Origin of the sequence: Xenorhabdus sp. Sc-CR9, assembly GCF_963897815.1 — a bacterium.
Lineage (GTDB): Bacteria > Pseudomonadota > Gammaproteobacteria > Enterobacterales > Enterobacteriaceae > Xenorhabdus.
In genome coordinates this window covers 1-57,671 of sequence record NZ_CAWQTY010000178.1, presented here as the reverse complement: position 1 = coordinate 57,671, position 57,671 = coordinate 1, and the positions used below count along the sequence as shown (strand labels likewise).

52 protein-coding genes and 2 tRNA genes (1 of these 54 running past the window's edge) are annotated in these 57,671 nt (G+C 42.1%); 36 read left to right on the top strand and 18 right to left on the bottom strand.

From position 1 onward, the window contains the following. On the bottom strand, positions 1–1,293 hold the 5' portion of the coding sequence (gene aspA, locus AACQ81_RS11235; protein ID WP_237385385.1) for an aspartate ammonia-lyase. 132 nt of this gene lie to the left of the window's left edge; 1,293 of the gene's 1,425 nt are visible here — the first part of the coding sequence; it begins with the start codon at positions 1,291–1,293; the stop codon falls past the left edge of the window. A gap of 354 nt (positions 1,294–1,647) precedes the next feature. On the opposite strand from aspA, the gene AACQ81_RS11230 reads away from it, so the two are divergent. From AACQ81_RS11230 to AACQ81_RS11215, 4 genes are all read left to right on the top strand, one after another. Then, positions 1,648–2,178: an FxsA family protein gene (locus AACQ81_RS11230; RefSeq protein WP_237385384.1), complete on the top strand. Its 531-nt coding sequence runs from the start codon at positions 1,648–1,650 to the stop codon at positions 2,176–2,178. A gap of 175 nt (positions 2,179–2,353) precedes the next feature. Then, complete coding sequence (locus tag AACQ81_RS11225) at positions 2,354–2,647, top strand: co-chaperone GroES (protein WP_010846340.1); 294 nt, start codon at positions 2,354–2,356, stop codon at positions 2,645–2,647. A gap of 55 nt (positions 2,648–2,702) precedes the next feature. Beyond that, the gene (groL, locus tag AACQ81_RS11220; RefSeq protein ID WP_237385383.1) at positions 2,703–4,349 is read left to right on the top strand and encodes a chaperonin GroEL; all 1,647 of its coding nucleotides are present in this window, start codon (positions 2,703–2,705) and stop codon (positions 4,347–4,349) included. A gap of 158 nt (positions 4,350–4,507) precedes the next feature. Beyond that, a complete protein-coding gene (locus tag AACQ81_RS11215; protein WP_237385382.1) occupies positions 4,508–4,849 on the top strand; it encodes a DUF4156 domain-containing protein in 342 nt (113 codons plus the stop codon). A gap of 255 nt (positions 4,850–5,104) precedes the next feature. Here the strand turns inward: AACQ81_RS11215 and epmB are convergent, their stop codons facing one another. Further along, positions 5,105–6,136: an EF-P beta-lysylation protein EpmB gene (gene epmB, locus AACQ81_RS11210; RefSeq protein ID WP_237385381.1), complete on the bottom strand. Its 1,032-nt coding sequence runs from the start codon at positions 6,134–6,136 to the stop codon at positions 5,105–5,107. A 40-nt stretch (positions 6,137–6,176) separates the two neighbouring features. Here epmB and efp point away from each other — a divergent pair, with 40 nt between their 5' ends. Further along, complete coding sequence (gene efp, locus AACQ81_RS11205; RefSeq protein WP_237385380.1) at positions 6,177–6,743, top strand: elongation factor P; 567 nt, start codon at positions 6,177–6,179, stop codon at positions 6,741–6,743. Positions 6,744–6,947: 204 nt separating this feature from the next. Then, entirely contained in the window at positions 6,948–7,262 is a 315-nt protein-coding gene (gene sugE / locus AACQ81_RS11200) for a quaternary ammonium compound efflux SMR transporter SugE (protein WP_092551336.1), read from the top strand. A 44-nt stretch (positions 7,263–7,306) separates the two neighbouring features. On the opposite strand, the gene AACQ81_RS11195 is transcribed toward sugE, so the two are convergent. After that, a complete protein-coding gene (locus tag AACQ81_RS11195; protein ID WP_092551339.1) occupies positions 7,307–7,519 on the bottom strand; it encodes a helix-turn-helix domain-containing protein in 213 nt (70 codons plus the stop codon). 218 nt (positions 7,520–7,737) lie between these two features. Here AACQ81_RS11195 and AACQ81_RS11190 point away from each other — a divergent pair, with 218 nt between their 5' ends. Beyond that, the gene (locus tag AACQ81_RS11190) at positions 7,738–7,908 is read left to right on the top strand and encodes a helix-turn-helix domain-containing protein (RefSeq protein ID WP_336885661.1); all 171 of its coding nucleotides are present in this window, start codon (positions 7,738–7,740) and stop codon (positions 7,906–7,908) included. Positions 7,909–8,198: 290 nt separating this feature from the next. Continuing rightward, positions 8,199–8,984 carry a sulfite exporter TauE/SafE family protein gene (locus AACQ81_RS11185; RefSeq protein ID WP_237385458.1) on the top strand — a complete coding sequence of 262 codons (786 nt, stop codon included), beginning with the start codon at positions 8,199–8,201 and terminating at the stop codon, positions 8,982–8,984. A 95-nt stretch (positions 8,985–9,079) separates the two neighbouring features. Here the strand turns inward: AACQ81_RS11185 and uriH are convergent, their stop codons facing one another. Further along, entirely contained in the window at positions 9,080–10,030 is a 951-nt protein-coding gene (gene uriH, locus AACQ81_RS11180; protein WP_237385378.1) for a uridine-preferring nucleoside hydrolase UriH, read from the bottom strand. A 481-nt stretch (positions 10,031–10,511) separates the two neighbouring features. On the opposite strand from uriH, the gene AACQ81_RS11175 reads away from it, so the two are divergent. The 5 genes from AACQ81_RS11175 to AACQ81_RS11155 all read left to right on the top strand — a co-directional run bounded on the left by AACQ81_RS11175 (position 10,512) and on the right by AACQ81_RS11155 (position 15,883). Beyond that, positions 10,512–11,813 (top strand): NAD(P)/FAD-dependent oxidoreductase, encoded by a 1,302-nt coding sequence (locus AACQ81_RS11175; RefSeq protein ID WP_237385377.1) that lies wholly within the window; start codon positions 10,512–10,514, stop codon positions 11,811–11,813. Between the two features lie 66 nt (positions 11,814–11,879). Beyond that, complete coding sequence (locus AACQ81_RS11170) at positions 11,880–12,260, top strand: cupin domain-containing protein (protein ID WP_237385376.1); 381 nt, start codon at positions 11,880–11,882, stop codon at positions 12,258–12,260. A 15-nt stretch (positions 12,261–12,275) separates the two neighbouring features. Continuing rightward, complete coding sequence (locus tag AACQ81_RS11165; RefSeq protein WP_237385375.1) at positions 12,276–13,769, top strand: aldehyde dehydrogenase family protein; 1,494 nt, start codon at positions 12,276–12,278, stop codon at positions 13,767–13,769. 194 nt (positions 13,770–13,963) lie between these two features. Then, positions 13,964–15,400, top strand: coding sequence for an alkaline phosphatase (phoA, locus tag AACQ81_RS11160; RefSeq protein WP_237385374.1), 1,437 nt, complete (start codon positions 13,964–13,966; stop codon positions 15,398–15,400). Positions 15,401–15,601: 201 nt separating this feature from the next. After that, positions 15,602–15,883: a DUF1435 family protein gene (locus AACQ81_RS11155; protein WP_237385373.1), complete on the top strand. Its 282-nt coding sequence runs from the start codon at positions 15,602–15,604 to the stop codon at positions 15,881–15,883. A gap of 93 nt (positions 15,884–15,976) precedes the next feature. Here the strand turns inward: AACQ81_RS11155 and AACQ81_RS11150 are convergent. The 3 genes from AACQ81_RS11150 to rsmC all read right to left on the bottom strand — a co-directional run bounded on the left by AACQ81_RS11150 (position 15,977) and on the right by rsmC (position 17,436). Then, positions 15,977–16,063 (bottom strand) — tRNA-Leu (locus AACQ81_RS11150). Positions 16,064–16,109: 46 nt separating this feature from the next. Then, positions 16,110–16,196: transfer RNA gene (locus tag AACQ81_RS11145), tRNA-Leu, on the bottom strand. 226 nt (positions 16,197–16,422) lie between these two features. Next, positions 16,423–17,436: a 16S rRNA (guanine(1207)-N(2))-methyltransferase RsmC gene (rsmC, locus tag AACQ81_RS11140; protein WP_237385372.1), complete on the bottom strand. Its 1,014-nt coding sequence runs from the start codon at positions 17,434–17,436 to the stop codon at positions 16,423–16,425. 142 nt (positions 17,437–17,578) lie between these two features. Here rsmC and AACQ81_RS11135 point away from each other — a divergent pair, with 142 nt between their 5' ends. The 17 genes from AACQ81_RS11135 to AACQ81_RS11055 all read left to right on the top strand — a co-directional run bounded on the left by AACQ81_RS11135 (position 17,579) and on the right by AACQ81_RS11055 (position 37,041). Next, positions 17,579–17,989, top strand: coding sequence for a DNA polymerase III subunit psi (locus AACQ81_RS11135; RefSeq protein WP_237385371.1), 411 nt, complete (start codon positions 17,579–17,581; stop codon positions 17,987–17,989). After that, positions 17,958–18,410 carry a ribosomal protein S18-alanine N-acetyltransferase gene (gene rimI, locus AACQ81_RS11130; RefSeq protein ID WP_237385370.1) on the top strand — a complete coding sequence of 151 codons (453 nt, stop codon included), beginning with the start codon at positions 17,958–17,960 and terminating at the stop codon, positions 18,408–18,410. The genes AACQ81_RS11135 and rimI overlap by 32 nt, the downstream gene beginning before the upstream one ends. Before the next feature lie 385 nt (positions 18,411–18,795). Beyond that, the gene (prfC, locus tag AACQ81_RS11125) at positions 18,796–20,385 is read left to right on the top strand and encodes a peptide chain release factor 3 (RefSeq protein WP_237385369.1); all 1,590 of its coding nucleotides are present in this window, start codon (positions 18,796–18,798) and stop codon (positions 20,383–20,385) included. Between the two features lie 193 nt (positions 20,386–20,578). Next, complete coding sequence (locus AACQ81_RS11120) at positions 20,579–20,980, top strand: BON domain-containing protein (RefSeq protein WP_237385368.1); 402 nt, start codon at positions 20,579–20,581, stop codon at positions 20,978–20,980. A gap of 489 nt (positions 20,981–21,469) precedes the next feature. Continuing rightward, entirely contained in the window at positions 21,470–22,594 is a 1,125-nt protein-coding gene (locus tag AACQ81_RS11115; protein ID WP_237385367.1) for a patatin-like phospholipase family protein, read from the top strand. Then, positions 22,595–23,365 (top strand): TatD family hydrolase, encoded by a 771-nt coding sequence (locus AACQ81_RS11110; protein WP_237385366.1) that lies wholly within the window; start codon positions 22,595–22,597, stop codon positions 23,363–23,365. It abuts the gene before it with no gap. Between the two features lie 350 nt (positions 23,366–23,715). Further along, on the top strand, positions 23,716–24,981 hold the full coding sequence (locus AACQ81_RS11105; protein WP_237385457.1) for a NupC/NupG family nucleoside CNT transporter: 1,266 nt from the start codon (positions 23,716–23,718) through the stop codon (positions 24,979–24,981). 478 nt (positions 24,982–25,459) lie between these two features. Then, positions 25,460–26,239 (top strand): deoxyribose-phosphate aldolase, encoded by a 780-nt coding sequence (gene deoC / locus AACQ81_RS11100; protein WP_237385365.1) that lies wholly within the window; start codon positions 25,460–25,462, stop codon positions 26,237–26,239. A gap of 84 nt (positions 26,240–26,323) precedes the next feature. Continuing rightward, positions 26,324–27,664 (top strand): thymidine phosphorylase, encoded by a 1,341-nt coding sequence (gene deoA / locus AACQ81_RS11095; RefSeq protein ID WP_237385364.1) that lies wholly within the window; start codon positions 26,324–26,326, stop codon positions 27,662–27,664. 78 nt (positions 27,665–27,742) lie between these two features. Next, positions 27,743–28,966, top strand: coding sequence for a phosphopentomutase (gene deoB / locus AACQ81_RS11090; protein WP_237385363.1), 1,224 nt, complete (start codon positions 27,743–27,745; stop codon positions 28,964–28,966). A 76-nt stretch (positions 28,967–29,042) separates the two neighbouring features. Further along, entirely contained in the window at positions 29,043–29,759 is a 717-nt protein-coding gene (gene deoD / locus AACQ81_RS11085; protein ID WP_237385362.1) for a purine-nucleoside phosphorylase, read from the top strand. A 730-nt stretch (positions 29,760–30,489) separates the two neighbouring features. Then, positions 30,490–31,044 (top strand): fimbrial protein, encoded by a 555-nt coding sequence (locus AACQ81_RS11080; protein WP_237385361.1) that lies wholly within the window; start codon positions 30,490–30,492, stop codon positions 31,042–31,044. A gap of 550 nt (positions 31,045–31,594) precedes the next feature. Further along, the gene (locus tag AACQ81_RS11075) at positions 31,595–34,297 is read left to right on the top strand and encodes an outer membrane usher protein (RefSeq protein WP_237385456.1); all 2,703 of its coding nucleotides are present in this window, start codon (positions 31,595–31,597) and stop codon (positions 34,295–34,297) included. Positions 34,298–34,427: 130 nt separating this feature from the next. Beyond that, complete coding sequence (locus AACQ81_RS11070) at positions 34,428–35,186, top strand: fimbria/pilus periplasmic chaperone (RefSeq protein WP_237385360.1); 759 nt, start codon at positions 34,428–34,430, stop codon at positions 35,184–35,186. 117 nt (positions 35,187–35,303) lie between these two features. Next, positions 35,304–35,855, top strand: coding sequence for a fimbrial protein (locus AACQ81_RS11065; protein WP_237385359.1), 552 nt, complete (start codon positions 35,304–35,306; stop codon positions 35,853–35,855). Between the two features lie 65 nt (positions 35,856–35,920). Then, a complete protein-coding gene (locus tag AACQ81_RS11060) occupies positions 35,921–36,748 on the top strand; it encodes an MrpH family fimbial adhesin (protein WP_237385358.1) in 828 nt (275 codons plus the stop codon). Positions 36,749–36,801: 53 nt separating this feature from the next. Beyond that, on the top strand, positions 36,802–37,041 hold the full coding sequence (locus tag AACQ81_RS11055) for a helix-turn-helix domain-containing protein (RefSeq protein ID WP_443089510.1): 240 nt from the start codon (positions 36,802–36,804) through the stop codon (positions 37,039–37,041). A 437-nt stretch (positions 37,042–37,478) separates the two neighbouring features. On the opposite strand, the gene AACQ81_RS11050 is transcribed toward AACQ81_RS11055, so the two are convergent. From AACQ81_RS11050 to dapB, 4 genes are all read right to left on the bottom strand, one after another. Further along, complete coding sequence (locus AACQ81_RS11050) at positions 37,479–38,087, bottom strand: tyrosine-type DNA invertase (RefSeq protein WP_272902966.1); 609 nt, start codon at positions 38,085–38,087, stop codon at positions 37,479–37,481. Between the two features lie 254 nt (positions 38,088–38,341). Further along, complete coding sequence (gene carB, locus AACQ81_RS11045; RefSeq protein ID WP_237385356.1) at positions 38,342–41,566, bottom strand: carbamoyl-phosphate synthase large subunit; 3,225 nt, start codon at positions 41,564–41,566, stop codon at positions 38,342–38,344. A gap of 16 nt (positions 41,567–41,582) precedes the next feature. Continuing rightward, positions 41,583–42,749, bottom strand: a complete 1,167-nt coding sequence (gene carA, locus AACQ81_RS11040) for a glutamine-hydrolyzing carbamoyl-phosphate synthase small subunit (RefSeq protein WP_237385355.1) — start codon at positions 42,747–42,749, stop codon at positions 41,583–41,585. A gap of 436 nt (positions 42,750–43,185) precedes the next feature. Continuing rightward, on the bottom strand, positions 43,186–44,007 hold the full coding sequence (gene dapB / locus AACQ81_RS11035) for a 4-hydroxy-tetrahydrodipicolinate reductase (RefSeq protein ID WP_237385354.1): 822 nt from the start codon (positions 44,005–44,007) through the stop codon (positions 43,186–43,188). A 442-nt stretch (positions 44,008–44,449) separates the two neighbouring features. Between dapB and AACQ81_RS11030 the strand changes: the two genes are divergently transcribed. From AACQ81_RS11030 to AACQ81_RS11015, 4 genes are all read left to right on the top strand, one after another. Next, entirely contained in the window at positions 44,450–45,295 is an 846-nt protein-coding gene (locus tag AACQ81_RS11030) for an AraC family transcriptional regulator (RefSeq protein ID WP_237385353.1), read from the top strand. Between the two features lie 221 nt (positions 45,296–45,516). Further along, a complete protein-coding gene (locus tag AACQ81_RS11025) occupies positions 45,517–46,170 on the top strand; it encodes an AzlC family ABC transporter permease (RefSeq protein WP_237385454.1) in 654 nt (217 codons plus the stop codon). Positions 46,171–46,173: 3 nt separating this feature from the next. Continuing rightward, entirely contained in the window at positions 46,174–46,485 is a 312-nt protein-coding gene (locus AACQ81_RS11020) for an AzlD domain-containing protein (protein WP_237385352.1), read from the top strand. A 13-nt stretch (positions 46,486–46,498) separates the two neighbouring features. Next, complete coding sequence (locus AACQ81_RS11015; protein ID WP_237385351.1) at positions 46,499–47,656, top strand: hypothetical protein; 1,158 nt, start codon at positions 46,499–46,501, stop codon at positions 47,654–47,656. A 395-nt stretch (positions 47,657–48,051) separates the two neighbouring features. Here the strand turns inward: AACQ81_RS11015 and ispH are convergent, their stop codons facing one another. The 5 genes from ispH to ribF form a co-directional block, all read right to left on the bottom strand. After that, a complete protein-coding gene (ispH, locus tag AACQ81_RS11010) occupies positions 48,052–49,005 on the bottom strand; it encodes a 4-hydroxy-3-methylbut-2-enyl diphosphate reductase (RefSeq protein WP_237385350.1) in 954 nt (317 codons plus the stop codon). Further along, positions 48,986–49,456: an FKBP-type peptidyl-prolyl cis-trans isomerase gene (fkpB, locus tag AACQ81_RS11005; RefSeq protein WP_237385349.1), complete on the bottom strand. Its 471-nt coding sequence runs from the start codon at positions 49,454–49,456 to the stop codon at positions 48,986–48,988. Before fkpB ends, ispH begins: the two co-directional genes overlap by 20 nt. Positions 49,457–49,604: 148 nt before the next feature. Beyond that, complete coding sequence (lspA, locus tag AACQ81_RS11000) at positions 49,605–50,111, bottom strand: signal peptidase II (RefSeq protein WP_237385348.1); 507 nt, start codon at positions 50,109–50,111, stop codon at positions 49,605–49,607. Beyond that, positions 50,111–52,924 (bottom strand): isoleucine--tRNA ligase, encoded by a 2,814-nt coding sequence (gene ileS, locus AACQ81_RS10995; RefSeq protein ID WP_237385347.1) that lies wholly within the window; start codon positions 52,922–52,924, stop codon positions 50,111–50,113. The genes lspA and ileS overlap by 1 nt, the downstream gene beginning before the upstream one ends. Before the next feature lie 92 nt (positions 52,925–53,016). After that, positions 53,017–53,961, bottom strand: coding sequence for a bifunctional riboflavin kinase/FAD synthetase (gene ribF / locus AACQ81_RS10990; protein ID WP_237385346.1), 945 nt, complete (start codon positions 53,959–53,961; stop codon positions 53,017–53,019). Between the two features lie 349 nt (positions 53,962–54,310). On the opposite strand from ribF, the gene rpsT reads away from it, so the two are divergent. After that, entirely contained in the window at positions 54,311–54,571 is a 261-nt protein-coding gene (gene rpsT / locus AACQ81_RS10985; protein ID WP_237385345.1) for a 30S ribosomal protein S20, read from the top strand. A gap of 93 nt (positions 54,572–54,664) precedes the next feature. On the opposite strand, the gene nhaR is transcribed toward rpsT, so the two are convergent. Both nhaR and nhaA read right to left on the bottom strand, forming a co-directional pair. After that, positions 54,665–55,591, bottom strand: a complete 927-nt coding sequence (gene nhaR, locus AACQ81_RS10980; protein WP_237385344.1) for a transcriptional activator NhaR — start codon at positions 55,589–55,591, stop codon at positions 54,665–54,667. Positions 55,592–55,803: 212 nt separating this feature from the next. After that, complete coding sequence (gene nhaA, locus AACQ81_RS10975) at positions 55,804–56,982, bottom strand: Na+/H+ antiporter NhaA (RefSeq protein ID WP_237385343.1); 1,179 nt, start codon at positions 56,980–56,982, stop codon at positions 55,804–55,806. 207 nt (positions 56,983–57,189) lie between these two features. Here nhaA and AACQ81_RS10970 point away from each other — a divergent pair, with 207 nt between their 5' ends. After that, the gene (locus AACQ81_RS10970) at positions 57,190–57,582 is read left to right on the top strand and encodes an EamA family transporter (protein WP_237385342.1); all 393 of its coding nucleotides are present in this window, start codon (positions 57,190–57,192) and stop codon (positions 57,580–57,582) included. Positions 57,583–57,671 lie beyond the last annotated feature (89 nt).

Sequence of the window (57,671 nt, the reverse complement as noted above, 5' to 3'; positions counted from 1 at the left end):
ACAGATCTTGCCTACGATATCACCATTATGGTGGCCAATGAATGGGTTCAGATAAGTCACGATACCGATAGAGTTGAATACGAAGCTTTCGCATACTGCTTTGTTAGCAGTGATGCCGTCGATACACTTCTCAACCAGATTGCGGCATGCGTTGCCCAAAATGGTCATGGATTCAAACATCGCCTGACCAATCGCTGGTTCCATAACGTTAAGCTGCAACTGGCCTGCTTCTGCTGCCATTGTGATGCAAATATCGTTGCCAATAACCTTGAAACAAACCTGATTAACAACTTCTGGCACAACTGGGTTTACTTTAGCTGGCATGATGGAAGAACCAGCCTGCAATTCTGGCAGATTGATTTCATTCAAGCCAGCACGAGGGCCGGAAGAAAGCAGACGCAAGTCGTTACAAATTTTGGACATCTTAACAGCCAGACGTTTCAACGCACCGTGAACCATAACATAAGCGCCGCAGTCGGAAGTCGCTTCTATCAAATCTTCTGCTGGAACACAAGGTAATCCTGTGACTTCGGCCAGTTTTTCAACAACCAATTTCTGGTAACCTGGAGCAGTGTTCAAGCCTGTACCGATAGCCGTTGCGCCGAGGTTTACTTCCAGCAGCAGTTCTGCCGTACGGGTGATGTTCTTGATTTCTTCTTTCAGCAACATGGAGAAAGCGCGGAATTCTTGTCCCAGAGTCATTGGAACAGCATCTTGCAGCTGGGTACGGCCCATTTTCAGGATGTCGTCGAATTCAACGCCTTTCTTGTCAAAGCCTGCTTTCAGCAACTCAATAGAATCAACTAATTGCATCATTGAGTTATAGACAGCAACACGGAAACCAGTAGGGTAAGCATCGTTGGTTGACTGGCTTTTGTTCAGGTGATCATTGGGATTCAGATACTCATATTCACCTTTTGGATAACCCATCAATTCTAGGCCGATATTTGCCAATACTTCATTGGTATTCATGTTCAGTGAAGTACCAGCGCCACCCTGAAAGACATCAACAGGGAATTGATCCATACATTTGCCTGTGTTGAGAACTTCATCACATGCTTTGACAATAATGTCCGCAATTTTTCCAGGGATAGTATGAAGTTCTTTGTTCGCCAGTGCTGCTGCTTTCTTCACCATTACCATGCCACGGATGAACTCAGGGACATCGTTGATGGTACGGTCACTGATATAGAAGTTTTCAATCGCACGTAGAGTGTGAATACCGTAGTAGGCTTCACCGGGGACTTCTCGTTTACCTAATAGGTCTTCTTCGATACGAATGTTGTTTGACATGAGAACCTTCTTAAATTAGATACGTTTTTTTGCTGTTTTATTACGTGTTTGTTGAGAATTAACGTTGCCGGCAACAATTGGCGTGATATTAATCACTTATCACGAAATTGTTGGCGCGATCATATGTTGATTTATTAGAAATGCCTTGAACCTGGATCACTTTATAGTGCTATTTTATTAATGAAATAACATATGTGTGACCGAAGTCACGATTACTTGTGTGGAAAGTTAAGTATCCGAAGTATTGAAAACCGTTACTGTTACCCCCACATTACGTGATCTAATCCCATATTGTCTGATTTCGCATAATGTGAATGATAAATAATGTGGACTAAATAATGAAAGGAGAACCACGTGCGTTGGCTCCCACTTATTCTGATATGCCTGCTGGTTTACATTGAGTCTGTCCTGTTTGTTCGCATTGCCTCCGAAGTCGGAGTTTTGCTGACTCTGTTGCTGGTTATTCTTACATCTTGTCTTGGTGTGTCTCTTGTACGTAATCAGGGCATCAAGAATTTTATGTCTATGCAGCAAAAAATTGCGGCAGGTGAAAGCCCTGCGGAAGAAGCCGTTAAAAGTGTTTCTTTGGTAATAGCAGGGTTTTTGCTGATACTGCCCGGTTTCTTCACCGACTTTTGCGGATTACTGCTGTTGCTCTCTCCCGTACAGAAACTTATAACAGCCAAGTTATTACCTCATATCAAACTTTACCGCCCGAATACTTTTTATGGCTCAAACCATCGTGGTGATTCAGGTCAGAATGGGCAAACTTTTGAAGGGGAATATGAACGCAGGCGGGATGATGCCTCCTATACATTGGATGAGCATAAATCAGCTGATCAGAAAAAAAACGGCGAATATGGCAATTCGAACGACAAAAGTTAGTTGTTTTTGTTTTGGCTAAAATTTCAGTGGATAAGAAAAAAGTAAAATATTTTTGTCATCCACCCTTGAAGTACTGGTCTTAAGCCCCAATTTGTAGCTTCATGGTACTGGTTCTGTTGGGTTCTGGTATCAATCCTCTTACCTGATATGGACTTTATTTATAGGAGATCTCTCAATGAAAATTCGTCCATTACATGACCGCGTTATCGTCAAACGTACAGAAGTTGAATCAAAATCCGCTGGCGGGATTGTTCTGACCGGCTCTGCTGCGGGCAAATCTACCCGTGGGGAAATTCTGGCTGTTGGCAATGGTCGCATCCTTGAAAATGGGGAAGTGAAAGCGCTGGATGTAAAAGTGGGTGATACCGTCATTTTTAATGAAGGTTACGGCGTTAAAACAGAAAAGATCGATAATGAAGAAGTGTTGATCATGTCTGAAAGCGACATTCTGGCAATTGTTGAAGCGTAATTGAATATCTTGCGCTTAGATCTTCTTAATTGAATGAATTTAAAGGAAAGACACAATGGCAGCTAAAGACGTAAAATTTGGTAATGATGCTCGCAGCAAAATGCTGCGCGGCGTAAATGTACTGGCTGATGCAGTTAAAGTAACTCTGGGTCCTAAAGGTCGTAACGTAGTTCTGGATAAATCTTTCGGTGCACCTGTTATCACTAAAGACGGTGTATCTGTAGCGCGTGAAATCGAATTAGAAGACAAATTCGAAAACATGGGTGCGCAGATGGTTAAAGAAGTCGCCTCTAAAGCCAACGATGCAGCAGGCGATGGTACGACTACTGCAACCGTACTGGCTCAAGCTATCGTCACCGAAGGTCTGAAAGCTGTTGCTGCTGGTATGAACCCAATGGATCTGAAACGCGGCATCGATAAAGCCGTTATTTCTGCCGTTGAAGAACTGAAAAAACTGTCCGTACCTTGCTCTGATTCCACTGCTATTGCGCAGGTTGGTACAATCTCTGCTAACGCCGACGAAACTGTAGGTAAACTGATCGCGGAAGCGATGGACAAAGTCGGCAAAGAAGGTGTAATCACCGTTGAAGAAGGTACTGGTCTGGAAGACGAACTGGATGTTGTTGAAGGCATGCAGTTCGATCGTGGTTACCTATCTCCTTACTTCATCAACAAACCAGAATCAGGTTCTGTTGAACTGGAAAATCCATACATCCTGTTAGTTGATAAGAAAATCTCTAACATCCGCGAACTGCTGCCAGTTCTGGAAGGTGTAGCTAAAGCAAGCAAGCCTTTGATGATCATCGCTGAAGATGTGGAAGGTGAAGCACTGGCAACTTTGGTTGTTAACAACATGCGTGGCATCGTGAAAGTGGCTGCGGTTAAAGCACCAGGTTTCGGTGATCGCCGTAAAGCAATGTTGCAAGATATCGCTACTCTGACCAACGGTACTGTCATCTCTGAAGAGATCGGTCTGGAGCTGGAAAAAGCGACTCTGGAAGATCTGGGTCAGGCAAAACGCGTTGTTATCAACAAAGATACTACAACTATCATTGATGGTATAGGCGAAGAAGGCACGATTGCTGCTCGTGTTACTCAAATTCGTCAGCAGATCGAAGAATCAACTTCTGACTATGACCGTGAAAAACTGCAAGAGCGCGTAGCTAAACTGGCTGGCGGTGTTGCTGTAATCAAAGTTGGTGCAGCAACTGAAGTTGAAATGAAAGAAAAACGCGCTCGTGTCGATGATGCTCTGCATGCAACTCGCGCAGCTGTAGAAGAAGGCGTTGTTGCTGGTGGTGGTGTTGCTCTGGTGCGTGTTGCCAGTGCTATCTCTGAACTGACCGGCGATAATGAAGATCAGAACGTAGGTATTCGCGTTGCACTGCGTGCAATGGAAGCGCCAATGCGTCAGATCGTAGACAACTCTGGTGAAGAGCCATCTGTTGTTGTGAACAACGTGAAAGCAGGTGAAGGCAACTACGGTTATAACGCGGCAACTGAACTGTACGGCGATATGATCGATATGGGTATCTTGGATCCAACCAAAGTAACCCGTTCTGCACTGCAATTCGCAGCTTCTATCGCTAGCCTGATGATCACCACTGAAGCCATGGTGACTGAACTGCCTAAAGATGACAAAGCTGACTTAGGTGCAGCTGGTGGCATGGGCGGTATGGGTGGAATGGGCGGCATGATGTAATGCTGTTCATCCTGCCGATGGAATTACCCATCCGATAGGATAAAAACTTTGAAGGCGAGCAGAAAAAACTGCTCGCCTTTTTATTTTTTGTCTTAATTGAATTCAAAAGGATATATTTATCATTATGGTAGAAGTTCCTGTAACCAATGAGGGAAGTTATGAGAATTAAAATTTGGCTTGGAGCATCAGTACTGTTGCTGGCAGGCTGTACAACAAATCATCAATTAACCAATGCTGGCGCTAATGTGCGTTTTGTGGATGCTCAGCCAGGCAGTGAATGTCAGCGGTTAGGTGAAATTGCGGGTACTCAAAGCAATTGGCTCAATGGGATCAGCAATGAGGGCAGTTCTATGCGTAGTGCCGCCAATGATTTACGCAATAAAGCCGCTGAAATTGGTGGAAACGTTATTTATGGCGTAAATAGTCCATCTGAAAATTTGCTGGGTAGCTTTGTACCTCTTGATAGCAAAATGGTCGGTCAGGTCTATAAATGCCCTTAGTCATATTAACTTCAATAAATTAGTCATTACTGACTGAAAAATAAAAGATATAGCCCCGTAGATGAGACGGTGTTGTTATCCGTATGTGGATGTGAAAAATCGATGGGGTCAGTGATAAGTCAGTTTGGGCAATGCTTAAGAAAACATCTTATTAAACCAGATTCGCATGTACGTTTGGTTTCTGTGCGTTGCCCATTCCTGAAAATTTTAAGAAATGACATTAACCAGAATCAGTGATCCGTGGGTTGTTTAATATCACTGGTCTTGCTTCAACCCTAAATCCAGAGGTGTTTTGCTGGGTTCACCCCCAATTTCCCTTGTCAGACGCGGAACCAAATAACCGGATACTTTCGTCAATAATTCCCGCATGATGGTTTTTGCTTCTTCATCACCTACCAGAAAATGGGCTGCACCTTGAACTTTATCCAGAACATGGATGTAGTAAGGTAAAATCCCCGCGTTGAATAATGCATTACTTAAATCAGCTAACGTATCAGCATTATCATTGATGTCACGTAACATCACGCTTTGATTTAGCAGTGTTACTCCGGCCTGTTTTAGTCGTATCATGCTTTCTCGAACGGCATCATCAATTTCATTTGCATGGTTGATATGGGTCACCATGATGACCTGCAAATTGGACAGGGCTAAACGATTACACAGTGAAAGCGTGATTCGATCTGGGATCACAACTGGCAGGCGTGTATGGATCCGTAATCGTTTAATATGAGGAATGGATTCAATGCGGCTAATTAACCAATCCAGCTCTTGATCTTTTGCCATTAATGGATCACCTCCAGAGAAGATAATTTCATCAATTTCTGGATGTTGTTCAATATAATCCAATGCAATTTGCCAGTTATTTTTATTGCCCTTGTTATCTTCATAAGGGAAATGACGGCGAAAACAATAACGGCAATTGACAGCACATCCTCCTTTTACCAATAACAAGGCCCGATTGCGATATTTGTGCAACAGGCCAGGCACAACGCTTTGCTGTTCCTCCAATGGATCGGTGGAAAAACCAGAGGTTGTAGCAAATTCTTCCCGGGCAGTCAGGACTTGCAATAACAGAGGATCACGGGGATCACCTTTTTTCATTCGTGTGAGAAACGTTCTTGGCACACGCAGAGGAAACAAACGCCTTGCTTCAGTACCTTCTTTTAGTATTGCATGCGTGTTCAGGGATAATAATTGTAATAACTCACTGGGATCAGTAATAACATCCGCAAGTTGTTTTAGCCAGACTTCTCTGACAGGGTGAATATGGGTTATAATGTGTGCCATTTTTTGGCTAAGCCATTTTGTTAAAAATTAGAGGATCTCCATGGCTACTTATAGTACCAATGAATTCCGTTCAGGTCTTAAAATCATGTTAGATGGCGAGCCGTGCGCTATTCTTGACAGTGAATTTGTTAAACCAGGTAAAGGTCAGGCATTTGCCCGTGTTCGTATTCGTAAGCTGATTTCTGGTAAATTGCTAGAAAAAACTTTTAAATCAACAGATTCTGTTGAAAGTGCAGATGTCATGGATGCCAACCTGACTTATTTGTACAACGACGGTGAGTTCTGGCATTTCATGAACAACGAAACTTTCGAGCAGCTGGCTGCGGATGAGAAAGCCGTTGGTGATAATGCAAAATGGCTGATCGATCAGGCAGAATGTATTCTGACTCTGTGGAATGGTCGTCCTATCGCTGTCACTCCACCAAATTTCGTTGAACTGGAAATAATTGATACCGATCCGGGCCTGAAAGGTGATACCGCAGGTACTGGTGGTAAACCAGCAACTTTAAGCACTGGTGCGGTAGTAAAAGTACCTCTGTTTGTACAGATTGGTGAAGTCATTAAAGTTGATACCCGTTCTAACGAATACGTTTCTCGCGTAAAATAATCGAGTTTTGTTATTCTAGAAAAACCGTAGCCTCTTCGTCTAGTGGCTGCGGTTTTTTTATTGTGTTCTACCAGACGTTATCATTGAAGCCATTAAAGGGGATGGCTATAATTCTCTTTCATTTCTTATCGTTATCTGGGACGGCCCGGATAAACGTCATCTCATTGGGGACGGCCCCATTTGTCATCAGATAAAGGGAAAATCATGTCTTGGTTGATCCTTCTCATTGCTGGTTTATTAGAAGTGGTTTGGGCAGTAGGCCTGAAATATACCCAAGGTTTTTCACGTTTGATACCGAGTTTGATTACAATTAGTGCAATGGTTACCAGTGTGGGGCTGTTGGCTTATGCCATGAAAAATCTACCAGTAGGCACTGCGTATGCTGTATGGACTGGTATTGGTGCGGTGGGAACAGCAATTTTCGGCATAATGGTACTGGGGGAATCAGCAAATTTTTTCAGAGTGTTTAGCCTTGCTTTGATTGTCTTGGGGATTATAGGCTTGAAGCTAGCGAGCTGATTATTGATGAATGAACCCAGCATTGCGCTGGGTTCTATTTTGGTTCATTTTTTTGCATAGCGCGACGGCCATATTTCTTCTGGCGTGCGCTCCAACGCAGTTGCAATAAGACGTTCACCTTTTGGCCAGTGACGTTGCAATGCATTGGCAAGAGTTGATGATGCCAGTCCTGCATCCCGTGATACCTCTGACAATGTTGTTCCACGTTTTTTCAGTTCAGCGATGATATCAGCGGAATGCCAGTCTTTTTTTTCCATTCTTGGGATCTCCAATTATCTATCATTTTTTCAATTAAAAAGTTAGTAATTAATCAGTAGACTATAAGTCACATATCATAGCATAACTCAGATTGAAACGTGACTTATAGTCCGTGGTCGGATAAGTAACACGAATCGATACTTATCGGATGAAAAAATCGAACAACATCAGATCCCTTTTTGGGCAAAGAATTAGACATCTCAGGAAAGCAGCAGGAATGTCACAGGAGGCTTTTGCCGATAAATGTGGATTGGATAGAACCTATGTCAGCGGCATTGAACGTGGTGTCAGAAATCCTACCTTAGAAATTATTTATGTAATCGCCAATGGATTGCAGATTGAACTAAATGATTTGTTTGATTTTGAGGCGATATCTCTCCCCCATTAAAGCCGCTCAGACATATCCAATATTCTCCTTGTCTTTCAGGCAGCAGCATTGTTAGCTACACTCACTCACCCCAGTCACATAGTTATCTATGTGACTGGGATTTTCTTTCAAGACATACGCACTGCAACGCGACATCAATCGGATATATTGCAATTTTGCTTGTTACAGGGTATCGGCATTCTTATTCATTTTTTGAATATGATATTTGTTTTTGTCATATTATTGAGCAATGCTGTGTGGAATTTGGTGGGCAGATAAGCTTTGATTAAATTTCAGCCGGAAATAAGATGATGTTATTGATCCCTGAGCTTGCAATTGGAGCGGTTGTTGGTTTGATTATCAGCACTACTAGTGTTGGCGGTGGAGTGATAGTTTTGCCAATCCTCACCTACTTTTTTGGATTGGATGCACTGACCGCTGTAGCAACAGCCAATCTTCTATCAATGTTGATGAAAATATCATCTTCTTATATGCACTTTCGTATGGGTAATATTCCCCTGCGCCAATCTTTTGTGATCCTGCTGATTATGATACCCGGTACGGTACTGGCGAGTTATGGGGTCACTTTATTAAGTCATTTAAGTCACGCTAAGGTTCAGATTGAGTGGGCAGTTAATCTGTTGGTTGTCTTGGCTATCTTGTTTTCTCTTTACCTTTTTTATCGCCGGATACAACAACCGCAAAAATCAGGAAGTCAGACTCATTCGCCGTCCGGGCTGATTAAACCTCTTTTACTGCCCGGCTCAGGTGCCGGATTGGTGCTGGGAGCAACAGGAGTGGGGGGCGGTATTGTTGTGTTGCCATTGCTGTTACGTTATTCGCAGATGAATATTAAACAGGCGATTGGAGCTTCTCTTTTTATCACGATGATGTTATCTGGTTCATCTGCTTTTGCTTATGCACATGGTAGTCATACTAATTGGAAGCTGGCACTGGTGCTGTTTGCTGGTTCATTGTTGGCTATTCCTTTTGCCAATTACTTGATGAAGCTCTTATCTGATAAAGTCTTTCAGTACGCCACTTTGTTTCTGATTTTATGCAGTGCTGTTCTGATGGGGTTCCGCTTAGTTGGTTAGAAATCCTTTTGACCGTCAGAAAAGCAGACATTGCTTTAATGGTCAAAAGGAAATAATGGGTTTGATCATTCAAATCGGTCAGCTTGCTTGAGTGATCAATAAGTTGTTTCGCCGATATTTTTTAAGGCATTGATGATTAGCTGCCAAAATTTAGCATGATCCAATTTAACTGCCACTTGCGTATGACAGTCTTCAGGTGGAGGGTTACGGAAATCTGCAACTGTCATTCCTGTTGTTAATTTTCCCGTTAATTCGATATCAATGGGAACTTTTTGGGTAGTCATGACGGTTGGATCGATTACATAGGCCACTGCGCAGGGATCATGCACTGGAGGATAGTTGAAACCTTGATGAGTACGATATTGCTCCCCGTAAAATTTGAGTGCATCTAAAACGAACTGGGCAGAATGAGTTTTAATCTGGGTGATTGCCTCAATAATATCAGGTGTCGCTTGAGCCTGGTGAGTCAGGTCTAAACCGACCATCGTCAGTGGCCATTTCTCATTAAAAACAATGTGAGCAGCCTCTGGGTCGATGGTAATATTGAACTCTGCAACAGCACTTTGGTTACCTTTGTGATAACCACCGCCCATCAATACGACTTCTTTTACTCGCTCAACAATATAGGGTGCCTTGCGTACCGCCATCGCGATATTTGTCAAACCGGCAGTAGGAACCAGCGTCACGGTTTTGGGGGGGTTCTTCATGATTACATCAATAATTAAATCAACCGCGTGACGAGTATCCAACTTCATTGCTGGCTCAGGCAAGATAGGGCCATCCAGACCACTTTCGCCATGAATGTCCGGCGCAGTTTTGATCTCCCGTACAAGTGGTCGGTGGCATCCTGCTGCAAAAGGAACGTTATGAATGTTAGCAATATGGGCGATACAAAGAGCATTATGGGTTACTTTGTCCAAAGTTTGGTTGCCAACAACAGTTGTGACGGCCAGTAGCTCAATATTCGGATTTCCGTGTGCAAGTAATAGAGCAATGGCATCATCATGCCCGGGATCGCAATCAAGGATAATTTTCTTGGGTAGCATATTTGTTCCTTTCAGTGATTATACTCTTCATCTTTTACGTTGCTGGTTTGTTAATCACGCTCACTTATCCCAGATAATTAGTTGTAAATACAAATTAATTATTATGATACAAGTGCAATTCTCTATTCCCAGAATAATTCACCATCGGAAAAAATTTCTCAGCAGGCTATCACAAAACGATAATGTAAAAATCATAAATTGTTAATTAAGTATTACGCATTTGTGATTTAATTAACATATAAACAATAAATGATTTGAGCATTTTAAGTACATATGTTTCATATATAACATATAAAAAATGCATGAATAGTTAACTATCCAATTATTGTTAACTTATTAATAATTTGGTTTTTTATTGTTTTGTTAATACATCTGAATAACCAATATTCAACGGATGTGACAAACGTCCCTGAAAACACAGAATAGTCAGTTGATTGGCTGTAATTGTCAGGGGATAAAACAGATGATCACGGGGTATAATATGAATAATCAAATAGATTCATTGACATATTATGCGGCAACTAAAAAATATGATCTCCGCTTCCCAATACTGACAGAAGACTTGGATGTTGATGTTGTTATCATTGGTGGCGGTTTCTCTGGTATCAATACAGCGTTGGAACTGGCGGAAAAAGGCATCACCAATATCGCTATTTTGGAAGGTCGGACACTGGGATATGGGGGTACCGGCCGCAATGGTGGCCAGGTAATGACGGGGATTGGTCATGATCTCGAGAAGATCAAGCGCCATATCGGTGAAAAAGGGTTAGAAACCGTATTTAAAATCAGCAATTTGGGCGCAGGAATTATTCGTGATCGAATAGCTAAATATGATATTAAGGCTGATTTTTGCCGTGGCTATGCTTATCTTGGCTGGAGCCCACGCCATGAAAAGACGTTACAAGGTTGGTTGAAAGAATTTCGCTTGGCTTCTCCCGATGAAGAAATCGAGTTTTATGCTGGTGCTGATGTTAAAAAAATTATCGGCTCAGATCGCTATACCTGTGCATTAAAACATATGGGGGGCGGGCATGTTCATTCACTTAACTTACTGTTAGGTGAAGCCAAGGCAGTGACGGAATATGGCGTCAGAATTTTCGAAAACAGTCAGGTTTTGAATGTGGAGTATGGCCCAAGGGTTACAGTGCGTACGGCGACGGGTTCGGTTCGAGCCAATAAAATGTTGTGGGCATGTAACGCATTTTTGAATGGGCTTGAACCTACTATCTACAGAAAAACGATCAATACCTACGCTTTTCAACTGATGACAGAAGAACTGTCAGACGAGCTTATCGAAAGGATCAGCCCGATCCGTGGAGCGTACAGTGATATAAGACCTATCATCGACTACTATCGGGTGACCAAAGAGAATCGCCTGTTATATGGTAGTGCGACAAAGCTTATTGAGTATATTCCTTCTAATTTAAAAGCATGGAACCGCAAAATCATGCTGAAAACCTTCCCTTATCTGAAAGAGGTAAAAATAGAACTGGCATGGGGTGGGCCAATGGCTTGCAGCGTCAATCTATTCCCACAAATTGGTTCTCTGCCTAACCATAAAAATGTGTTCTATGTACAAGGATATTCAGGTTTTGGTGTGACTCCGAGTCATATTATCTGCAAGATTCTGGCGGAAGGAATGAGCGAAGGATCTGATCGTTATTCGCTGCTAAGTTCTATTCCACATCTTAATGTTATCGGGAAAGATAAATTGAGAAATGTACTTTTCTCTGCTGGCAAGATTTGGCATCAAGCTTCTGGTTATTGGACAGGGCGCCTTTAATTTTATCTCTGTTTAACGTTTTTCTTTTCTCCATTTTTGAACGGTAAATTTTGAAAGGTAAAAGTTATGATAAAGCCATTAATGTTAGATAACGCACTTCCTGAATTAATGCCTATCGGCAGTGTCACCAATCTTGGTTCTATTGTCGTGGAAGGTGATCCACAAGTAAGTGGGGCAATGATCCACGGAGAGCCGACAGATAATTTGACGTGCGGTATTTTTACCTGCACTAAAGGTAAATTCAAAATGACTTATCCCTTCGATGAAATGGCGACAGTTCATGAAGGTTCAGTAAAACTGACGGATGTCAAAACAGGGGTGATGATTGAGTACCATAAAGGTGACTCGTGGTTTGCGGCGAAGGGAACTGAAGTGCTGTGGGAAATCACCAGTGAGCGTTTTGTCAAACATTATATGGCTTGTATAAACGCGCAAATATCAGGCTAGACAGAGGAAAAGATAATGAGTGAGATTCATTTGCTGGAGTCGGTTGCGGCTTTTTTGCAACGCTCTCACGGGCATTATATTAATGGCATCTCTGTTCTTGGGCAGGGAAATGCCACTTTCTCCATCGTTAACCCTGCATCCGGCGAAACAATAGCTACGGTTAATCAAGGAGGGGACGCAGAAATTGATCAGGCAATGCAGGCTGCATCGAACGCGTTCCATGGCATATGGGCACAAACTTCTCCGATGGAACGGGGAAATTGTTTAAATCGCCTTGCTGACTTACTGCAAAAGAATAGTGAAGAATTGGCTCAACTTGAAAGCCTGTGTTCGGGTAAACCCATCCAATTATCTCGTATGCTTGACGTCGGGGCATCCGCCGATTACTTACGCTACTTTGCAGGATGGTCAAGCAAAATCAGCGGTGAAACCCTGAATGTTTCGTTACCATCGTTTAAGGGAGAAAAATATACTGCGTTTACTCGTCGTAAGCCTGTTGGTGTCGTGGTTGGCATTATTCCGTGGAATTTCTCCATAATGATCTCTATCTGGAAATTGGGAGCGGCATTGACCAGTGGCTGTACGATTGTGCTTAAACCCAGTGAATATACGCCCTTAACCATGCTCCGTGTAGCAGAGCTGGCAAAAGAGGCTGGCATTCCAGATGGCGTGATTAACATCGTCAATGGTTCCGGCCCTCGTGTTGGATCATCCCTGATAAACCATCCTCAATGTTCCAAAGTGACTTTTACAGGATCAGTTCCGACAGGAGTGATCGTGGGTAAATCTGCGCTGGAGCAAGGAATGAAGCGCACAACACTGGAGCTTGGAGGCAAAAACGCGGCTGCTTTCCTGTCTGATATGGCAGTTGAAAAAATTGTCGATGGCATCCTGGAAGCGGGATATGTCTATCAGGGGCAAATTTGTGCTGCTGCGGAACGTTTCTATATTCCATCAATTCACATGGATGCCGTCTTGGAATTATTGTCTGAACGTCTGTCAGCCATGAAAATTGGCTCCCCCCTCGACGAATCAACAGAAATGGGACCATTGGCGAATAAGCCGCACTACGAAAAAATTCTCTCTTTGTTTGAGCAAGCACGTCAGGATGGCTGTGAAATTGTGTATGGAGGCTATGCGCTGGAAAGGCCGGGATTTTTTGTCGCGCCAACGATTGTCAGAGCCAATAGTCCTGAAGATACATTGATGAAAGAAGAGACATTCGGGCCGATTGGTACTTTCCTCAGTTATGATGATGAGGAAGAGCTGATTACCATGATGAATTCAACACCATTTGGTTTGTCTGCCAGTTTATGGACGAATGACCTAAGTAAAGCGATGCGCATGACACCTCGCATTGAGGCTGGGATTCTATGGATCAATATGCATACATTCCTGGACCCCGCAGTCCCATTCGGAGGCATGAAATCTTCAGGGATTGGTCGTGAGTTTGGTAGTGCGTTTATTGAACACTACACCGAACTTAAGTCAGTCATGATACGTTATTGATGGACTAGATTGACTATATCGGCAGAACGTTGCGTGGCTTTTGGCTGCTGTGGCGCTCTGCCTTATTTTTGAAGAACGTTTCCTGTCATCATAATGTCGTCATAGATTCAAATAATTGTCATGTGACATATCTATTATCCAAGCAATTCAAGGTAATGATTTTTTACTACTTATCTGATTGCAAGGAAAACACTATGTCGCCTAATTATGAAAAAATTCTGCTTGCTGCTGTGGTTACTGTATTGATGGCAGGAGCCACTGTGCCTGCATGGGCTACCAGCGATTCGAACCATATCGCGCAACAGCGTGCAGCACAGGGCAACATTACAGAATTTGGTGGTGCACGCCGTCTCACACAGGATCAGACAGAAACACTTAAAGCTGCTTTAAGCAACACCAAGGCTAAGAATGTGATCCTATTTATCGGCGACGGCATGGGTGATTCTGAGATTACTATCGCCCGTAATTACGCAGAAGGTGCTGGTGGATTCTTTAAAGGGATTGATGCCTTGCCATTTACCGGGCAATACACTCATTATTCGCTGGATAAGAAAACGCAAAAACCCAACTATGTTACAGACTCTGCGGCTTCCGCTACAGCTTGGGCTACGGGAGTAAAAACCTATAACGGCGCATTGGGAATTGATGTTTTTGGTAAAGCTCACTCATCTCTTTTGGAATTGGCCAAAAGAAACGGTAAGGCAACAGGGAATGTGACCACGGCTGAAATTCAGGATGCAACGCCAGCGGCTTTGTATGCTCATGTTACGGGGCGTAAATGCTATGGGCCAGAAATAACTTTGCAGAAATGTCCTTCTGATGCATTGGGAAATGGGGGTAAAGGCTCTATTACGGAACAGTTACTGGTAGCACGCGCTGATATTACATTGGGTGGCGGGGCAAAATCCTTTATTCAGAAATCAGTATCTGGTGCCAATGCAGGAAAAACATTGCAACAACAAGCACTAGATTTAGGATATCAGTGGATAACTGACGCTAAGTCGTTATCCGCCATCAAAGAAGCTAATCAACAAAAGCCTCTGTTAGGTTTATTCCATGATGGAAATATGAACGTCGCCTGGGAAGGACCAAAAGCAGTTTATCACGGTAATATCAATGAAAAGCCAGTAAAGTGCAAGGCGAATGCTAAATTAGACCCTAATGCCCCGACGTTGGAACAAATGACAGAGAAAGCGATTGATTTACTGAAAGAGAATAAAAATGGCTTTTTCCTGCAAGTTGAAAGTGCCTCAATTGATAAACAGGATCACAATGCCAATCCTTGTGCCCAGATTGGTGAAACCGTTGCTTTAGATAAGGCAGTACAAGTTGGTCTTAAATTTGCGAAAGAGTATGGCGATACTTTGGTGATTGTGACTGCCGATCACGCGCACTCCAGCCAGATCATTGAGCCTGATGTGAAATCAACGGGTTTAACCCGTTCACTGATCACTAAAGATGGCGCAGTTATGACGGTAAATTACGGTAACTCAGAAGGAAACAGTCAAGAACATACAGGTGCACAACTACGTGTTGCCGCTTATGGCCCATATGCTGCCAATGTCGTGGGTTTGACTGATCAAACGGATCTGTTCTTTACCATACGTGATGCGATGAATTTAAAACAATAATGGTAATAAATGGGAAGAATACGTCAGTTATTCCGACAGGAATTCCCGAATCTTGAACGCGCTGAATTAACAACGCGGGGAGCATTATCCCGCGTTTTTTCTTGAAAATTATCTCTGATAATTTCTGTCATTTATTTCCCGCTTATGATTAAATCTCTATCATACTTGATATTGATAATCATTATCATTTTATGGGGTATTATGATTCGGGCAAAGCGGAATTTAAAGCTGATATTTTGGCAAAGGATGACGGGGTTCTGGGGCATACTGTTGTCCAGCCTGATAGTATCAGTGTTAGTTGTAACAGTATTAGTCCTTGCGGGGGCAGGAATAGAACAATTCAAGGCCAGTATTCAGGTCGCGATGCTTTTGACGCTTGTACTATTGTTTCATCGTAATGCGCGTCATTTCTTGTTGTTTCCTGCTGGTATCGCTGTTATGTGTAGTTTGTTTGGCAGTTTTCGTTATTTAGGATATTTTTGAAGTAAATCATTGGATAACAGACAGAGAAAAGAACTGAAACTAATAAGAAAAGCGGAAAAAATAGAATAGAGACAAACAGAAAAAATGAAACAGTGGTGCGAAGGGGGGGACTTGAACCCCCACGTCCGTAAGGACACTAACACCTGAAGCTAGCGCGTCTACCAATTCCGCCACCCTCGCAGGTACTGTCATTTATCCGATTTATTTAACTGCTAGTTGTCTGATTTGGTGCGAAGGGGGGGACTTGAACCCCCACGTCCGTAAGAACACTAACACCTGAAGCTAGCGCGTCTACCAATTCCGCCACCCTCGCATATATCAGACACTATCACTCAAATGGATAGCATGGAGGCGCATTCTAGAGATTTTATAGCTGGCGTCAATCATTATTTAGTGGAAAAAAGAGTGATTGGTGTAAAAATCGACAGGTTGATATTCAGGCGGAGACTAAGAAGAAATAAAGAGAAAATAGAGAAAAGCGGCATTGCCTGCCCATAAAATCGGAGCAGGCAAAACAGAGATCGTATTTGACGCCTGAGTTATCTCTTCGTTGCCTGATAAACTTTAAATTTACCTGTCTGAGCAATGACTTTATGGTTGCCAAAAGTTTTATCCAACAAGCTAGGATAAGGCAGGAAAGCGTTTGCAACGATCCGGAACTGCCCACCTGATTTTAGATAGCTTGGCGCCATGCGGATCATATCCTCGGTTGCAGTCAAAGTAGTTTTCAACCCATCATGGAATGGAGGATTAGAAATAATCCAGTCAAATTTCTCTTCAATAGCAGAATATACATTGCTGGTAACAACATTACCTTCCAGTTTATTGGCTTTCAATGTTGCCTTACTGGATGTAATAGCGGCAGCATTGACATCGCTCAGGGTCAGAGTCAAATCAGGGTTTTTCTTACCCAAAACAGTTGCCAAAATCCCTGAACCACAGGCGATATCCAAAAGACTGCCAGAAATAGGCGCATCAAATGTCGAAAGTAGCAAGCGACTGCCGACATCCAAATCGTCTTGGCTGAACACACCGGGCAATGTATTGATGGTGGTATCACCTACCTGATAACTGTTCCACCAATTGTTTTGATCAAACTGAACCTGATTTTTAAGCTGACCATAAAACAGGCTACAGCGGCGGGCGGTATCAATTTTGTGAAAAGTTGCAATACCTTCCATTAATTTATCAACACTACGTACACCACTGCGATTTTCACCCACAATAAAAATATCTGTTCCAGTAGGCAGAATGGAAAACAGACTACGTAGCTGGAAACGTGCTTCCTGTTTGCTTTTTGGCCAGTAATAAATCAGCGTATCGCACCCTTTAATAAATGCGCTGTCTGCTACAAGACCAAACTGAGCACTGTCGCCGAGTTGACGGATCAGAGATTGCCAGTGGTGGTATTGGTTAGTATGCACACGAACACTTGCTGCTTCGATTTCCGTTGCGAGATTGTCCTGTAAATCACCGGCGAAAAGCAGATGATGTGAGCTAAATTGCTCATGATGGCGCAGGATAACTTCGCTGGCCGGGGTTAATACTGACATCTATGTATAGCTCCTTATAAATCTTTATCCAAGTATCAATACCAGTTGGGCAGAACTAAAGTGCCATGCTAATTGGCGCTAAGTTAAGCCCTCTGATAATATATTACCTGTTGTTTTCTTATGACAGATGGAATAAAACACGATGACGAAGCGTGACAGATTACTCTCCCGATTGGGGATCATTCAATGGGTTTTGCGCAGCCCGATGGCGTTGCAAGGTGAATTATCTGTCCTCATCCCTGATTCAACCCGTCTATTGATCATTGCTCATGATCATATCGACTTAAGTCATTCATTGTTTGCTGATATTTTCACAGCCATGGGGATTAACGCCTCATTGGTATATTGCATCACGACAAAAGATATTGAGCTACTTTCGGAATCAATCCACTGCCCATGTTGGCTGTTGGGAGTTGATATTACCTTATCAATACAAGGGATTTCTTTGAGAAGCTCGGCATTAAATGACTTATCTCTTGATGGGAATGCAAAACGCGCTCTTTGGCAACAAATTTACCATTATGAAGAATATTTCTCTATTAACTCCCGTTGATCTTCCCTTGGCATTTCAAATAGAACAAGCCAGCCACACGTTTCCATGGAGTGAAAAAACATTTTACTCCAATCAGGGAGAACGCTACCTCAACTATAAAATAACGTTGAACGACCGGATTATCGGCTTTGCAATAACACAATATGTCATGGACGAAGCCACCCTATTTAATATCGCCATTTATCCTGAGTATCAATCAAAAGGTTATGGCAGGGAATTGCTGGCTTATCTCATCAATATATTGCCTGAAAAGCAAATAAACACACTATGGCTTGAAGTACGGCGTTCCAATCGGCCTGCAATCCGTTTATATGAGGATTTGGGCTTCAATGAAGTCTCCATCCGCAAGAATTATTATCCGACTGCCGCGGGAAAGGAAGATGCCATTATTATGGCGTTGCCGTTGTTTGGTGAAATCTGACAGAGATTCATTGTTTTTCATTGGCTGATTTATATTCTCTCACATAGGGGAAAGCACGGCAATCAATGAAGCAGCGTATTTAAAGGTTATAAATCAGGTGAATTATTCACTAGCGAGTCTTTTTTAGCTTTGGGAGCCCGCGCAACGATTGATAAAGTGCTTTCGCGTTTAGTTGAAATGTATGAGAGTGATTTCTTTTTACTATATCCAGTTTTGCTAAAATCGATTTATAGACATAGCCCGACAATCATTGATTGTTTATAGTACCAAGTTCAGCGAAAATAAGCGCCAATTACGATTAACACAACGGATTTGAAGGCGGAGGCCAGCAGAGGCCGCTTCCTAAATGATATCAATCCGTATATAAACTAGAAGATCCCAATTGATGTCAAATTCCCCATTTCTGCAAGAAGTCGCTAAACGGCGCACCTTTGCAATCATTTCTCACCCAGATGCGGGTAAAACCACTATTACCGAAAAAGTATTACTGTTCGGACAGGCAATCCAGAAAGCGGGTACGGTAAAAGGCCGTGGTTCTAACCAACACGCTAAATCAGACTGGATGGAGATGGAAAAACAGCGCGGTATTTCGATTACTACTTCCGTGATGCAGTTCCCTTATGCAGATTGTCTGGTTAACTTATTGGATACCCCGGGACACGAAGACTTCTCCGAAGATACTTATCGTACTTTAACCGCTGTTGACTGTTGTTTGATGGTGATTGATGCCGCGAAAGGGGTTGAGGATCGTACCCGTAAGCTGATGGAAGTTACCCGTCTGCGTGACACGCCAATTCTGACATTCATGAACAAGCTCGATCGTGATATCCGTGATCCGATGGAACTGATGGATGAAGTGGAAAACGAGCTGAAGATCGCCTGTAGCCCGATTACATGGCCTGTTGGCTGCGGTAAATCTTTCAAGGGTGTTTATCATCTTTACCTTGATGAAACTTACCTGTATCAATCTGGTCAAGGTCATACAATTCAGGAAGTCCGCACTATCAAGGGTCTGGATAATTCTGAACTGGATGCGGCGATAGGTGAAGAGCTGGCGAATCAATTGCGTGAAGAGCTGGAACTGGTCAAGGGTGCATCCCATGAATTTGATCAGGATGCTTTTTTACAAGGTGAACTGACACCAGTATTTTTTGGTACAGCATTGGGTAACTTTGGTGTTGATCATATGTTGGATGGCCTTGTTAAATGGGCTCCGACTCCGATGCCTCGCCAGACTGACGCACGTAAAGTCACCGCAAGTGAAGAAAAATTCACTGGGTTTGTTTTCAAAATTCAGGCCAATATGGACCCGAAACACCGTGACCGTGTGGCATTTTTGCGTGTTGTTTCCGGTAAATATGAAAAAGGCATGAAACTGCGCCAAGTGCGCATCAAGAAAGATGTCGTTATTTCTGACGCCCTGACTTTTATGGCAGGAGATCGCGCTCATGTTGAGGATGCCTATCCGGGAGACATTATCGGTCTGCACAATCATGGCACGATCCAGATTGGAGATACCTTTACCCAAGGTGAAGAGCTGAAATTTACCGGTATTCCTAACTTTGCCCCAGAACTGTTCCGCCGTATTCGTTTACGTGATCCATTGAAACAGAAGCAATTGCTGAAAGGTCTGGTTCAATTATCCGAAGAAGGAGCAGTGCAGGTCTTCCGTCCGTTGATGAATAACGACCTGATTGTCGGTGCAGTCGGTGTACTTCAGTTTGATGTTGTTGTTGCTCGTTTGAAGAGTGAATACAACGTTGAAGCACTGTATGAGCCTGTTAATGTTTCTACCGCCCGCTGGGTAGAATGCAGCGATGTGAAGAAACTGGAAGAGTTCAAGCGTAAGAATGAGCAGAACTTGGCTCTTGATGGTGGTGATAACTTAACCTACATTGCACCTACGATGGTTAATTTAAACCTGACCAGTGAACGCTATCCTGACATTGATTTCCGTAAGACACGGGAACATTAATATTTTTCCGGGTCAACTCTCCTGTTGGCCCTTAATTTTCAATATATATTCTCTGTATTATTCTTCAATTTAAGAATAACTCTCTGCTTTAAGGAAAATATTCGTTATTTTTTGTAAAGCTGATTTTATCGCCGCTGTCTAATTGACATACTGTTCTAGTACAGTTCTAGTTTATATTAAAAAAGGTGGTAGGATGAAAAATATCAAATTTGCACATTCGCTACTGGCTGTTGTTCTAGGCTCGGTACTTGTTATTGGTAATGCTCTGGCAACCGAATCCTCTTCAGGAAAAACAGAGGAAAGTAAGGGGCAGAAAATCGATAAATCCATAGACAATACAGGGAAAAAAATAGATCACACTTTTCAGAATGCAGATGCTTACTTAGACGATAGTGCTGTCACAGCAAAAGTGAAAGGAAAGCTACTGGAGCACAAAGGAATAAATAGCAATGAAATTTCCGTGAAAACCGAAAAAGGCATTGTTTATCTTTCTGGTTTTGTCAAAGACAAACATCAAGCAGCGGAAATTGCTGAAATTGCTCATGGCGTGAAAGGTGTCAAATCTGTTAAGAGTACTATAGAAATTAAGCAATAACTGACATTCTAAAAAGGGTGGCTAATAGTAAGCCACTCTTTTTTTATTGTCATTCAGGCGACATATTGCCCAACGATGCAATAAATCCCCGGTCTGGCTTTGGCTGACTTCAGACATGATATTTCCTCCTTAATAAATATTAATATTTAGGCAAGTCTCGATAGGTTCAGAAATTGCTACAACAAACAATAGAAATATTTAAGGATCGGTGAGATGCTGTTTCCATGGCGCTGATAGTTGTCCTCGACAAAATGACTCCTGCTAAACTTACTCATGGCATAGGGATTTCTCCTGAGCAGGAAATTCGTCTCATCGTATATTCTGTCTCCAAAGAGCATGATCTGCGTAAGGCAAGTATGAGCAGAAGATTCTAAATATAAAGTGTTTAATACAAGTTAACCAATTAATCACTTATGTAACAATATACTCATGATATTCAGCAAATGTATTATGCTTTGATATTATTATTGGCTTTTAGAGGGGGGAATAGTGGGGAAACATATTCGAATAACGCTGGGTAATATAGAACCTTTGGCTTATAACTCGCAGATCAAACCTGGGAAAATTGCTCTCGTTTGTGAAGGTGGTGGTCAGAGAGGTATTTTTACTGCTGGTGTTTTAGATGAGTTTCTTCGCCTTGGTTTTAATCCGTTTGAATTGTTTCTCGGAACGTCGGCAGGTGCTCAAAATCTTTCTGCTTATATTTGTGGTCAACGAGGCTATGCACGTAAAATCATCAATCGTTATACAACCGATCCCGCTTTTTTTAATCCCCTGCGTTTTGTTCGTGGTGGGCATCTAATCGATTTGGATTGGTATATGGATACCATATCCGAACAATTACCGCTTAATATCCCTGTTGGGATACGCCAATTTGATGCAGGACGTGAATTTTACATGTGTGCCTGTCGTGCTGATAATTTTAAACCTGATTATTTGCATCCTAATGACAAAAATTGGATGGACATATTGAAGGCTTCCAGCGCTATTCCGGGATTTTATCGTAATGGCGTTACCCTTGATGATGTTGTTTATCAAGATGGAGGTATTTGCGATGCGATACCCGTTCAAGAAGCCTATCTCCGTGGTGCGGATACAATTGTTGTAATCAGGACAGTTCCTTCACAGCTTTACTATACACCCCAGTGGTTCAAGCGTATGGAGCGTTGGTTGGAAGACAGCAGTCTGCAAAAAATGGTTAAGATGGTTAATCTCCATGCCAACAGTTACCGCCGGACGCAAAAATTTATCGAAAATCCACCGGATGATGTGCAGATCTTTGAAATCTATCCACCAGCCCCATTGGCGACAATGGCATTGGGAAGCCGAATTAGTGTATTGAATCAGGATTATCATTTGGGGAGACGCTGCGGGCGATATTTTTTGGCAACGATTGGGCATACGTTTGTGGACGGAAAATTTGGGCATATTGAACGTAAAAGCTATGGTGTATGTCGCAGCGGATTAAATTCAGATAGTGTCAATCATAGCTGCTTTCGGCGGAACCATTTCCTGAATCACGCCAATCCTCTGATAGTGGGGACACCTGCCTCTGATGTGATAGACAACACACAGGCAACAGAGCAGATCATGATGGATAATTTGGATAATTAGATGTTTATTGATACACATTGCCACTTTGATTTTTCGCCTTTTGCTGGCGATGAAATAAAAAGTCTGGAACAAGCCAGAAAAGTGGGTGTAGAAAAAATTATCGTGCCCACGGTAAGCCAAATAAATTTCCAGCGGGTTGCTGCATTGGCAGAGGCTTATCCTTCAATTTATGCTGCGTTCGGTTTACACCCGCTTTATATCCGTCAACATCAAAATGCACATTTGGATGAGTTGAACCAACAGTTACAGAAAAAAAGCGCCAAATGTGTGGCGGTAGGCGAGATAGGCCTAGACCTTTATATGCCTGAACCGCAGTTTGAGATGCAAAAAAGTGTATTGGAAGCACAGCTGAAGCTGGCCAAACAGTATGATTTACCCGCGATACTTCATTCCAGAAAAAGTCATGACCAATTGGCCGCAATTTTACGAAAACATAAATTGCCACGTACTGGTGTGATTCATGGTTTTGCAGGAAGCTTGTCACAAGCCAAGGCTTTTATTGGCCTGGGATTTTATATTGGCGTAGGAGGAACCATTACTTATGACAGAGCACAAAAGACACGTAATACTATTTCACAGCTACCCTTGTCATCATTAGTGTTGGAAACTGATTCGCCTGATATGCCTCTGGCAGGATCCCAAGGCCAACCCAATCGACCTGAAAAAGTTGCACAAGTTTTTTCAGTACTGTGTGAATTGCGTACAGAATCACCGGATGAGATTGCCAATCAAATTTATCATAATAGTAGAGTACTATTTTTACTGGGCTGATTTTAATAGGCAAAACTCATTGAGTTTTTTAGCTGTGGCTTTATATAATCGGCTTCCATTAAACATTAATAATGTTTAACTTATATTCTCTGCTTATTTATTCTTTTTTTTACCTTTTTTCCCGCTAAATTATCTAATCCCACCGAAACCAGGCGGTTTTATGTGATGTGCATCTCATTTTTCGTTTTTATATTACTTTTTGCTGTATTAAATTGTGATGTTAGTTGCTTGTTCCTTTTTAGTACTAGGTATAATCAGCACACACACAATGTCAGTAGGAAATTACAAAAAAACTGACATATTTTTTATTATTCATTCAGTGAACAGGGATTCTTCCAATGCAACTCCTTATGAGCCTGGTCGGGATGGCAGTGCTGATTTTTATCGCAGTACTCTTCTCCAGTAACTATCGAGCTATTAAAATCCGTACTGTCCTGGGCGCCTTCCTGATTCAGATTGCTATTGGGGCATTTGTACTTTATGTACCCGCTGGTAAAGACATTCTGGGAGGAATGTCAGAAGGCGTTTCCAATGTGATTGGATATGGCCAGAAAGGAACAGACTTTATTTTTGGCGGATTGGTTTCCGACAAAATGTTTGAACTGTTTGGTGGCGGTGGTTTTGTTTTTGCCCTGCGTGTTCTGCCGGTAATTGTTTTCTTCTCCTCACTTATTGCCGTGCTTTATTATATGGGCGTTATGCAGCTTATCATCAAAATCTTGGGTGGTGGCTTGCAGAAAATACTGGGAACATCCCGGACTGAATCTTTGTCTGCAACCGCGAATATTTTCGTAGGTCAAACCGAAGCCCCTCTGGTTGTTCGTCCTTATATTTCTACCATGACTCAATCTGAGCTGTTCGCTGTTATGTGCGGTGGCTTGGCCTCTGTAGCGGGTTCAGTATTGGCGGGCTATGCCTCTATGGGTGTTCCATTGGAATACCTGATTGCAGCTTCATTTATGGCGGCACCGGGTGGTCTGCTGTTTGCGAAACTGATGGTGCCTGAAACCGAAGAAACACATGACACTACTGATGCGATGTCACTGATTGCAGCAGAAGAGCGTCCGGCAAATATCATCGATGCAGCCGCATCAGGTGCAGCATCTGGTATGCAATTGGCTCTGAACGTCGGTGCAATGTTGTTGGCATTCACCGCATTGATCGCTTTGTTAAACGGTATCCTGGGCGGTATCGGCGGTTGGTTCGATTATCCTCAATTATCCATGGAACTGGTACTGGGCTGGGCTTTTGCACCAATTGCTTATCTGATCGGGGTTCCGTGGCATGAAGCGACTATTGCAGGCTCTTTCATCGGCCAGAAACTGGTAGTCAATGAATTCGTCGCATTCATGAACTTTGGTGAATACCTGAAACCTGACAATGTTGTTCAGGCCGCAGGCCTGCAAGTACTTTCCGAACATACCAAAGCCATTATCTCCTTTGCTCTGTGTGGCTTCGCTAACTTGTCTTCTGTGGCTATTCTTCTGGGCGGCTTGGGCGGTATGGCACCAAACCGTCGCGGCGATATTGCTCGTTTCGGCTTGAAAGCTGTATTGGCAGGCTCACTCTCTAACTTGATGAGTGCAACTATTGCTGGGTTCTTCCTCTCTCTGTAAAACGTAGGAAGCGTAGCACTCAGGAAGCGTTATCAAATTGAATGCAGGTGAGATTTCTCACCTGCATTTGTTTTTCCCAACGCTATTTAATGTGACTTTTTTCACATTAAAATGTTTTCGTTTGCAAGCCATATTTTATTAGTGTGATTTGAAGCACTAATTATTGAACATTTACATGTTCAAATAATGATATGCAAAGACTTAATGAATCAAGTTGATATCTGTGGGGTCATGCAAGAAGAAAGCCAGTATAGTGCAGAAAGATTGCACAAAAATAGTGCGGAGAGAAGGAATTCAGTTGTTGCATCGTGTATTATCGTAGCAGCCTCTTCAAGGAACTAAGTCCGCTCGCCAACAAACGAACATGTTGATTGTTAAGGACGTTGACTGTTAAAGATAACCGCGTTCGTTCAAAATAATCGTACAAAAGAAGATGTGAACTGATTCAGTCACGATAATAATACCGTTGGAGAGTTTTATGACCGATTTAACCGCCGCCGCCCAGCGCGCGCTGAGTCTGATGGATTTAACTACGCTTAATGATGATGATACAGATGAGAAAGTGACAGCACTTTGTCGTCAGGCAAACAGCCCTGCCGGACAAACAGCCGCCGTCTGTATCTACCCGCGTTTTATTCCTGTGGCGCGCAAGGTATTGCGTGAACAGGGAACCCCCGATATCCGCATTGCCACTGTTACCAACTTCCCACACGGTAATGATGATATTGACATTGCACTGGCTGAAACTCGTGCTGCCATCGCTTATGGTGCTGATGAAGTGGATGTTGTTTTTCCTTATCGTGCATTGATGGCTGGTCATGAACAGATTGGTTTCGATTTGGTAAAAGCCTGCAAAACTGCCTGTGCTCAATCAGGTGTCTGGCTAAAAGTGATTATTGAAACAGGCGAATTAAAAGAAGCAGAACTGATTCGCAAAGCCTCTGAAATCTCGATCAAAGCAGGTGCGGATTTCATCAAAACTTCAACGGGGAAAGTTCCCGTTAATGCAACACTTGAGAGTGCTGAAATCATGTTAACTGTGATCCGCGATATGGGCGTAGGTGACAACGTTGGTTTTAAACCCGCAGGTGGTGTACGCACAGCCGAAGAAGCGGCACAGTATCTTGCTCTGGCTGAGCACATTATGGGAGACAAATGGGCTGACTCTCGCCATTTCCGTTTTGGTGCTTCCAGTTTATTGGAAAGTTTGCTGAACACACTTGGACACCAGAGCCAGAAGCAGAGTAGTGTTTATTGAGATCAATAATAATTCATTAAATGCCCGCTAAAATAGTGTGCATTACTGCCATTCTTTTCAAATAATAATGATTGGGAGGTAGCTTTGTTTTTGGCACAGGAAATTATTCGCAAAAAGCGTGATGGTCATCCACTGAGCGAAGACGAGATCCGTTTCTTTATTAACGGAATCAGTAATAATACGGTTTCTGAAGGGCAGATTGCTGCGCTGGCAATGACTATTTATTTCCATGATATGACAATGGAGGAACGCGTTGCCTTGACTTTGGCAATACGTGATTCTGGTACAGTTTTAAATTGGAAAGCATTGAATTTGTCCGGCCCGATTGTTGATAAGCACTCGACGGGCGGTGTAGGAGATGTCACATCCCTGATGCTTGGCCCGATGGTGGCGGCTTGCGGAGGATATGTACCGATGATCTCTGGACGTGGTTTAGGGCATACCGGAGGAACACTGGATAAATTGGAATCCATCCCCGGTTTTGACATTTATCCTGATGAGCATCGTTTCCGTGACATTATTCGGGATGTGGGTGTTGCCATCATCGGACAGACCAGCTCATTGGCTCCTGCGGATAAACATCTTTATGCAACGCGTGATATCACTGCGACTGTTGATTCTATCCCTTTGATTACTGCGTCTATCTTAGGTAAAAAATTGACCGAAGGATTGGATGCACTGGTTATGGATGTGAAAGTAGGTTCCGGGGCATTTATGCCAACTTACAAACAATCGGAACAACTGGCTGAATCCATCGTCAAGGTAGCAAATGGCGCAGGCTGCAAAACAACCGCGTTGCTGACGGATATGAACCAAGTTCTGGCATCCAGTACGGGCAACGCGCTGGAAGTTCGTGAAGCGGTTCAATTTCTGACAGGAGAATACCGTAATCCCCGGTTATTTGAAGTGACAATGGCGCTGTCTGCCGAAATGTTAATTTTAGGTAATCTGGCAATCGATCGTGATGATGCACGCCGTAAACTACAAATGGTGCTGGACAACGGCAACGCGGCTGAAATATTTGGTCGTATGGTGGCCGCACAAAAAGGGCCGACTGATTTTGTCGAAAATTATGCCCGTTACCTGCCAACAGCAGAATTTAGTAAGCCAGTATTGGCTGGGCAAAATGGCATAGTTGCAGAAATGGATACCCGTGCGTTGGGCATGTCTGTTGTTGCATTGGGAGGAGGGCGTCGTAAAGCGACTGATCCTATTAATTACAGTGTGGGGCTGAGTGATATTGTTACGCTGGATATGCAGGTGAATGCAGATACCCCTCTGGCAGTGATTCATGCTAATAGTGAAAATGCTTGGCATGAAGCCGCAGAAGTTGTGCGTAACGCTTTTGTCTTGGAAAAAATGACCTTAGAAAAAAACGAAACAAAAGCTGCCACACCGATGGTTTATCGCCGTATCAGTGGATAAACCAAATAAGAATCGAAAATAGATTTTAATAGCCGACAGTTTCCGCATTGATAGCGTGAATTGACGCAGGAGAAAATTATGAAACGTACATTCATCATGGTATTGGATTCCTTTGGTATCGGTGCAAGCGCAGATGCTGCAAAGTTTGGTGATGAGGGGTCTAATACTTTAGGGCACATAGCAGAGCAATGTGCCCGTGGTGAGGCTGATATCGGCCGTAAAGGACCATTGCACCTGCCAAACCTGAGTCGTTTGGGATTGGGTAAGGCGATGGAAGAGTCTTGTGGAACTTTTCCAATTGGTTTGGATAAAGATGCCGACATTATTGGTGCCTATGGTTATGCGAGTGAACTTTCTTCTGGTAAAGACACGCCATCAGGTCACTGGGAAATTGCGGGTGTCCCTGTTTTATTCGACTGGGGCTATTTTCAGGACGAAGAGAACAGTTTCCCGCAGGAATTACTGGATAGACTGGTTGAGCGTGCCAACCTTCCGGGATATCTGGGTAACTGTCACTCTTCCGGTACCGTGATTCTGGATAATCTGGGTGAAGAACACATGAAAACCGGTAAACCGATTTTCTATACCTCTGCAGATTCTGTTTTCCAGATTGCCTGCCATGAAGAGTCATTCGGTTTGGATCGCCTGTATGAACTGTGTGAAATCGCTCGTGAAGAACTGAATATTGGTGAATACAACATTGGCCGTGTCATAGCCCGCCCATTTGTCGGGGATAAAACGGGTAACTTCCAGCGTACAGGTAACCGTCATGACTTGGCTGTTGAACCACCTGCCCCAACCATGCTGAAAAAATTGGTTGATGAGAAACAAGGTGAAGTGGTTTCTATTGGTAAGATTGCAGACATTTATGCAAACGTGGGTATCACCAAAAAGGTTAAGGCAACGGGCATTGATGCTCTGTTTGATGCTTCACTGATCGAAATGGAGCAGGCAGGGGATAACACCATCGTATTTACCAACTTTGTTGATTTCGACTCTTCTTACGGCCACCGCCGTGATGTAGCGGGTTATGCGGCAGCACTGGAATTATTTGACCGTCGTCTGCCGGAAATGCTGAAACTGGTTAAAGAGGATGACATTCTGATCTTTACCGCTGACCATGGTTGTGACCCGACTTGGGAAGGTACTGATCATACTCGGGAACATATTCCGGTTCTGGTTTACGGACCTAAAGTTAAACCCGGTTCATTAGGGCATCGCGAAACATTTGCTGACATTGGTCAGACAGTTGCAAAATATTTCAATCTATCACCAATGGATTACGGCAAAGCGATGTTTTAATTTTTTGGGAAGCCAATTGGCTTCCCCCGATTTTTATCCATTTACATATATGTAATAAAAACAAGGAAATAAACTTATGGCCACCCCACATATTAATGCTGAGATGGGCGATTTTGCTGATGTTGTTTTAATGCCAGGCGATCCACTGCGTGCAAAATATATTGCGGAAACTTTCTTGGAAGATGCCCGTCAGGTTAATAATGTTCGCGGTATGCTGGGTTTCACCGGTACTTACAAAGGTCGCCGTATCTCTGTTATGGGGCATGGTATGGGTATTCCATCCTGTTCTATTTACGCCAAAGAACTGATCACTGAATTTGGTGTTGAGAAAATCATTCGTATTGGCTCCTGTGGTGCTGTCAGTGAAGACGTTAAAATCCGTGATATTGTGATTGGCATGGGTGCATGTACCGATTCCAAAGTAAACCGTCAGCGTTTTAAAGATCACGATTTCGCTGCAATTGCGGACTTTGAACTGGTTCGTAATGCGGTTGATGCAGCTAAAGCTAAAAATATCGATGCTCGCGTTGGTAATATCTTCTCTGTAGATTTGTTCTATACACCAGACCCACAAATGTTCGACGTAATGGAAAAATACGGCATTCTGGGCGTTGAAATGGAAGCGGCAGGTATTTACGGTGTGGCAGCTGAATTTGGTGCAAAAGCACTGACTATTTGTACTGTTTCTGACCATATCCGTACTGGCGAACAAATAACGGCTGAAGAACGCCAACTGACGTTTAATAACATGATCGAGATTGCGCTTGAATCCATTTTGTTGGGTGATAATTAAAAAGCGTAAATAATTTTAGCATTTCATTAGAAAAGCGATAAGCCCTTTCCAATATTGGAAAGGGCTTTTTATTTGCCAATCATATATTAATTATAGGTATTTTCTTAAAAATAGAGTTCACATATCTATTTAATCAGATGTTTTATTCATTTATTTTTTGATCAAAAAGTAAATGAAAATAATATATTTAACAAAATCAAAATGATTTTTTAGAATTGGCATTTTGTATCAATAATTAGTTTGGCAATTATCTTGCCTTGTTAAATATTTTTATTTTGAGTTAATCAATTAACTAAATATTAAAGTCTAAATATTGTTATTATTTCGATATAATATCATGAATTCTACCTTCAGGATGATAAAATAGAGCAATAAAGCAACGCCAATTAAGATTCTGAACTACTAAACATCGTTCGATACAATTTAGTTTAATAATCTGAAAATAAAAAAAATTTTAGTAAAATATACTGCTATTTAGAGGTGGTTTTTTATAAAAACTCATATTTTATATGACGTTAAAGCACATAAATAGTTTTATTGGCTGAAATTTGACTTAAAATATATTCTACTGTATTAGTATCGCGTTGGCGGTTTGGTTCATTTTGACAACTTATGAATCGTGTCAAAAAGCTAAATAATCATTCGCCTAAGTGTCAGAAATTAATTTCTGTACTTCGGCTTTCTTTTGGCTATTAGTATCTATTTTACAATTAAAGGCATAAGTGAAATTATGAAACTTAACAAATTGGCGATAGTTTTAGGTTTTGGTGTAGCTTTAACTGCTGGTGCGGCAAATGCCGTTAATCAAGGTAGTGGCACAGTGAAATTCACTGGTTCTATCATTGATGCACCTTGCTCAATCAAAAATAACAACGTTGAAGTTAATCTGGGACAAATTTCTAGCCATATCCTTAAAGATGGCGGTCGTTCAGAATCTCATTTCTTCAAAATTGAATTAGAAAACTGTACTGATCAAACTAAAAATGGTTTGCAAACGACTTTCACTGGACGGAACAATGGTGTAAGTCCTCAAGACCTGTTGGGTATTGAAGGAACTGCAAAAGGTGCTGCAATTGCTATCACTAATGCAGCCGGCAAACTCATCCGCTTGGGAACTAAATCTGACGTGATGTCTTTGTCTGAAGGTAACAATGATCTGCATTTCGCAGCTTACCTGCAAGGTATTAACGCACCTGATAGCGCAGACAAAGATAGCGAAGGCAAAAACTTAGTTGTTCCAGGTAACTTCACCGCTATTGCTAACTTCTCTTTAAACTATCTGTAATATAGCAAATTAGCTGGTAATTTTTTTAGGTTGTATATCAGGAAACTCATTTTCGCCTTGATATTGGGTTTCCTGATAATATATCTTGGGTATTTCTGAGATTAATTCACTACTCAGAATGTGATCAAAATATTCTGTAACAGGAACTGTTTTATTGATATATGTCAATATTATTGGCAATTGAGTTAGCAAAGTGTGCCATTAATAAGAGCTGTCTCTATAGAGTGAATTAAAATACTTTTTTATTTATTTAATCTACCTACGGTGTTCTCTATTGGCTGTACCCGGAAAATAAAAAATTTTCCATACTGAGATAACTTTTAATGGCTTACCAATGGTGACATGTTTTCCCTACTTCCCGCGGTATGGTAAAACCAGCGAAGCATAGACAGAGAACGTAATATATTACGGATAATCAGGACATGTGACTATCTCTGCAACCCCAATATCGATCAAAGCCCTCAATTTAGATCGATGAACTTTAATGATGCCATGCATTAGGTGATAAACCTTAACGCTTATAAACTCGGCAGTATCAGATAGCGGATAAATTAAAACTGGATTATTAACGATTCATTGTTCAGAGGATGTTATGGCTTTGTTTTCAGATTCTATGAATCATGGTTTTTCATTCATTAATAGAAAAACAAACAGTGAGAGAAAAAATTTCTTTAATAAAAAAAAGGTGATTAATAAAAAAAAGATAATTAATAAAATAAAAAAAAGGCATTTAACATTCGGAGTTAAACCTCTTTCTGCTTTTTTACTGTTTGTGCTATCTGGTATTCAAGTGGCTTATTCTAAGCCATCGATTGAATTTAATACAGACGCGCTGGATATCAATGAACGCTCCAGTATTGATTTGGAGAAATTTGCACGTGCGGGTTATATCATGCCAGGTAATTATATTATGGCTGTCCGGATGAATAAGAATGAATTTCCTGATACGTATTCTATTGATTTCACTGCGCCAGAAGATGATCCACAAGCTAGTGAAGCCTGTATACCCCCTGAATTAGTTAAGCAAATAACTTTGAAACGGGAATGGATAGAAAAATTGGGATGGCATAATGATGGAAAATGCCTTGATATCAATACATTGCCAGGCATATCAGCCAGAGGTGAACTGGCTACTTATACACTGTATTTAGTTGTTCCTAAAATCTATCTGGAATATGACTTACCGGACTGGGATCCTCCTTCGCGCTGGGATGAAGGGATTTCTGGTTTGTTGTTTGACTACAACTTAAACGCACAAACATCCAAATCAGCTCAGGGTAGAAACAACCAGCAGATCAGTGCTAACGGAGTTGCGGGTATGAATGCTGGGGCGTGGCGCTTTCGGGCTGATTGGCAGGCCAGATATAACCGCTTCAAATCCAAAGATAATAAATTAGGGCATTCTGGTGAAAGAAAACGTGATTGGGATTGGAATCGTTACTACATGTATCGTGCAATTCCACGTTTGGAAGCGAAATTAACATTGGGAGAGGATTACCTCAACTCTAATATTTTCGATAGTTTCCGCTATACCGGCGTCAGTCTAGTGACTGATGAAAATATGTTACCACCGAATTTACGTGGTTATGCTCCTGAAGTTACCGGTGTTGCCAGAACCAATGCTAAGGTGACGATCAGCCAGCAGGGAAGAGTTATCTATGAAACTCAGGTTGCTTCCGGTCCATTCCGTATTCAGGATCTCAGAGATGCCGTGTCAGGAACACTGGATGTCAGGGTCGAAGAGCAAGACGGGGGTATACAGCAATTTCAGGTCAACACAGCGACCATTCCTTATCTGACACGTCCTGGACGAGTACAATATAAATTTATTGGTGGGCAACCTACCAATGATAAACATCGCCGGGAAGGACCTGCATTTGGTCTGGGCGAATTCTCCTGGGGTATTAACAACGGCTGGTCACTGTATGGTGGTCTTTTGGCGGCGGGAAATTATAACGCCTTGTCATTGGGGATCGGCCGTGACTTGATGATGTTTGGTGCATTGTCATTCGACATGACGGAATCAAGGGCAAAACTATCAGGGGAGAATAAAACCTTCACAGGTGGATCTTATCGTCTCAGTTATTCGAAACGTTTTGATGAATACAACAGTCAAGTGACATTTGCCGGATATCGCTTTTCTGAACGTGATTTCATGAGCATGGGGCAGTATATCGATCGCCGCTATCGCAATATTTCCTCTGATAGCGGAAAAGAACTGTATTCCATTATTTTCAATAAACAATTCCCTGATATCAGTCTTAGCGCCCATTTTAACTATAGTCATCAAACCTACTGGAACCGACCAACGAACAATCGCTATAACATCTCTCTATCCAAATATCTGGATATTGGGCGGTATAAAAACATCAACGTCAACTTATCAGCCTACCGCAACAATTTTGATAATAAAAAAGATGACGGCATGTACCTGAACCTTTCCATTCCATGGGGAGAAAGCGCTACTCTCAGTTATAACGGGATGGTTAATCGTCAGGGCAACGCGCATACAGTGGGGTATTTTGATCGCATTGATGATCGCAATAACTATCGCATTTCAGCGGGTACAACTATTGGCGGCAGAGCATCAGCCGATGGCTATTACACCCATTATGGCAATAAAGCATTACTGACAGCCAGTGCCAGTTATCAGGATGGTGGCAATACTGCCGCTGCACTTGGTCTACAAGGTGGAATAACTGTAACAGCAAAAGGTGCTGCCCTACATCGCACCAATATGCCCGGTGCGACTCGTCTGATGGTGGATACGGAAGGTGTCAGCAATGTCCCTATCCGGGGATTCGGTTCAGCGGTACATACCAATCACTTTGGAAAAGCAGTGCTGACAGATGTGAACCACTATTATCGCAATAAGGCACATATTGACTTAAATAACCTGCCAGATGATGTGGAAGCACTGCATTCTGTGCAGCAAGCAACACTGACAGAAGGCGCGATTGGTTATCGCAAATTTCAGGTGATATCAGGCATTAAAGCGATGACGGTTATTCGTCTGCCTGATGGTTCATTCCCTCCTTTTGGGGCATCTGTCATGAATGCAGCCCAACGGGAAATAGGGATTCTAAGTGATGATGGATTTGCTTACCTGAGTGGAATGAATCAGGGTGAAAAACTGACAATACATTGGGATGGAAGTGCACAGTGTGAGATAACGGTACCAGATGAAATTTCAGCAGAATCTTTATCTTCACTTTTATTACCTTGCCAATTTTTAACGGGTGATAGTAAGTAAAATGTAATGATTTGATCAAAAAAATCTTTATTAAATAAAGTATTATAGTTTTTTTAAAATGAAAAGTACGGTTATTAGCTGGTTCAGTAATATAAATATGAGCCTCTTTATAGTATGAGCAAATGACACTATGAAACTGAAAAAAATTCTAATGATAACTGCCATAACAGTAACGGGCTTGACATCAATTAATCAAGCAATGGCAGCGCTAGCGTTGGATCGTACCCGCGTGATTTTTAATGGGGAGATGAAATCAGTCAGTCTGAACATTGAAAACCAGCATCTTGATTTGCCTTATTTAGCACAGGCATGGATTGAAGATGAGCAAGGAAATAAGATCAATGGTCCGCTTGTAGTTGTTCCACCAGTACAGCGTGTTGAAGCTGGAGAAAAGAGTCAAGTCAAAATTCAGACACTGCCAGCGATAGCTCAATTACCACAAGACAAAGAAAGTCTATTTTATTTTAACATTCGTGAAATTCCGCCACGCAGTGAGAAACCGAATGTGCTGCAAATTGCTTTACAAACACGGATTAAGTTGTTCTACCGCCCAAAAACCGTGATTGCACATCGTATTGATATTGATAATCCATGGCAGGAAAAACTCACTTTAATCCGTGAAGGAAATCAATATGTGGTGAATAACCCAACACCTTATTACGTCACTATTTCAGAAGCATCGAACAAAGTGAACGGAAATAGTGTCGAGGGATTTCAGCCTTTAATGTTGGCACCCAGAAGCAATGAAAAGCTTGGCATAACAATTAATGCATTAGGTAATTCACCAGTCCTGACTTATGTCAATGATTATGGTGGACGTCCACAGTTAACATTCAATTGTAGTGGCAATAATTGCGTGGTGAAAAAAGTTGTGACTGATGAAAGCTGATCGGGTTGCCTTGGTGATGTCTTATCAATTGAAAATTTGATAGGACATTAAACCAGAACTAACCGGGTCGTATAAGCCTTCTTTGGGTAAGTAGTTGGATAAGGTTGGGTAAATGAAATGAACTCGTTAAATATCAAACTATCCAGATATGTATTGTCGGTACTGTTTCTTTTAGGCATTGCTAGCCAGCATAACGCATATGCAAACGATAACCTGCTCCAAAATGTCAGGATTACGCTCACTGTACTCGCCCCTACATGTTCTATTAAGACAGAAGATCAAAATATGGAAGTAGATTTTGGAAATATCCTTAACAGTGATCTTTATCTGAAACATCGTACAGAAGGCCGGCAATTTAATTTGCATTTAGAGGATTGTGATCCCCGCATTACAAATAGACTCAAAATTAAATTTTTAGGTGAGACAAGCAAAGAATTACCGAGTTTATTAGCATTTAGTTTGGCTGGCTTAGCGATTGGAATGGAAAAAATTGATGGTACGCCAATGCCGTTTAATAAAACCAGTGAATTCCAGTTATTAGCCAATAGTAAAAATAATGTAATTCCACTCCGGGCATTTGTACAAGCTGAGCCTAATGCTATTCAAAGTAAAAAGATTGGTATTGGTGAATTTACTGCAATTGCAACTTTTGAAGTTAATTACGACTAGTCATGCTGACTGGTTTTTCATCTACGATATTTAGCCAGAATTTGATGCCATTTGGAAAATAAGTTATGTGCCATATTAAAAAATCGTTGTTGAAACTAATAGCCTTGTTGTTTTTATTAAGTGCCAAACAGGTTTATGGTGGGGCTTATGTTATGCCGATTAGTATCGAGAAGGATAAAACTTACGTGACCCTGGAAATAATTGCCTGGACAGAGGAAGAAGGTATTCCTAATCCTTGTTATAAGTCGAGAAAATGTTATGTTGGCCCTGATGTTCTGTATCATGAAGGTGCTCCGGGTATGCATGGGGCTTGTAACGATACTAATTCATGTTTGACGGATGCACAGCAATATAAGACAACTGCCGACGTAATGAGAGCTTATAAAAACAAGTTTTCTTTACCTTTTCAGGCCACATTTCCTATTCTGCCAAAAAACTATGAGTGTGTAGGGTTGTTTTATGCTGAAAATACATTTCCCGGTTTCGGTAATGCACGACAGTATCCTGGTTCAACTTGTGGCAAATTACCACCACCGACACAGTCCTGTTCCATTCATGTCCCTGCTGAAATTTCGTACGGGGAGCTAACAGCTTCAGAAGTAAATAATGCTACCCGTCAGACCACTGGAGATGTCAAATGTAATCTTGCTGGAGAAATAACAGTATTAGGCATGTCAAAAGACCGACAAGCAAAAATATATTTAGATTCCGAACAACAACTTTATTCCACATTGAAGGTTGAGGATAAAGAAGGATTAAAAGGAGCGCGTATTTTTGTAGAAAAAGGTTTTGTTCCCAAGAGTTTTACGCTGACATCACAGTTACATGCACTTTCACAACCCAAAGCAGGTAAATATGAAGGAACTGCAATCATTTTATTACGTTATAATTAAACTGAGAGTAAAATATTATGCACGTCAGTATGCTGGTAGGAAAAAGAATCCAAATGAAAAGAAAAGACATTGGAGTGACAGCAGCAGAGCTGGCAGACAAAATTGGAGTGAGCCATCAGCAATTGTCACGTTATGAACGCGGAACCAATAAAATTAGTCTGGAACATCTGGTCTCTATTGCTATTGCTTTGAATACCCCTGCCGACTGGTTTTTAGAGGATTGCTTTACACCCCCTAAAGTTCAAATGAATAATCAATATTCCTGTGTAGCGGAAACAATATTAGGTTTATAGTATCTAAGATATATTGTATCCAATATAGATTGCACCAGACATATATTGATATCGAACAGAAAAAAAGATTAATATAGCAGCAATTCAAGCCACTCCTGAAAAGGAATGGCTTTTTCATTAAATATCCATTAGGAAACATAAGATAATAACGCATCAAATGGTTAACATTTAGTACCAAACTGTTAACCAATAAATTATTCCATTTTTTCGCCTCCATTAACCTTCTCTTTATTCGAAAAAATCAATATAACTGTTTGATTAATTCTTAAAAAACACCTCTTCTATCGGAAAAGCATATCCTGTTTTTTCCTCATCATAGTTTTTTCCTTTTATCATCCAGTTAAGAATAAATTTAAATTGTGCGACATCGAAAGTTATATAAATCAAACCCATTAATTATGTTGGGATAATTAACTAATATAATATCAAAATTAAGGTTAATCATCTTGGGTTAACAGTTTGGTACTAATTGTAGACAATTTTCGTTTTCCTTTTTCTTGCCATATCGTCTCAAAACGACCCGCATTACTCGCGGTATAGCGGACAGTGTGACGAATATTGCGGTGGCCTAAATAGTCTTGAATCAAACGAGTATCCACTCCATTGTCTGCCAATGCGTAGCCACAAGAATGCCTCAGCATGTGCGGATTCGCGCAAACTGCTAAATCAGCTTTTAAACTCGTTTGTCGAATAATTTTGTAAAATTGCTGGCGTGACATACGTGTTCCTGTTCTCGACAAGAATAGCCACTCACTCTGATCACTATTTTTATAGCGTTGGCGCAGGGAAAGCCATTTTCGTATGAGTTGAATTTCTCGGGCTACCATTGGGTGAATTGTGGAAAAACCATTTTTCAGGCGTTGTATACGTAGCTTTTTCCCTTCTAGATCCACATCGGAAAGTGTTAATCCGAGCAACTCTGACACCCGGAATCCATGAATAAAACCCATGAATATCATACAGGTATTACGATCAGAATGAGGATGTTTCTCCAACTCTTGGAGCAAGGTTTCAATTTCCGAGTGGGTTAAATATTTACGTTTCAATATAATGTTTGACACAGTATTTGACTCCTGATGATTATCAAAGATACCTATTATTATTGTCGCTGATTATTCACATAGTTCAATGTTAAGCATCATTAATAAGCAAAACATCTCCTCTTCGCCTTTTAAGCTGCAACTCGAAATCCTTTAGATATAAAATGAAACGGCTTCCTTATTCGTTGGATTTCCAACTTTGGGGAAGCCGTTTTTTCAGGGAAATACCGTTAAAACAGAAGGTATCTTATCTGTTCAATTTATTTCACAATCTTGGCATGCATTTCCTGTACAGAAATAACCCGCTCAGTAGGATCTGCACTCAATGCCATAGTTGTTGCAAAACCCCCATTCAGCGTTGTGTCATAATGCACTTTATATTGTAGTGCACTGCGACGCAGCAGTTTTGAATCTTCAATCGCCTGACGACCGGCGGTGGTATTGACGATATAGTCATATTCACCGTTTTTGATTCTGTCCTGAATATGTGGACGCCCTTCGTAAACTTTATTCACCAGGCGTGGGTTGATTCCCGCTTCACCTAATACAATCGCTGTACCGTGAGTCGCATCCAGCTCAAAGCCTTGTTTAAGTAACTTAGCCGCTAAATCGACGATGCGTCCTTTATCTTCCTCGCGAACAGACAGCAATGCACGGCCTTGTTTGCTCATGGTAGAGTTACTGCCCAGCATTGCTTTTGAGAAAGCTTCAGCAAAGGTACGACCAACACCCATCACTTCACCTGTAGAACGCATTTCTGGTCCCAGAATCGGGTCAACCCCCGGGAATTTATTGAATGGCAATACAACTTCTTTCACGGAGTAATAAGGTGGAATGATTTCCTTAGTTGCGCCCTGTTGAAGCAGAGATTGGCCTGCCATCACGCGTGCAGCCACTTTTGCCAGCGGCAGCCCCGTTGCTTTGGATACGAATGGTACAGTACGTGCCGCACGTGGATTCACTTCAATCAGGTAGACTTCGTTATCTTTCACCGCAAATTGGACGTTCATTAAACCACGGACACGCAGTTCAAAAGCCAGTTTTTCAACTTGCTGACGCATAACATCCTGAATTTCTCTGCTTAGAGTATAAGCTGGCAGAGAACAGGCAGAATCACCGGAGTGGACACCCGCTTGCTCAATATGTTCCATGATGCCGCCGATCAGAACGCGTTCACCGTCACAGATAGCATCAACGTCTACTTCAACGGCATCATCAAGGAAGCGATCCAGCAGAACCGGTGCATCGTTGGATACACTTACCGCAGTCTGGAAGTAACGGCGCAAGTCAGATTCGTCATATACGATTTCCATCGCGCGTCCACCCAATACATAAGATGGGCGAACAACCAGCGGATAGCCAATTGCATTACCTTTTTCAACCGCTTGTTCGATAGTGCTGACCGTCGCGTTAGCCGGCTGTTTCAGGCCAAGACGGTTAACAGCTTGTTGGAAACGTTCGCGATCTTCTGCGCGATCAATCGCGTCAGGGCTGGTGCCGATAATGGGTACACCCGCCGCTTCCAGCTCACGTGCCAGCTTCAGCGGAGTCTGCCCGCCATACTGAACGATAACGCCTTTTGGTTGTTCAACACGCACGATTTCCAGTACGTCTTCCAGTGTGACAGGCTCAAAGTAAAGACGGTCGGAAGTATCATAATCTGTTGAAACAGTTTCTGGATTACAGTTCACCATGATGGTTTCATAACCATCTTGACGCAGAGCCAGCGAAGCATGTACACAACAGTAATCGAATTCAATGCCTTGTCCGATACGGTTAGGACCACCGCCCAATACCATGATTTTTGGCTTGTCGTTATTCGGGTTCGCTTCACATTCATCTTCGTATGTGGAATACATGTAAGCAGTATCGGTGGCGAATTCTGCCGCACAGGTATCAACACGCTTATAAACAGGGTACAGCTTGTAATCATGACGCAGCTTGCGGATTTCTTTACCAGAAATTCCCACGAGTTTTGCCAAATGTGCATCGGCAAAACCTTTGCGCTTGAGGTGGCGCAGGAAATCAAAAGTCAGGCCGTTTACGCCTTGCTCTGCAACTTGTTCTTCCAGACGAATCAACTCTTCAATTTGCACCAGGAACCAGCGATCGATATTCGTCAGATTGAAGATACCATCAACGGACATTCCCGCACGGAAAGCATCAGCAACATACCAAATACGCTCAGCTCCTGCACTTTTCAGTTCACTGCGGATTTTGGTCAGTGACTGTGGATCATCCAAATTGACTTTCGGATCGAATCCGGTCGCCCCGACTTCCAGACCACGCAGCGCTTTCTGCAAGGACTCCTGGAAAGTACGACCAATTGCCATCACTTCACCGACAGATTTCATCTGAGTGGTCAGACGATCATTGCTGCCCGCGAATTTTTCAAAGTTGAAGCGAGGAATTTTCGTCACAACATAGTCGATGGATGGTTCAAAAGACGCCGGGGTACGTCCGCCTGTGATGTCATTCATCAATTCATCAAGGGTATAGCCGACCGCCAGTTTTGCTGCAATTTTCGCAATTGGGAAACCCGTTGCTTTGGAAGCCAGCGCGGATGAACGAGATACACGTGGGTTCATCTCAATGACAATCAGGCGGCCATTTTTCGGGTTCACCGAAAACTGTACGTTTGAACCACCGGTTTCAACGCCGATTTCACGCAATACCGCCATAGAAGCGTTACGCATAACCTGATATTCTTTATCAGTCAGCGTTTGTGCAGGTGCGACAGTGATGGAGTCACCGGTATGAATACCCATCGGGTCGAAGTTTTCAATGGAGCAGATGATGATGCAGTTATCATTTTTATCTCGCACCACTTCCATTTCATACTCTTTCCAACCAATCAGGGATTCATCGATCAGCAGTTCATTAGTTGGGGAGAGATCTAAACCGCGTTCGCAGATTTCTTCAAATTCTTCACGGTTGTAAGCGATACCGCCACCTGTTCCGCCCATGGTAAAAGAAGGGCGGATGATACAAGGGAAACCAACATCTTCGGCCACCGCCAATGCTTCTTCCATTGTATGTGCGATACCAGAACGGGCAGTATCCAGACCAATTTTTTTCATGGCCTTGTCAAAACGCTGGCGATCTTCTGCTTTATCAATCGCATCAGCAGTGGCACCAATCATGGTCACACCGAATTCGGTCAGCACGCCCTGACGTTCCAGCTCCAAAGCGCAATTCAGGGCAGTTTGCCCACCCATGGTTGGCAGGATTGCATCCGGGCGTTCTTTTTCAATGATTTTGCGCACGACTTCCCAGTGAATTGGCTCGATGTAAGTTGCATCTGCCATTTCAGGGTCGGTCATGATAGTTGCTGGGTTCGAGTTCACCAGAATGACACGATAGCCTTCTTCGCGCAGAGCCTTACAGGCCTGTGCACCGGAGTAGTCAAATTCACAAGCCTGACCGATAACAATCGGGCCAGCGCCTAAAATCAGGATACTTTTAATATCAGTACGTTTTGCCATTTTTTTCTTCTCCTGATTATTTAGTGTTCTGGGCGTTGGTCTGGCAATATTGTTCAATTAATTCGATAAAGTGATCGAACAATGAGGCAGTTTCATGTGGGCCTGGGCTGGCTTCAGGGTGCCCCTGAAAACTGAATGCAGGTTTGTCGGTGCGATGAATGCCTTGCAATGTGCCGTCGAAGAGTGATTTATGCGTTACGCGCAGGTTGGCTGGCAGTGAGCCTTCATCAACCGCGAAACCGTGGTTCTGTGCGGTGATCATCACAACATTGAGATCCAGATCTTTAACCGGATGGTTACCACCGTGATGACCAAATTTCATTTTCACGGTTTTTGCGCCACTGGCCAGTGCCAACAATTGATGACCCAGACAGATACCAAATACAGGAATGTCGGTAGTCAGGAAGGTTTTGATTGCTTCTATGGCATAGTCACATGGTTCTGGGTCACCAGGGCCGTTGGACAGGAAAATGCCATCTGGTGCCATTTTCAGTACTTCATCTGCGGAAGTTTTTGCCGGTACAACGGTAACGCGGCAGCCACGATCTACCAGCATACGCAGGATGTTACGTTTAACACCAAAATCATAGGCTACAATATGGTAAGGCAGTTCTTGTTCTTTGCGAGCTTCCGGCAGCCCATCTGTCAATGTCCAGCTTTCCTGTATCCACTGGTAAGCTTGCGCCACTGTGACTTCTTTCGCGAGATCCATGCCCTTCAAGCCCGGGAATGATTTTGCTTTTTCCAATGCAACTTCAACTTGGGCACCTGCTTCATTACCTGCGATGATACAGCCATTCTGCGTGCCTTTTTCTCTTAACAGGCGGGTCAGCTTGCGTGTATCGATATCAGCGATGGCAACAATATTGTGACGTTTCAGATAATCAGACAGGTTTTCTTCACTGCGGAAGTTGCTGGCCACTAAAGGTAAATCACGAATAACGAGGCCTTGGGCTTGGATGGCGGGAGATTCTTCATCAGCAGCATTGATGCCGACATTACCAATATGGGGATAAGTAAGAGTAACAATTTGGCGGGAATAGGAAGGGTCGGTAAGTATTTCTTGATATCCGGTCATTGAGGTATTGAAGACCACTTCTCCAACAGCCACACCTTCTGCACCGATGGCGCGACCGTGAAATTGGGTTCCATCTTCCAGAACCAATATAGCTGACTTAATCAAAACGCCCTCCAGAATGAATAATCAGTCGTACATATTGCATATTAATTCATGATTAATGTTTAAAATCAATATTAATCGTGATTTTTGTTAAAATTTTGGCAAATTGCGCGCATTCTAATGATGAGAGGTGGAATTGTCTACAAAAAATGGCATTTTCATTGACTTTTTTATAGCGCTCAGTCCTAAATCAAGCAAATGCAGCTGAAAAGAATAAGGAAAGTAGGCATAAATAATCGATTAATATGAAAGAAAATTTTAAAATTAAAAAAATGTGCTTTTTTTCTAACTTATCGAAAATAAGTCAACAAAAAGACACTCCAATCCTATATAAAAAGGCATTAACTTTGATTTTTAAATAAAATCACTCTTAAGCCATTTAATTGCAATTTTATTGTTTTAATCAACTGCATTTACAATGGCTTATATATTTTATTTATCAAATATCATCAAGATTTAGAACATCTTTCATATTATAAAGCCCATTATTTCTATCCGTTAACCACATTGAAGCCTTAACAGCTCCATTAGCAAAGGTCATACGGCTGGAAGCCCTGTGGCTAATCTCTATGCGCTCACCAATATCTGCAAAAATCGCTGTATGTTCTCCAACAATATCTCCGGCTCGTATGGTGGCAAATCCGATGCTTTTCGGATCACGTTCCCCGGTATGGCCTTCGCGGGCATAGACTGCACAGGTTTTGAGATCACGGCCCAGCGCATTAGCAATGGACTCACCCATTGCAAGGGCGGTTCCTGATGGTGCATCAACTTTATGGCGATGGTGGGCTTCAATGATTTCAATATCAGTATACTCTCCCATCACGGTGGCAGCTTTTTCCAGTAATTTTAGTACCAGATTGACCCCGACACTAAAATTCGCGGCAAAAACAATGGAAATTTCACGGGAAGCGTCTTCAATAGCCTGTTTGCCGGTCTCATCAAAACCTGTCGTACCAATGACCATTGATTTGCGGTATTGTCGGCAAATAGCGAGATAAGTTAATGTACCTTCTGGACGGGTAAAATCGATCAATACATCAAAATGTTCGATAACATGGTGTAAGTCATCATTGATAATTATCCCGTTTTTACCGATACCCGCCAGTTCTCCGGCATCAGTTCCCACCAATGAAGAACCGGGACGTTCCAATGCTGCACCAAGTGTAACGCCATCCAATTGCTGGACAGCCTGAATAAGATTGCGTCCCATGCGCCCACTCGCGCCAACAATAGCAATGCGAATATCTGTATCAGCCATAAGGCCCTCTCTGTAAATCGTTTTTAACTGAGGTAACAAAGAAAATTGCTTTACAGCTTAACTGTCAGGAGATGGCTGCACCAGTCTTATAGTCAGACAATTAGAAAAACAGGGATCAGGCAGGAAATTATAAAAAGGACTAAACAGCTAAGAGTTCTAACTATGTGACCGGAGTGAGTGAACGCAACCAACAAAGCAGCAATTTGAAAGATGACGGGTATATCAGATTTGATAGTGCAATATTATTATATGTATCGTTAAATTTCAGAGTTTGACAATAAATTATAAAACACATTTACTTCAATTTGAGTAGCAATTTTATACAAAAATAGGTAACTGTTTTATTAAGTTCCTTTCAGTATAAGAATAGGTTTCAATTTATAATGATACCCAATGGATTTTGAGCGGTAATCTGAAAGACGAAGGCTATAGGTGATTATTTATGGCTAAGCAGGAAAATGTAAAAGAAAGTACCCATTTCTTTCATCTGAAAGAATTTAATGGATTGGAGATGCTCAGGGCAAAATACCATAATCAAGTGTTTTCCCGCCATGTGCATGAAGCTTTTTGTATCGGTGTTATAGAAGAAGGAGCCCAGCGTTTCCACCGTACAGGAATAGAGTATATTGCACCTAAAGGCGATATTATTCTGATCAACGCAGATGAAATCCATACAGGATCTTCTGCTGTACAAACGGGATGGTCATATCAGGCAATATACCCATCACCTGAATTACTGCGTTCGTTGTCACGGGATTTTAAATACGCAAGTGGCTCAATCCCTTGGTTTCCTTCTGCTGTTGTACACGATCCCGGTTTATCCGAGCAGTTGCGTATGACGTTTAATCTCTTGGTTCAGAATGGCAATACTTTGCTCAAAGAAACTATGCTGCTTTCTTCACTTGCCTGGTTAATCATGCGATATGGTCAGACATATATTACTGGGCCGGAATTATCGGATGCAGAAAAACAGATATTCGTGATCAAAGAATATATTAATGCTTATGCAGAAAATGATATATCTCTCAATCAATTAGCGGAAATGGCACAATTGAGTCCGTGGCATTTTTTGCGGCAATTCAAGAAAATCATAGGAGTAACCCCACATGTTTACCTGATCTTAGCTCGTTTACGCATGGCGCGAAGGTTATTGATTGAAGGTAATTCCATATTGAATGTTGCCATCCGCTGTGGTTTTTCAGATCAAAGCCATTTTAACCGCCATTTTAAAAATGCAATGGGTATTACTCCCGGTATGTTTGTACGTTCCTTGCAAAGATCTTATTAACTTCTTTAAAACATTTTCTCTCTAAATAATTTTATCAGTGCATTAACAAATTATTTAATCGCAATTTTATTCAATATTCCGGCTTTAACTATTTGTAAGCTGCTTTTCTAATGACTAGCTTTCAAATTATTGATGTAGATTATGTTATGGAAAAATCATTCTCCGATTCGCATATTGATATTCAGTCGAAAGCTTCTCCCTGGAGGGGGTTTTGGTCAGGCATGTATAATATGTTGCCGCTTTGCTCATCAGTTATCCCTTGGGGGATATTGGTGGGTTCTGTTGCTGTACAATCTGGTCTGACTTTAGGTCAAAGTATTAGTATGTCAGCTATTTTATTTGCCGGGGCGGCACAGTTAGTGGCTTTGGGGTTATTGTCATCAGGTGCGAGTATATTTACCATTATTATTTCTGTCTTCTTTATTACAGCTCAGCATTTTCTATATGGCTTGACATTGCGTGAATATGTTTCGGTGTTAAAAGCTCGTTATCGGTTACCAATCGGCTTTTTACTAACAGACGAGTTGTTTGCCCTTAGTAGTGCCCAGAAAAATAAACAGACTTTAACGCCCGGTTATATGATTGGTGCTGGTTTATGTTTTTATTTGTGTTGGAATCTGTTTAGTTTGTTGGGGATTTTTATGGCTTCCTCTATCCCTGATCTTGCAAAATATCATCTGGATTTTTCTATTGTTGCTACTTTTATCACTATTGTTGTACCTATGATTAAAAAGCTTAGCGTGATTTTAGGGGTTTGTTTTTCTTTGTTTTTATCTATGTTGTTATCTTACTTACATGTTGAGGGGGCAATTATTATTGCAGGTGTGAGTGGCATGTTCTTTTCTGTATTTATTGCTAGATTGGCGAAGGAATAAATAATGATCTGGACATTGATTTTTACTTTAGCCAGTATTATTTTTTTAAATAGATATATTTTTTTAGAACCTAAAATGCCAATAAAGTTACCAAGAATATTAAATGAGTCACTTAAATATTCCGCACCGTGCTTACTTATTGCAATATGTGGCCCCATTATATTAATGGAACATGGAGAATTAAGAGAGTTACCCAATAATCCGTATCTATGGGGAGCGTTGCTGACGACTATATTTGCTTTTTTTATTCGTAATATTGTTGTTTGCGTTATTGTTAGTCTGATCGCGTTTTATATTTTATCCGTTATCTTATAGATAGGAGAGAATTATGAAAACAGGAAACGAAATTTATAAGGAGTCTACTGATATTCGAAATACTTATAGAATCTTACCTTTTCAAGGCGCATGGACTTGGCTGACGGGAAAAGATATTCCTGATAGGAAGCCATTATGGAAATCAAGTTCTATTGAAATGATTTTCTGGTCACTTAGCTGGATTGTTGTTGGTACATTACTTATCCACTGGTCGCTTACCAGCGAAATGTCACTGTTCTTTACTATTGTTATCTATGCTATAGGTGTTTTATTTTCTGCTTCAGGTGCTAGATATGTTGTTGCCACAATTATTCATCAAGGTGTACATGGCAATTTACTATCAATTCAAACAGGTAATAAAATACTATGTGAAATTTTTTCAACAATATTGATTACCCAACCTTATGATTCATATCGTAAATTTCATATCTATGAGCATCATGGCAAAGATTTTTCAACAATAGAGGATAAAGATCTCGCTGCAATATATAAATTAGGCTTTATCCCTGGAAAGTCTAAAAGCCGGCTTTATCTGAATTTACTTTTAACTTTACTTAGCCCATATTTTCATTTGTCATATTTTATCGGTAGAATTAAATCAAATTTAGTAGGCGTTCCAAAATATAGATTTATTATGACAATCATTCAACTCATGATATTAGGTTATCTAATTTGGTATTTAGGCATCGTTTCTTTTCTTCTCATGATCGTTGTTCCTTATGTCATAGTTTACCAAATCGCATCATTATTACATTTAATAACAGAGCATGTCTGGCTATTACGTAAAGAAAAAGAAACTATTCGTGATAGTCATATCAATAATTCTCTAGGTCGTTTCTGTGGTTCACCTTGCCCCAAGAGTTTTGCCTTAAAATATTGGTCTCAGTGGGTAGTTTGGTCTATCGCACACTTATTCTATCATCTGCCTATTAGAATGCTGGTAGTACAAGGGTCACTCGTGTGCCATGACTGGCATCATCGAGTAAGTAGTGTGAAAGACTGGTATAATTATGCGGCGTTAAGGGAAGCTAATGCTGAAAAATTAGCGGAAGAAGGTATTTATGATTACACCGAATTTTGGGGTTTTCATAATTGTTTGGATTATGTATTAACAATGATAAACCAGGCTGAATTAGTAGAGATTAGTGATTTAAAATATAGGCTTAATTAAATAAAACATCATTAAGTAGTATTGTAAGAAATAATTAACGTTAATTTATTAACAACAATAATTTATTATTAATAAGGGTTTGTATCTAATGGATAAATCGTTAGGTCTATCATTAGTAGATTAGATTATTATGATAGACCTATTTGATATTTCATTGACGGAGTTATTTCAAAATCTATTGGGAAATTAGTTATTCTTGCCTATCTATTCTTCTGCCTCTGGCAATTCGCATGAACATCTTTTAGGTATTACTTTATTTGAAACGGCTTTTTGTCGGAAAATTATATCGGAATCGATTACTGACAACTGTAACTATCAACCGAAAATTTCCAACTCGAAAAAGCCGAGTTGGAGTTTACATATGCTGAAATTATTGCCCTCAAGCGAATCCAGTGTTAATTTACTTCTTTCACTTCAACACGCAATTCTTTTGGTACTTCGAAGACAATATTTTCTTCACGGCCACTTAGTTCGTTAACTGTTTCTGCGCCAAGAATTTTCAGGCGATCAATCACTTGTTGCACCAAAATATCAGGCGCAGATGCGCCCGCTGTGACACCGACTGCACTCACACCTTTGACCCACTTTTCTTGTATATCATCGGCAGAATCAATCAAATAAGCAGGTTTTCCCATACGTTGTGCTAGTTCGGCCAAGCGATTTGAGTTTGATGAATTTTTGGAACCAACGACTAAAACCACATCAGCGCCATCAGCCAAATCACGCACTGCTTCCTGACGGTTGGTTGTGGCATAACAGATGTCATCTTTGCGTGGGCCGACAATATTCGGGAAACGGGCATTGAGTGCATCAATCACTTCTGAAGTGTCGTCTACAGAAAGCGTGGTTTGTGTCATAAAACAGAGGTTATTTTCATCTTTGACTTGCAGTTTCCACACATCTTCCGGTGATTCCACCAGATACATTCCACCTTCAGGGTTATTGTATTGGCCCATGGTGCCTTCCACTTCCGGGTGACCTGCATGTCCAATTAGAATCGCTTCTTTACCTTTGCGGCTAGCCCTTGCAACTTCCATATGAACTTTGGTTACCAACGGACAGGTCGCATCAAACAGCATGGTGAGATGACGGGAGCGGGCTTCTGCGCGAATGGCCTGAGAAACGCCGTGTGCAGAGAAAATCAGAATGGCACCATCAGGCACTTCTGAAATTTCTTCAATGAAGATAGCCCCACGCTTTCTTAGATTATCGACGACATAACGGTTATGTACGACTTCATGGCGAACATAAATCGGGGCACCGTATAGTTCCAGCGCCCGTTCTACAATGCTGATGGCACGATCAACACCAGCACAAAAACCACGAGGGTTAGCCAGCAATATTTGCATGGGTTTCCTCCCACTGAGGGTCAATTTCCAACACTTCAATTTCAAAAGTGATGTTTTGTTCAGCCAGTGGATGATTAAAATCAACAGTAATAGAACCTTCAGCCACTTCTTTGATAAATCCCGGCATTTCACTGCCATTCATGGCTGTAAATAACATAATGGTTCCTGCTTCCGGGATACCGGAGTCAGCAAAATCACGTGGAGTGAAGTACTGTACTAAGTCAGGGTTGTGTTTACCGAAAACGGTTTCCCCCGCCAGCGTGAATTGATGTTTATCACCAACTTTCAGACCAAGAAGCTGCTGTTCCAGAGGGGCAGAGAGGCTACCATCACCAAGACGGAATAATGCTGGCTTGCCTTGACTGTAAGTCGAGTCTGCCGTTGAGCCATCATCCAGCTTTAATGTGAAGTGTAATAAAACCGCACTGTGCATTTGCACCTGCATTGACATGTTGCTCAAACCTTCTACTGTAAATGATTACAAGTATACCGACATTGGGTATAGATGAAATTACCAGCCCCAATTTTATTAACCGGAGCTGATTTATTATCATTTTCAATGACTATATTTTCTTCAATGACTATGCTTTCTTCAGTGGCTAAGTTTTCGATACTGATTTTTTGTCATCTGGGCTGATAAAGCTCTCGATGATAATGAGAGCTGCCCCGATACAGATTGCAGAATCGGCGATATTAAAAGTAGGCCAGTGCCATTCCCCGACATAAAAATCGATGAAATCGATAACAAAGCCATGTACCAGACGATCAAACAAATTCCCCAATGCCCCACCAATCACTAAGGCGTAGGCGATATTGCTCAGTTTTTGCTTAGCACTGGAACGATACATCATCACCAGAAGCACAACAGTGATGGATATTGCCACCAAAGCAAAGAACCAGCGTTGCCAGCCACCTTTGTCTGCCAGAAAGCTGAAAGCCGCACCAAAATTCTGGGCATACATCAGATTGAAAGAAGGTATCAACGGGATAGATTCATACAACGAGAAATACTGCAACACGAAGTGTTTGCTTCCCAAATCCAATATCAATACCACAACAACCAGCCAAAGCCAGCGGAGTCCAGTGGAGCAAATGGGTTTATTCATCAGGCAAATTTACGCTCTTCACCGTTGCCGGCAACGTTAGTCACACAGCGGCCACAAAGTTCTGCATGTTCCGCCACCACTCCCACATTTGTGGCATAGTGCCAGCAACGTGGGCATTTCTCACCGACAGCTTTGCGGAAAGCTACTTTTAGACCAGCCAGTTCGCTTTGTTGTGCGGTGTCTCCGGCTGTAGTGTAAGCAGCAACTTCAGCTTGAGAAGTCAGTAGTACAAAACGCAATTCATCGGACAGTTTGTTGAGTTTTTCTGCCAGCGCTTCATCTGCATAGAGTGTGATAGCCGCTTCCAGTGAACTGCGGATATGTTTATCAGCACGAGCCTGTTCCAGAACTTTGTTGACCTCACCACGTACTGCCAATAGATCTGCCCAGAAAGCATCGTTCATATCTTCGCCGTCAGCCAGACCAAACAGCCCTTCATACCACTCTTCGGTAAAGACATATTGAGCACGTTCGCCCGGCAATTCATTCCAGATTTCGTCAGCAGTGAAGGAGAGGATTGGTGCCATCCAGCGAACCAGTGCTTCTGCAATATGGAATAATGCGGTCTGGCAGCTACGGCGGGCAAGGCTATCACCTTTCGCGGTGTACTGGCGATCTTTGATGATATCCAAATAGAATGAACCCATTTCCACGGAGCAGAACTGCATCAAACGCTGAACCACAGAGTGGAAATCATATTCATCATAGTATTTGAGGATATCAGCCTGTGCTGCTTGAGCACGGCCTACTGCCCAGCGATCCAGAACAACCATCTCTTCTGTTTTCACCATGTGTTGCTCCGGATTGAAGCCATTCAGGTTTGCCAGCAGGAAGCGAGAGGTGTTGCGGATACGGCGGTAAGCATCAGCGGAACGTTTCAGGATTTCATCAGAAACCGCGATCTCACCAGTATAATCAGTAGATGCTACCCATAAGCGCAGGATATCCGCACCCAGTTTGTTCATTACATCTTGTGGGCTGACGGTATTACCGATGGATTTGGACATTTTGCGTCCTTGCTCATCAACGGTGAATCCATGAGTCAGCACTTGACGATAAGGTGCTTTGCCTTTGATAGCAGTAGACAGCATCAGTGAGGACATGAACCAGCCACGGTGCTGGTCAGAACCTTCCATATAAAGGTCAGCGGACTTGCCGTTGAATTCTGGACGTGCATCCACAACGGAGGAGTGGGTACTTCCTGAATCAAACCAGACATCCAGCGTATCTGGAGCTTTAGTGTAATCGGCTGCTTCATCACCCAATAGTTCTGCTGCGTCCAGATCCCACCATGCCTGAATACCATCCACTTCAATCCGTTTGGCAACTTCTTCGATCAATTCAACAGTGCGCGGATGTGGTTCTTGTGTCTCTTTATGAACGAACAGGGACATCGGTACACCCCATGTACGCTGACGAGAGATACACCAGTCCGGACGGTTTTCGACCATTGATTCAATACGTGCTTGCCCCCAGCCCGGAATCCACTGTACTCCTTTGATTTCTTTCATTGACTGGGTACGCAGACCGTTTTGATCCATGCTGATAAACCACTGTGGCGTTGCACGGAAGATGATCGGCTTTTTATGGCGCCAGCAGCAAGGGTAGCTGTGCTGAATTTTGTTCAGGCTCAGTAGGGCGCCTTTTTCTTTCAGCAGTTCAACGATGATATCGTTCGCTTTGAAAACAAACATGCCATCCAGTGACGGATATGTACCAGAAATATAGCAACCATTCGGGCCAACCGGATTAGCGATTTCAAGACCATATTTCAGGCTGATGGAATAGTCATCAGGGCCATGGCCACCAGCGGTATGCACTGCACCGGTACCTGCTTCCAGTGTAACGTGATCACCGAGGATAGCAGGAACATCGTAGTCCATAAATGGGTGCTTAAAGCGCATCAGTTCCAGATCAGCACCTGTACAATCGCTGACAACTTCCCATGAAGTAATACCTGACCGTTGCATAACCTGTTCAACCAGTTCAGCCGCCAGAATCAGGCATTCGTTATCAATTTTAACTAATTGGTAGGTGATTTCTGCATTTAATGAAATTGCACGGTTTGCTGGCAATGTCCACGGCGTGGTTGTCCAGATAACCAGAGAAACTGGCAGACCTTGTGGTTTTACACCAAATTTGGCGTATACGGCATCAGCATCAACAGCAGGGAAACTGACATCAATGGAAGGGGAGGTCTTATCGTAGTATTCCACTTCGGCTTCAGCGAGGGAAGAGCCGCAGTCAGTACACCAATGAACAGGTTTTACGCCTTTCAGCAAATGACCATTTTTGATGATACGACCCAATGCACGAATGATGTCTGCTTCAGTTTTGAAATCCATCGTCAGGTAAGGTTTATCCCAGTCGCCCAGAACGCCCAGACGTTTGAAGTCCGTTTTCTGTGCTTCAACCTGAGTCATGGCATATTTACGGCACTCAGCCCGGAATTCAGCGGCGGAAAATTTTTCCCCTGGCTTACCGATGATTTGCTCAACCTTGAGCTCAATTGGCAAACCATGGCAGTCCCAACCTGGAATATAAGGCGAATCAAAGCCTGATAATCCTTTGGATTTAATAACAATATCTTTGAGAATTTTATTAACTGAGTGACCAATATGAATATTGCCATTTGCATAAGGAGGGCCGTCATGCAAAATAAACGTTTTCTTACCAGATTTTGCTTTTCTGATTGCCTGATACAAACCTTCTTTGTACCAACGTTTCAACATATCTGGTTCGCGCTTGGCTAAATCCCCGCGCATGGGGAACCCTGTTTCCGGTAAATTCAGGGTGTCTTTATAGTCACTCATTATTGATTCTCAGTTCCAATTTTCCGCTATATCCCTTGTCTTTCATATTGCTGCCTTTATTTTGTTGGCTGCAATTTGAAATTCATTGGGTATCAGGTATATGACTCGGATCGCTGCAAGAGATAATCCCTTGCGGCAACCACATCATTTGCGATTTGCTGTTTTAGCGCATCAAGCGACGCAAACCGCTGTTCATCACGCAATTTTTTACGTAATACCACATCAATATGATGCCCATACAAATCCATTTGGGTATCAATCAAATGCACTTCAAGCTGCTGGCTTTGGCCGGCAACTGTAGGACGATTGCCTATATTTGCAACACCCGGCAAAGGGGTATCGCCCAATCCGTGGACTTCTACAGCATAAACGCCCTTAACTGGTGCCACTAAACGTTTTAATGGCAGGTTGGCTGTGGGAAACCCGATGGTACGTCCCAATTTATTACCATGAACGACTCTGCCACTTATGCTGTAAGGATGTCCCAGCAATGTTTCAGCCAATGCCAGATCATTACTTTGCAGTGCCTGACGAATGGCTGTACTGCTGATCCTAAGGCCACTGTCACAAAAACTATCTGTGCTGGCGACATCAAACTTGTATTGTTTACCTGCCTGCTGCAAATAATAGAAATCTCCGAGGCGATTCTTGCCAAAGCGGAAATCATCACCTATTGCCAGAAACTTAACACCCAGTTTTTCAACGAGCAACTTTGAAACAAAAGATTCCGGTGAGTTGGATGCAAAATACTTGTCAAATTTTACGCATAACAGATAATCAACGCCATTTTGGGCCAGATATTTTATTTTATCTCTCAGCCTCGTCAGGCGGGCTGGTGCTTTATCTGCCGCAAAAACTTCCAGAGGCTGCGGTTCGAAAATCATGACCATCGTCGGTAATCCGAGACGCTGCCCTTCTTGCTTCAAGTGTTTTAATAAAGCCTGATGCCCTCGATGGACACCATCAAAATTACCAATCGTCAGCACGCAACCATGGTGACGCGACCGGATATTGTGTATACCGCGAATTAGCTCCATAGCTGGCTCAATACCGTGGAAATTGCCGGATTATACCTTGTACAAAGCGCAAGGTTAACCCACGATCACAAAGGGTTTTAATTAATAACCTGATTCATACAATAAAAATAGGCCAGATGCCCGAAAAATATTTAATTTATCTCATTTCTCTGAGATTCATTCTGTTTTTTTCTTGCGAAGGACTGTATTCCCTCTCAGTAAGCTGATAAAATCCTGCACTATCACAACGTAACCAGCGTCGCCGTACAACGACGCTTATTTGCACAAATCCATTGACAAAAGAAGGCTGAACAGGCATATTCCTCGGCCTTTGAATTGTCCTCGATAGAATATATTTGGGAGTTGGACCTTGGCTAATATCAAATCAGCTAAGAAACGCGCCGTACAGTCTGAGAAACGCCGTCAGCACAACGCAAGCCGTCGTTCTATGGTGCGTACTTTTATCAAGAAAGTATACGCGGCTATCGCTGCTGGCGATAAAGAAACTGCACAGAAAGCATTCAATGACATGCAACCAATTGTTGATCGTCACGCCTGCAAGGGTCTGATCCACAAAAATAAAGCAGCACGTCATAAATCTGCTCTGGCAGCACAAATCAAAGCAATGTAATTATTTGTTTTGGTTATGCTAAAAAAAACCGGCTTATAGCCGGTTTTTTTGTATCTGCAGGTTTTTTAATTTAAAGGTCTTAATATTCTAGTTCTAACGTAATCTTTCAGGACTACTTTTGGGAGGTGAGCTAAATAAAGTCGAGAAATCTTTATTGCATACTCGCTGAACTGCCGGATGTTGGATCATACGCTCTGCAAAAATGACGTAATACTCTTCCTGTACAGTATCCAGCCGGCCTATTTCGACAATATCACTATCAGCAAAAATATCATTGGCATAGAAGGAAGGTGCAATGAAAATAGCGTTATGGTACATACCAAATGCTTTCATCAGTGCGGCATCATCAAATTCACCCAGTACCTCAACCTGAAGGTTTTTATTGCGTATCCATGTCAGTAGCTTTCTGCCCAGCATGGAGCGGCGACCAGGGATCAGCAAACGGCGCTCTTCCAAACATTCTGGAAACGGTTTTTCTGGGATTGGCTGACGGCAGTAAAAACTGATTTTACATTCACCCAGCTTCACTGAGAATAATCCTTCTTGCTGAGAAGAATCCACCGGACAATCTGACAAGATCATGTCCAATTTATGCTGACTGAGTTGTTCAAGCAGCATTTCATGTGTTGATTCAAAACAGCGTAAGTGAATTTTCTCATGTTCCACAACAGCCGTTTCCAGCACTTTGCTGACTAAACGCTTGGACAGAGCATCAGCGACACCAACATCAAACAGTAGATTTGATTCTCGGCTGTAAGTAACGATATCCAGCATTTCCTGACTGAGCGTAAACATTTTATCCGCATAACGGAAAATCAATTGTCCCAGTTCAGAAGGTACCAAACCTCTTCCCTGTCGCTTGAATAATTTTCCATCCAGACGTTCTTCCAGTGCCTTGATCTGCCCAGTAATGGTCTGTGGCGTCAGATAAAGCGCCTCTGCTGCACCCACAACAGAACCTTCTTTGCAAACATGCCAAAAATAATAGAGGTGATTAAAGTTTAAATGTGAAACCCGCATATATTTATCCTTGTGTATGCCTCTTTAATACCCTTTATTGGGCATATGACAGCCGTGACTATACATTTCAGGCTGCCAGATTATGGCATTCTCCTATTTTCTATTGATAAAAAAAATCGCGGCAGCCATGGCTAATGTTGTACCACGAATATTAAAAGGGTGAATTAGTTCGGAAATTGTTTATGTATCTGTGTTTAAATTAATCTATTCATTTACTTTTGGCTACGTTTTTTCTTTGGCAACAGTGTGCTTAATAATCCATAACCAACGACGGCAGCAGTGGTGGAGCCAATCAATATGCCTAAACGTGCATAAGTACTGAAAGCGTCATTTAGACCTTCAAATGCCAGTCCAGAAATAAAGATAGACATAGTAAAACCGATCCCACACAGTACAGAAACGGCGAATATTTGCTCCATACCAATTTTTTCTGGTAATTTTGCAATGCCTAGTTTGACTGAAATCCAGCTAAACAGGAAAATGCCCAATGGCTTGCCGATAAACAGACCAAGGGCAATGCCTACAGGCAACATGCTTGTTAAACCATCCATTGTGACGCCCTGTAATGAGACCCCTGCATTAGCAAAGGCAAACAGTGGCAGAATCAAATACGCCACCCAAGGATGAAGTTCATGTTCCAGAACTTCTGAAGGTGAATTCCCTTTTTTGTCGTGCAGAGGGATCAAAAACCCAACGATAACGCCAGCCAGAGTCGCATGAACCCCAGATTTTAGGATACAAACCCACAAAACAATACCGACAATCAGATAATTAGATGTTTTGGCTACTCCTTTCCAGTTCATCCAGACAAGAAGTGCGATCATGGCCGCAGCGAGTCCAAGTGCTCCCAAAGAAACGCTCTTGGTATAGAACAAAGCAATAATGACGATAACACCTAAGTCATCAATAATTGCCAGAGCAAGCAAAAATACTTTTAACGCTGTGGGAACTCGTTTTCCCAACAATGCCATTATCCCGAGTGCAAACGCGATATCCGTTGCTGCGGGAATTGCCCAGCCTTGTCGCGTGATGTCATCACTGCCATTAAACAGCAAATAGATCAGTGCCGGAGCCAGCATTCCGCCAAGCGCAGCAATGGCAGGAAAAATCGCTTTGTCACGACCAGCAAGCGAACCTTCCATGAGTTCCCGCTTCACTTCCAGACCGACAATCAGGAAGAATATTGCCATTAATCCATCATTTATCCATAGCAATAACGGTTTGTTGATTTCCAACGCAGCAAATTGAACTGCAACAGGAAGATTGAGAAATTGATGATAAATACCCTGCAATGGCGTATTCGCCATAACCAGCGCAATAAGGGCCGCAATGATGAGAAAAATTCCACCAGCTGCCTCCAATTTCAAGAATTGGCGAATAATTGCAGTCATGAATAGGTAACCTTTGAAATTGATCGGTGTCGCTAATGTTATGATAGTTATGATATCGGAAAAAACAGATTATTTGTGCAATTAGTGTAGTTAAAAACGAATAATTTCAATATGAAAATAACAGTTTTGGGATCATTGATAAAATGTATTAAATAGTAGAAGATGTTTTTTCCATCAACTATGCTAACAATATGAGTAACACCCTCTATGACAACCTTGGTTTTCTTGTTTGTTCTCGGCGCAGCTCTATTGCATGCCAGTTGGAATACTTTAGTAAAAATTAGTGTTGATCGGTTCTTGGGTATTTCGATTATTGTCTTTTTTGCCGGCATGATTGCGACATTAGGACTATTTTGGGTTGGATTGCCGACATTGTCCTCCCTGCCGTGGTTAATATTATCTGCGATCTTACATACGGCTTATTGTCTGTTTTTAAGCCGCTCTTATACGACAGGAGACTTGGGGCAGGTATATCCCATTGCCAGAGGTTGTGCGCCATTAATCACGGCTTTATTGAGCTGGCTTATCTTGCGGGAAATGTTACCGCCGCTTGCCATGTTGGCAGGGCGCGAGCATACTTTTTTAACATCTATTGAATGAAAATTAATAGCATGATCTAATTAGCCTTATTTCTCTTCTAATCGCTTACCTATGACCCTGATTGAACATTTATCCGTTGTTAAAGAAAC

What these genes read in the sequence shown, in the direction of transcription:
- AACQ81_RS11225 (WP_010846340.1), top strand. Translation starts at nt 2,354, where the DNA reads ATGAAAATTCGTCCATTACATGACCGCGTTATCGTCAAACGTACAGAA.
- groL (WP_237385383.1), top strand. Translation starts at nt 2,703, where the DNA reads ATGGCAGCTAAAGACGTAAAATTTGGTAATGATGCTCGCAGCAAAATG.
- AACQ81_RS11215 (WP_237385382.1), top strand. Translation starts at nt 4,508, where the DNA reads ATGAGAATTAAAATTTGGCTTGGAGCATCAGTACTGTTGCTGGCAGGC.
- epmB (WP_237385381.1), bottom strand. Translation starts at nt 6,136, where the DNA reads ATGGCACACATTATAACCCATATTCACCCTGTCAGAGAAGTCTGGCTA.
- efp (WP_237385380.1), top strand. Translation starts at nt 6,177, where the DNA reads ATGGCTACTTATAGTACCAATGAATTCCGTTCAGGTCTTAAAATCATG.
- sugE (WP_092551336.1), top strand. Translation starts at nt 6,948, where the DNA reads ATGTCTTGGTTGATCCTTCTCATTGCTGGTTTATTAGAAGTGGTTTGG.
- AACQ81_RS11195 (WP_092551339.1), bottom strand. Translation starts at nt 7,519, where the DNA reads ATGGAAAAAAAAGACTGGCATTCCGCTGATATCATCGCTGAACTGAAA.
- AACQ81_RS11190 (WP_336885661.1), top strand. Translation starts at nt 7,738, where the DNA reads ATGTCACAGGAGGCTTTTGCCGATAAATGTGGATTGGATAGAACCTAT.
- AACQ81_RS11185 (WP_237385458.1), top strand. Translation starts at nt 8,199, where the DNA reads ATGTTATTGATCCCTGAGCTTGCAATTGGAGCGGTTGTTGGTTTGATT.
- uriH (WP_237385378.1), bottom strand. Translation starts at nt 10,030, where the DNA reads ATGCTACCCAAGAAAATTATCCTTGATTGCGATCCCGGGCATGATGAT.
- AACQ81_RS11175 (WP_237385377.1), top strand. Translation starts at nt 10,512, where the DNA reads ATGAATAATCAAATAGATTCATTGACATATTATGCGGCAACTAAAAAA.
- AACQ81_RS11170 (WP_237385376.1), top strand. Translation starts at nt 11,880, where the DNA reads ATGATAAAGCCATTAATGTTAGATAACGCACTTCCTGAATTAATGCCT.
- AACQ81_RS11165 (WP_237385375.1), top strand. Translation starts at nt 12,276, where the DNA reads ATGAGTGAGATTCATTTGCTGGAGTCGGTTGCGGCTTTTTTGCAACGC.
- phoA (WP_237385374.1), top strand. Translation starts at nt 13,964, where the DNA reads ATGTCGCCTAATTATGAAAAAATTCTGCTTGCTGCTGTGGTTACTGTA.
- AACQ81_RS11155 (WP_237385373.1), top strand. Translation starts at nt 15,602, where the DNA reads ATGATTCGGGCAAAGCGGAATTTAAAGCTGATATTTTGGCAAAGGATG.
- rsmC (WP_237385372.1), bottom strand. Translation starts at nt 17,436, where the DNA reads ATGTCAGTATTAACCCCGGCCAGCGAAGTTATCCTGCGCCATCATGAG.
- AACQ81_RS11135 (WP_237385371.1), top strand. Translation starts at nt 17,579, where the DNA reads ATGACGAAGCGTGACAGATTACTCTCCCGATTGGGGATCATTCAATGG.
- rimI (WP_237385370.1), top strand. Translation starts at nt 17,958, where the DNA reads ATGAAGAATATTTCTCTATTAACTCCCGTTGATCTTCCCTTGGCATTT.
- prfC (WP_237385369.1), top strand. Translation starts at nt 18,796, where the DNA reads ATGTCAAATTCCCCATTTCTGCAAGAAGTCGCTAAACGGCGCACCTTT.
- AACQ81_RS11120 (WP_237385368.1), top strand. Translation starts at nt 20,579, where the DNA reads ATGAAAAATATCAAATTTGCACATTCGCTACTGGCTGTTGTTCTAGGC.
- AACQ81_RS11110 (WP_237385366.1), top strand. Translation starts at nt 22,595, where the DNA reads ATGTTTATTGATACACATTGCCACTTTGATTTTTCGCCTTTTGCTGGC.
- AACQ81_RS11105 (WP_237385457.1), top strand. Translation starts at nt 23,716, where the DNA reads ATGAGCCTGGTCGGGATGGCAGTGCTGATTTTTATCGCAGTACTCTTC.
- deoC (WP_237385365.1), top strand. Translation starts at nt 25,460, where the DNA reads ATGACCGATTTAACCGCCGCCGCCCAGCGCGCGCTGAGTCTGATGGAT.
- deoB (WP_237385363.1), top strand. Translation starts at nt 27,743, where the DNA reads ATGAAACGTACATTCATCATGGTATTGGATTCCTTTGGTATCGGTGCA.
- deoD (WP_237385362.1), top strand. Translation starts at nt 29,043, where the DNA reads ATGGCCACCCCACATATTAATGCTGAGATGGGCGATTTTGCTGATGTT.
- AACQ81_RS11080 (WP_237385361.1), top strand. Translation starts at nt 30,490, where the DNA reads ATGAAACTTAACAAATTGGCGATAGTTTTAGGTTTTGGTGTAGCTTTA.
- AACQ81_RS11070 (WP_237385360.1), top strand. Translation starts at nt 34,428, where the DNA reads ATGAAACTGAAAAAAATTCTAATGATAACTGCCATAACAGTAACGGGC.
- AACQ81_RS11065 (WP_237385359.1), top strand. Translation starts at nt 35,304, where the DNA reads ATGAACTCGTTAAATATCAAACTATCCAGATATGTATTGTCGGTACTG.
- AACQ81_RS11060 (WP_237385358.1), top strand. Translation starts at nt 35,921, where the DNA reads ATGTGCCATATTAAAAAATCGTTGTTGAAACTAATAGCCTTGTTGTTT.
- AACQ81_RS11055 (WP_443089510.1), top strand. Translation starts at nt 36,802, where the DNA reads ATGAAAAGAAAAGACATTGGAGTGACAGCAGCAGAGCTGGCAGACAAA.
- carB (WP_237385356.1), bottom strand. Translation starts at nt 41,566, where the DNA reads ATGGCAAAACGTACTGATATTAAAAGTATCCTGATTTTAGGCGCTGGC.
- dapB (WP_237385354.1), bottom strand. Translation starts at nt 44,007, where the DNA reads ATGGCTGATACAGATATTCGCATTGCTATTGTTGGCGCGAGTGGGCGC.
- AACQ81_RS11030 (WP_237385353.1), top strand. Translation starts at nt 44,450, where the DNA reads ATGGCTAAGCAGGAAAATGTAAAAGAAAGTACCCATTTCTTTCATCTG.
- AACQ81_RS11025 (WP_237385454.1), top strand. Translation starts at nt 45,517, where the DNA reads ATGTATAATATGTTGCCGCTTTGCTCATCAGTTATCCCTTGGGGGATA.
- AACQ81_RS11020 (WP_237385352.1), top strand. Translation starts at nt 46,174, where the DNA reads ATGATCTGGACATTGATTTTTACTTTAGCCAGTATTATTTTTTTAAAT.
- AACQ81_RS11015 (WP_237385351.1), top strand. Translation starts at nt 46,499, where the DNA reads ATGAAAACAGGAAACGAAATTTATAAGGAGTCTACTGATATTCGAAAT.
- ispH (WP_237385350.1), bottom strand. Translation starts at nt 49,005, where the DNA reads ATGCAAATATTGCTGGCTAACCCTCGTGGTTTTTGTGCTGGTGTTGAT.
- fkpB (WP_237385349.1), bottom strand. Translation starts at nt 49,456, where the DNA reads ATGTCAATGCAGGTGCAAATGCACAGTGCGGTTTTATTACACTTCACA.
- lspA (WP_237385348.1), bottom strand. Translation starts at nt 50,111, where the DNA reads ATGAATAAACCCATTTGCTCCACTGGACTCCGCTGGCTTTGGCTGGTT.
- ileS (WP_237385347.1), bottom strand. Translation starts at nt 52,924, where the DNA reads ATGAGTGACTATAAAGACACCCTGAATTTACCGGAAACAGGGTTCCCC.
- ribF (WP_237385346.1), bottom strand. Translation starts at nt 53,961, where the DNA reads ATGGAGCTAATTCGCGGTATACACAATATCCGGTCGCGTCACCATGGT.
- nhaR (WP_237385344.1), bottom strand. Translation starts at nt 55,591, where the DNA reads ATGCGGGTTTCACATTTAAACTTTAATCACCTCTATTATTTTTGGCAT.
- nhaA (WP_237385343.1), bottom strand. Translation starts at nt 56,982, where the DNA reads ATGACTGCAATTATTCGCCAATTCTTGAAATTGGAGGCAGCTGGTGGA.
- AACQ81_RS10970 (WP_237385342.1), top strand. Translation starts at nt 57,190, where the DNA reads ATGACAACCTTGGTTTTCTTGTTTGTTCTCGGCGCAGCTCTATTGCAT.